A 47761-nucleotide genomic window follows, 5' to 3' on the forward strand; every position below is an offset into this window, starting at 1 on the left:
CTCTCAGGGGTGTGAGCGCGGCGACTTCCGGTTGGTTGAGTATTCCATCCAGCACAATCATCTTCACATGATCGTAGAAGCCGAGTCCCAGGATGCCCTCTCTCGGGGCATGAAGTCGATCGCTGCTCGGTTTGCACTGGCTGTGAATCGCGTCTTTGAGCGCACCGGGAAGGTGATTGCAGGCCGCTGCCACGTTCAGCTTCTCACTTCGCCCCAGCAGGTGCGCAACGCGCTTCGATATGTACTTCTCAATATTCGAAAGCACTTCAAACAGCGAAACGGCCATGCGCCACCAGTGAAGATCGACGAGGCCTCTTCGGGCAGCCAGTTTGACGGCTGGCGCGCAAGCTCCGAGAGCTTGCGCGTGAAGGCATCCACCCAGGAAGAAGTAGGAGTCGCCAAGGCAGCGAGCTGGCTCCTCAGCAAAGGCTGGCGCAGACGCGGCCTAATCGACATCTCCGCAATACCTGGCTGAAAATTCTCCCCCGCCCCGCCCTCTCGCCGACGCCCAACCCGTCCGCCCAGCCAGACCGGGCCTTTTCCCTAACCGCCCAATTGGCAACCAACCCCAGTAAAGCAAGCACCCCCGAGCCTTATCCCCGAAGCCCCGCAATCGGAACGGTGCCGCCCCCCACTTCAACCCCTTCCGAGCTTTTTGCACCCGACTGCACGCGAGTTCGCAGCTCGGCTGCTAGTTTCCCGGAGTCGCTCCGGGCTTTCGCGTCCAGCCAGTTTGACAGGCCTATGCTGGGTTGCTATCCAAGTCGGCGATTTAATTGAACTTTCCTGATGACAAGATCGTGAGAAGCGCGAGATGAAGTCCGAAACGATCCGCCTCGATGCGATGGGTTCTCTGCGTCGCAGTCATATGTGCGGTGAGATCGGCAACGAGTCCGTGGGGCAGGAGGTCGTGCTCGCCGGTTGGGTGAATCGCCGCCGGGACCACGGGGGCGTGATTTTTGTCGATCTGCGCGACCGCACGGGCATCGTGCAGGTCGTCTTCAAACCCGAAGTCGAGAAACAGGCGCACGAACGCGCGGGTTTGCTGCGCAACGAGTATGTGTTGATGGTTCGCGGTGTACTCGAGAACCGCGCCGAAGACTCGATCAACGACGAGATGAAATCCGGTCGTGTCGAGGTCACTGTCCAGGAGCTGCGGCTGCTGAACTCCGCAACGCCTCCACCTTTTGCCATCGACGAAGAGACCGACGCCGATGAGTCGACCCGTCTCCGGCATCGCATTCACGATCTGCGTCGTCCACCTTTGCAGCGCGCGATCGAGGTGCGACACAGACTCGCGCACGCGGTGCGCGAAGCGCTGGACGGACTCGGCTTCTTGGAAATCGAGACGCCCATTCTGACGCGTTCATCGCCAGAGGGCGCGCGCGACTTTCTGGTGCCCGCGCGATTGCAACCCGGAAGCTTCTATGCACTGCCCCAGTCGCCTCAGATCATGAAGCAGTTGCTGATGATCGGCGGTTGCGAGCGCTACTACCAGCTCGCACGCTGTTTCCGCGACGAGGAACTGCGGGCCGATCGCCAGCTCGAATTCACCCAGGTCGACCTCGAGATGTCTTTCGTCGGCGTCGAAGATGTCCTGGAGGTGCTCGAGGAGGTCACCGAGCGGGGTTGTGCCGCGGCCGCTGGGGTCAAGTTCGATCGGCCGTTCAGGCGCATCTCCTATAAAGAAGCGATGGACCGCTACGGTTCCGACAAGCCCGACACCCGGATCACCCTCGAACTTTGTGATTTGACCGAGGTATTTGCGGCGAGTGAGTTCAAGGCGTTTCGTTCCAACGTCGACGCGGGGGGCATTGTCAAATGTCTCCACGTCCCGGATGCCAAGGAGCTGTCTCGCGGCGAAGTCGATCGCCTGGAAAAGCTCGTGCGCAAAGAACTCGGGGCCAAGGGGCTCGCCTGGATTCGCATCGGCGAGGACGGCGAGTGGAAGTCGCCCATTACAAAGTTTCTCTCCGATGGCGAGCGAGAGGCGATCGCCAAGGCGACCGGTCTCGGACCCGGCAGCCTTGTCTTCTTCCAGGCCGACGAGGCGGGGCGGGCCAACGCCATCCTGTCGCGTCTGCGCATCGATCTCGGCAAGCGCCTCGGCCGAACCGACGGTCGCGAATGGGATGTCCTGCTGGTCGTCGACTTTCCGCTTTTCGAACGAGACGCCGAGGGCCAACTCACCTACGTACATCAGCCCTTCGTGGCGCCGCTCGAAGAGGACATTCCACTGCTCGACAGCAATCCGGAGGCCGTGCGCGGGACCCACTACGACGTCGTGCTCAACGGGGTCGAACTCGGCAGCGGCAGTCTCCGCAACCACCGCTGCGATGTCCAGCTCAAGATTCTCGAACTGATGGGGTACACCCGGGAAAGGGCGATGAGCAGTTTCGGTTTTCTACTCGAGGCCCTCGATACCGGTGCTCCCCCCCACGGCGGTTTCGCGTTCGGCTTCGACCGCTGGGCGATGGTGATGGCCAAGGCCGAGAGCCTGCGGGACGTCATCCCCTTCCCGAAGACCCAGCGGGGCCAGGATCTGCTGATGCAGGCTCCCTCAGCGGTCGAGGAAAATCAGCTCGAAGAACTTTCGATTCGGGTTCAAAAACCCAAACCCAATGCCTGATCCCTCTGCGACGGTCTGCGAGATGAATTTTGCGATTTTGTGCTTTTGCGATGGAGGCGGAGATCCCTTACAAACTCAGCACAGTGATTAGCGCTCGGCACGTACCCCCCACACCTCTGCGCAAACCGACCCGCGGATCCATCACGGTTCCGGGACTCAAGCAACCGACATTCCGGGACTCACGCGCTCCCGAGTGCCACGGTTAGAAGGATTTACCCCCAACATGAAAAATAAAATTGCTCTGATCGGTGGCGGCAACATTGGCGGCGTACTCGCGGAGCAGGCGGCCTATCGCGAGCTCGGTGACGTCGTCATCTTCGACGTCGTAGAAGGCCTGCCCCAGGGCAAGGCACTCGACATGGCCGAAGGTTCTCCGCTGGCGGGTTCGGACGCCAGCATCTCAGGTACCAACGACTATGCAGGCATCGCTGGAGCCGACCTCGTCATCATCACCGCGGGTCTCGCCCGCAAGCCGGGCATGAGCCGCGACGACCTGCTCGCGACCAACGTGAAGATCATGAAGCAAGTGGCAGAAGGCGTTCGCGACAACTGCCCCGACGCCTACGTGATCGTGGTTTCGAATCCCCTCGACGCGATGGTCTATACCTTTCAGAAGATCTCGGGCTTTCCAAAGAATCGCGTGGTCGGAATGGCCGGGGTGCTGGATTCGACCCGATTTCGCAGTTTCATCGCTTGGGAACTCGAGGTGTCGGTTCGCGACGTGACCGCCCTCGTGCTCGGTGGGCACGGCGATACCATGGTGCCCCTGGTCGACTACTGCACGGTCGCTGGCATTCCGGTGCGCAAGCTACTCGCGGAGGACAAGATCCAGGCGATCGTCGAGCGCACCAAGGGTGCGGGGGGAGAAGTCGTGGGTCTGCTCAAGACGGGTTCGGCATTTGTTTCCCCGGCGCTATCGGCCCTGGAGATGGGCGAAGCGATTCTCAAGGATCAAAAGCGTGTGCTCGCCTGTGCCTGTCTGCTCGAAGGGGAGTACGGCGTAGACGGTCTCTACATCGGCGTTCCCTGCGTCCTGGGCGCGGGCGGGGTCGAACGAATCATCGAGCTGGAACTCGAGGGTGACGACAAGAAGGCTTTCGACGCCTCGGTCGAACACGTGCGCACGCTGGTCGAACAACTCGACGTTTAATCACGAAAGAGAATAGGGCGGCGAGCCGCCGGGGGTTGAACGGCCGCAGCGCGTCGGCGCCGTTCGGCGCCGCGCAATCGAATCGGATAGGAGAAACTCAATGAACGTTCACGAGTATCAGGCCAAGGGGTTGCTGCGCGAATTTGGCGTGGCGGTGCCCGAGGGCATCCTGGCTACGACTCCGGCTGAAGCGGAGGCGGCAGCGCGCGAACTCGGCAGCAAGATCGTGGTGGTCAAAGCCCAGGTTCACGCGGGCGGTCGCGGCAAGGGCGGTGGCGTCATCCTCGCCAAGTCCCCCAGTGAAGCCAAGCAGGCGGCCAGCGAGATTCTCGGCATGACGCTCCACACGCCCCAGACGCCCCCCGAAGGCAAGCTCGTGCGCAAGGTCTATGTCGAGGCGGGATCGGATATTGCGCGCGAACTCTACCTCGCCATTTTGCTGGATCGCTCGGCAGAAAAATTTGCCATCGTCGCGTCCACCGAGGGCGGGATGGAAATCGAAGAGGTCGCAGCCAAGACCCCGGAGAAGATTCTCACCGTCCACGTCGAGCCCAACGTAGGTTTGCGCGACTATCAGGTGCGACAGCTTGGATTCGGTCTCGGTCTCGACGCCGAGACGATCGTGAAGTTCGTACCGTTCGTGCGTGGCCTGTTCGATCTCTTCATGGCGAAAGACGCGTCGCAGGTGGAGATCAACCCATTGGTCATCACCGGTGACGGGAACGTGATCGCACTCGACGGAAAGATCAACTTCGACGACGGTGCGCTCTATCGCAACCCGGACATCGCCGCGTTGCGCGACCCCGACGAAGAAGACGATCGCGAACGTCAAGCCACCGAACTCGACCTGGCCTACGTGGGTCTCGACGGCGATATCGGCTGCATGGTGAATGGCGCGGGGCTGGCGATGGCAACCCTCGACATGATCACCTTCTGCGGCGGTTCCCCCGCCAACTTCCTCGACGTAGGGGGAGGTGCGGACAAAGAAAAGGTGATGGACGCCTTCAAGCTGATTCTGCGAGACGACGCGGTGAAGGTGATCCTGGTGAACATCTTTGGTGGCATCGTGCGCTGTGATCTGATCGCGGAGGGCATCCTGGCTGCCGCGGCCGAGTTGGGAATCGAAGTGCCCCTGATCGTTCGGCTCCAGGGCACCAATGCCGCCGAAGGGCGCAAGATTCTCGCCGACTCAGATCTCAACATCATCGCGGCCGAGACGCTGCAGGAAGCGGGCGAACGCGCTGTTGCCGCCCGGGGAGAGGGCTAGGACCCATGGCAATTCTCTGTGACAAGAATACGAAGCTGCTGATTCAGGGCATGGGCCGCATGGGAACCTTCCACGCGAAACTCTCGCTGGAATACGGCACCCAGGTGGTCGGGGGCGTGCACCCGGGCCGTGGGGGTTCGACGATCGAGGGAATTCCAATCTACAACACCGTGGCCGAAGCGGTGGCGGATACGGGCGCCACGGCATCGGTGATCTTTGTGCCGCCACCGGGGGCGGCCGACGCAATTCTCGAAGCCGCGGAAGCGGAGCTCGAAGTCACGGTCTGTATCACGGAGGGGATTCCGGCCAACGACATGGCGCGGACCGCGGCGGCGATCAAGGGGGGAAAGACCCGGCTGGTGGGTCCGAACTGTCCCGGAATCGTGACGCCCGAACAGTGTCGCATCGGCATCATGCCCGCGCAGATTACGCGACCGGGTCCGGTGGGCGTCGTGTCGCGCTCGGGAACGCTCACGTACGAGGCGGTCGATCAGCTCTCGCGCCTCGGGATCGGGCAGTCGACTTGTCTGGGGATCGGGGGGGATCCGATCATCGGGACCAACTTCATTGATGCCCTGGCCCTGTTTCAGGCCGATCCCGATACCAAGGGGATCGTGATGATCGGCGAAATCGGCGGCTCCGCCGAAGAAGAAGCGGCGGAGTTCATCCAGTCGAACGTCGACAAGCCAGTGGCCTGCTTCATCGCCGGACAAAACGCGCCGCCCGGCAAGCGCATGGGACACGCCGGTGCGATTATTGCCGGCGGCAAGGGCAAGGCGAGCGACAAGATCGACGCGCTAAAGAAGGCCGATGTGGCGATTGCCGCTTCGCCCGCTGAAATTGGCAAGGCTCTCGCCGAGCGCGCTCCGGAGCTCGTTGGTTAGGCTCGATCTGTCTTTGTCTTTGTCTTGGTCTTGGTCTTGGTCGTAGGTGTCGATCGAGGCACGCCAGGATCGGCGCTACCCGGGAACCTGCCAGGTATCGCCCGAATGGAGCAGCTTTTCCAGGCTGCCGGGGCCCTTGGTGTCGATCGAGTCCTGGATCTGCGCCTCGAGCTCGTCCTCGTAGCAGGTCTTCTCGACCTGGCGCAGCACGCCGACGGGCAGCGGGAAGTCTGGACGGCACAACGTGGCCAGGGCGAACGCGTAGGCGGTCGATTCGAGAAACTCGTCGTGGACCACGATGCCCTTTGCGAGGGGATCCTCGTCGTCTGTCAGGTCAACGACCTGCGGGTTTCCGTCGTTCATCACAATCCCTTTCAGATTGCCGGGCGTGCCGAATACCAGGGGCTCCCCATGTACCAGAGAGATCGAGTTATCGGGGCGGGTCTTGCGATCCTGGACGTCTTCCCAGACTCCGTCGTTGAAGACCGGACAATTCTGCAGGATCTCGACGAAGGCCGTGCCCTTGTGGGCGTGGGCGCGACGCAAGGTCTGCTGCATATGCGTCGCGTCGACGTCGATGGTTCGGGCGACGAAAGTCGCGCCGGAGCCCAGCGCAAACGAAATTGGATCGATCGGGTGATCGATCGATCCGTGGGGTGAAGATTTGGTCCGGGTTCCCTCGTCCGATGTCGGCGAGTACTGCCCCTTGGTCAGACCGTAGATCTTGTTGTTGAAGAGCAGGATCTGCAGGTCGAGGTTCCGGCGAATCGTGTGCAGCAGGTGATTGCCGCCGATCGACAGACCGTCCCCGTCCCCGGTGACGACCCAGACCGAGAGATCGGGATTGCTGGCCTTGATGCCCGTCGCGAACGAGGGCGCACGACCGTGAATCGTATGAAAGCCGTAGGTGTTCATGTAGTAGGGAAAGCGGCTGCTACAGCCGATGCCCGAAATGAAGACCACGTTCTCGCGCTTTTCGACGAACTCCGGCATCACCCGCTGCACGTTGGCGAGGACCGAGTAGTCGCCGCAGCCGGGGCACCAGCGAACGTCCTGGGTGGATACGAAATCTTTTCGGGTCAATGGACTCGCGGAAGCAGCCATGCTCAGTTCACCTCGCGCAAAATTTCGTCGATGGCGCTTCGGATCTCGGCGATCCGGAACGGCTGCCCAGCGACCTTGTTCAGGGGTTGGATGTCCAACAGAAAGAGAGACCGCAGAATCATGCTCAACTGACCACCGTTGAGTTCTGGCAGCAGGATGTGTTTGAAATGACTCAGCACATCCTGGAGATTGCTCGGCAGCGGGTTCATGTGCCGGATGTGGATCCGCGAGACGGAGAGCCCGTCCTCTCGCGCTTCATCGACCGCTGCGGTGATGGCGCCGTTGGTGCTGCCCCAGCCCACCACCAGCAGGTCGCCGGAAGTGGGGCCGTCGACCTCGATGTTGGGAATGTCGGCCACAATTCCCGCAATCTTATCAGCGCGGAGTTTCAGCATTGCGGCGTGGTTGTCCGGGTCGTAGACCACGTTTCCCGTCACGGGTTCCTTGGTCAGTCCACCCAGACGATGCTCGAGTTCCGGTTCGCCCGGAATGGCCCAGGGGCGCGCGAGGGTTTCGGGATCACGCACGTAGGGCATGAACCCCTCTTCTCCGAAGTCCTCGCGCTTGGCGAAGCGGATCGGCGAGCGCTGAAGTGTCTCGATGTCGGGGATCTTCCAGGGCTCGGAACTGTTCGCGAGGTAGCTGTCCGAGAGCACCATCACCGGCGTCATGTACTTCACCGCCAGACGGAACGCTTCGATCATCGTGTCGAAGCAGTCGCCGGCGCTCGACGGAGCCAGGATCGGCATTGGGCTTTCGGAGCTTCGACCGAAGAGGGCGAGGAGCAGGTCGCCTTGCTCGGTCTTGGTCGGCGATCCGGTCGACGGCCCCGCGCGTTGGACATCGATCACCACAAGTGGCAACTCGACCATGATCGCGAGCCCGATCGCCTCCTGCTTGAGCATGATGCCGGGCCCACTGCTGACGGTGACGCCGAGATTTCCAGCAAACGAAGCGCCGATCGCGGAACTGACCGCGGCCATCTCGTCCTCGGCCTGGAATGTCTTGATGTCGAAGTTGCGATGTCGCGCGACCTCGTGCAATACGTCGGTGGCCGGCGTGATCGGGTACGCGCCCAGGAATACCTGGCGGTCCATCAGTACCCGAGCGGCGATGATGCCCCAGGCCAACGCGGTATTGCCCGTGATGTTTCGATAGCTGCCCCCCTCGATCTTGGCAGCCGGCACCTGGTATGAAACTGGAAACAACTCGGTGGTCTCGCCGAAGGCCCATCCCGAACGCAAGGTGCGGGTGTTGGCTTCGAGCACATCCCCCTCGAACTTGTTCCCGAGCCAGCGCTCGGTGCTTTCCATCGGGCGCCCGTACAACCAGGACAACAGGCCCAGGGCGAAGAAGTTCTTGCAGCGATCGATGGCGCGTTGCGTGAGGTCGAGACCGACCAGGGCTTCGCGATTGAGCGCAGTGAGCGGAATTTCAACCAACTCAAACCGTTCTCGCAAATCGGGGATTGGGTCTTCGGTGTACCCCGCGCGCTGCCAGGCCTTTTTGTTGAACGCGTCGGAGTTGATGATCAGCATGGCGCCCGGTCGCAGGTCGCCAACGTTGGCCCTGACCGCCGCCGGATTGAATGCCACGATTACATCCGGGTAGTCGGCAGGCGTGTGGACCCGTTCGGAGGCGAAGTGGATCTGGAACCCCGACACCCCGGCCAGGGTGCCCGCCGGGGCGCGAATTTCAGCGGGGAAGTCGGGAAAGGTGGAAAGATCGTTGCCCGCCAACGCAGTTTCGTCGGCAAACTTGGTCCCGGTAAGTTGCATGCCGTCGCCGGAGTCTCCGCAAAAGCGAATAGAAACATCTCGGCGCTTCTCGATTCTTTTGATCTTCATTTTTTCTTCATCGGATCGTTATCGGATCTTCAAAGATGGCAAATTCTCATACCTGAATTGACTGTAGGAGTCTGTTTCTTGGGTCACGGATGCTCACTGATGGGCGCAATGAAGTATCGATGTCGTCTAGCTTGAATCGGTTTCTATCTTTCGTCGCATCCTCCTGCCAAGCAGCATCATAATTCAAAGTTCCCACACGAGCGGAACAATTCCTCGCAATTGTATCCCTATCTCCTTGCTGCGAAAGCCCCAGATCGGTGCTTCAACCCGCATTCGGACGATTCGTAAAGGTCCTGAAACCGCAGGGGCTTCCGGGAATCGCCTGCACCCAAGAGATGCTCAAGAGTGCGACCGCAAGTTCCGATGAAATGCGCATGTTCATGCCCTGTACTGAAGAACCGCCGGTGCCTGAATCGGCGATTGCGGGATTCTGTGTCGCGCTGAATACGCCCGTTGTGAATATCGAGATGCTCGACGTGGAGCCCGCCAGAGCGGGAATCCTGCTCGCCGCGAACGACTACGGCGACCTGATCCTGTTGGTTCGGGTGAGCCTGGTCTCGAGCGGGGAGGGGGTCACGTTCAAGTTCCAGGGGGATCCGGCGGACTTTGGAAACACAGCGGCCGCGCTTGACGCTGCACTCAGCTTTTCAGAGGGGATGGGGTTTCTATTCGACGAAGATCTGCTGAGCCAGGGCAATTCCTCGGGCCGCAGCCGGGCTTCCAAAATCTGGCATTCCCTGTGCGCGGGACGCCCGGAGCCGAACGCCGAAGTCGACGTGGCCAAACGCAAGACGCCGCCACCCGCGGCCGTGCCCCACGCAAAAGCGTCGGAAATCGAACTGACCAGTACAGTGCAGAACGGCGAGTCCAAGAGCCCGATCAAAAGCACGGCAAGCGCTTCGATCGCCGATCTGCTCACGCAATCGTTCGTCGAATCGGGCGACGAGGTGTTGCGGGACGAAACACCGCGGGAAATTGCAATGGGATCACAGGTGCTCACGAAGTTTCGCGAGCGGCGAAAGAGCGACCGCAGGAGTTCGACAAGAAAATCAGAGGCGCAGGGGGAGGGAGCGCAAGTCGCTGTTCCGCCCAGGCCCGGATCTGAAATTTTGGCGCGAGTCGCGATCGAGTCTGAGCGACTCGGAAACGAGTTTGTGGATGACTCGGGTTTCTTGACGCGACTGCTCAGTAGCTTTTGAGTCTCACACTGATGAGACTGCTGGAGGGAAGGATGACCATCCGATTTGATCGATTGCGAGTACCGGCAACTGCAGGTCCAGGCATACGGCTAGCGCCGCTATTGCTATGGGTGCTGACGATCGTGTTTGCCCTCGTACAGACCGGGTGCATGACGGTTGTCGTCGACCCAAGTCTTCCGACAGAAGCCGAAACGCTACTCTTCCAGGCCGAGGCAAGACGCGATCTGGGAATGGACTACCTGGCCAAGGGGCACAACGCCATCGCCCTGCGCGAGTTGGTTTTTGCGGCCAAGAGCAACCCCAAGGACCCCAAGACCCAGCTCTGGCTCGGCGAGGGGTACCGCCGGCAGAGACACAACGATAAAGCCCTGGCGGCGATGCTTCGCGCGATCGAACTCAAGCCGGACTACCAGGAGGCGCACAACAACCTGTCCGCCTTTTATCTCCAGTTGGAGCGGTACGAAGATGCCATCACCCACGCGCAGATCCTGATCGAGGACCCGCTCTACCCGTGGCCCTGGACTGCGTATTCGAATCGAGGCCGGGCCGAGCTCAGTCTCGGCCGCATTGACGATGCGCGCGAGAGTCTGCAAATGGCACTCGAGTTTCGCCGCGACTTCTGGCCGGCTTCGCTCAATCTCGGGATTCTCGAACGCGAGGCCGGAAACACCCTCAAGGCGGTCAAGCATCTTCGGCGGGTAATCAAGCATCCCATCGGCCACGGACCGCGAGCCGAGGCGAGCTTTCACGTGGCACAGATTCTCGTTTCCATGGGACGTCGAGAGAAGGCGATGAAGTATTTTGCGGTCACGGTCAGGACCGACCCGGAGGGCCCGTGGGCCGAAGAGTCTCGCGACTACTTGAAGGTCCTGCGCTAACGACGAATCTCGTGCCGAGAATTTGCTGAAGTCGGTGGAAGCCGGGCAAAGTCGCGCAAAGTCGGGCTAGAATCGACTCGGAAGCGGGCGATCAAGAGCTCGATCGGGTGAGAAACGCCAGCGTGGACTTCAGTCCTGACATCGAGAACGACCGCGAGCATTGGGACCCCGATGCGGTTCGGGTCGATTCCGTTGACGGTTCCCAAGGCTCGGCAGCGACTCCCAGCATCGGACGCTACCTCGCGATGCAGAGAGAGCTGCGCGGCATCTCGCGCAAGGAACTCTGCGACCAGACCCACATCCCCCTGCGCTCGCTCGAGAGACTCGAAGCGGGGATCTTCGACAGCTTGAATGACGGCTTCGTGCGCGGCTTCGTGCGCACCGTTGCCGACGCTCTGGGCCTCGATCTGGACGACACCCTGGCGCGAATGTCTCGGGAGCCGACCTCGCCGAAATATTCTCCGCGGGTGCTCGCCGGCGCCGGCCTGATGCGCTTCGGCGCTCTCGTGGCAGGGCTCTTGCTGGTGCTGATCAGCGTCGGACTGGTCGGCGTGGCAGTGCAACTCGTGCCTGGACGAGACGATGCATCTCCATTGGTCATGCGCACAGATCCCGTTCGGGCGCTGGCCGAAGCCGGTGGTGTGTCGAGTTTCAGCGCGACCCAGGCGCTGGTCCAGCCGACCCCGCAGAAGCTTCCCCAGGCGACCTCGGCCCCCGAAGCGTCCGACTTCCCGCAGCTCCTGCAGACCGGGTTCCGTGGCGCCGCCAGCGGTGAGCCTGTGCGCGCCGATGCGCACACAGCGGAACCCTGACCCCATTGGCGACTCACAAGACCGAAGCGATCCTGCTGCGCTATGTGGATATCGGGGAAACCGATCGCATCGTACATCTGCTGACTCCGGATCTCGGTCGGGTGACGGCGATGGCGAAGAGTGCTCGCAAGAGTATCAAGCGCTTCCCCGGCACCCTGGATCTGATGAACCATCTCGATGTCGAGCTGCAAATGCGACCTCGGCGCATGACACACATTGGCCGCGCAAAGCTGATCTCTCCCTTCCTGGCACTTCGCGGCGATCCCGCGCGCTTTGCGCTCGGCTGCTATTTGGTCGAATTGTTGGGGCGGCTCGCGCCCGAGGGCAGCGCCGGGGGCGATGCCCAGAGACTCTTCGATTTCGCGCTCTCGGCCATGCAGGATCTAGAGACGGTCGTTCCCAATCCGAAACTGCGCCTATTCCTCAAGCTCGAGAGTCTGAGTGCCCTGGGACTGCGCCCCGAACTGCGCCATTGCGTGCGCTGCGCGGAAGAACTCCGCGGTGCTGGCGTCTTGTCATTTCACCTGGGAGATGGCGGCGCCCACTGCGAGGGTTGCCGGGGCCAAGAAGGCAATTTTCTGCCTGTCCACCTCGGGACATTGCGTGCGCTCGAACAGGGACTGCGTTTGGGAATCCAGAAACTGGATCGTCTCGCAATGGGAAAACGTGAGATGCAAGAAGCCGAGGAGCTGATCGGCCGTTTTCATCGCTTTCACGTCGGACTCGAACTGCACAGCGAGGCGTTCCTTCGCGATGCCTTCTCGCGACCCGGTTCCACAGTTGGGGGTGGCGCAAGACTCGGCTGAGGGGAATACTCGGCCCCCAAATTACCGCCGTAAATCTCGGCTTCAATCGATCGCAAATCAAGGCATTCAATCTTATGACGGACGGGTCCATGTCTACTACTCAGAGTGCGCGCCAACCCGCCGCGATGGAAAAGTTGGTCTCACTGTGCGCGGCGCGGGGCTTTATCTTTGCGTCGAGCGAGATCTATGGCGGCATCAATGGATTCTGGGATTACGGGCCCTTGGGGGTCGAACTCAAGAACAATCTCAAGGCGCTGTGGTGGCAGCGAATGGTGCGTGAGCGCAGCGATGTCGTCGGAGTCGACACCTCGATCATTGCCCATCCCCGCACCTGGGAAGCCTCGGGTCATGCAGACAATTTCAGTGATCCCATGGTGGACTGTCGAGCCTGCAAGAAGCGCTTCCGGGCAGATCAGCTCGACGATGCGGGGCCGTGTCCGTCGCGCGAGGGAACTTCCGAGCACGACCTCACTGAAGCAAAGAACTTCAACCTGATGCTCGAGACCCAGATCGGCGCGTCGGAGGACGGCAGCCAGTCGGCGTACCTGCGTCCCGAAACCTGCCAATCGATATTCACCGACTTCAAACGGGTGCGCGAAGCCGCGCGACAGAAGGTGCCGTTCGGGATCGCACAGATCGGCAAAGCGTTTCGCAACGAAATCACGCCGCGCAACTTCACTTTTCGCTCGCGAGAATTCGAACAGGCGGAGATGGAATTTTTCTGCCATCCCAGCGAACGCGAAAAATGGTTCGAGTACTGGCGAGCAGAGCGCCTGCAGTTCCACCGCGATATCGGTCTCGCCGACGACAAGATTCGCAACCGGACGCACGAATCCGATGAGCTGGCTCACTACGCCAAGGTCGCCGTCGACGTCGATTTTGAGTTCCCGTTCGGCTGGCAGGAAATCGAAGGGGTACACGATCGCGGAGACTGGGATCTCTCTCAGCACACGGAGTTCTCGGGCAAAGATTTGGCACTGACCGACGAAACCACAAAAGAGAAGTACACCCCGATGGTGATCGAAACCTCAATGGGGATCGATCGCACTTGTTTGGCGCTGCTCTGCAACGCACTGGAAGAAGAGGCTCTAGAAGACGGGGAAACCCGGACCGTGATGCGGCTGCACCCGGCCATTGCACCAATCAAAGCGGCGGTGTTGCCGCTGTCGAAGAAACTCTCAGAAGACGCGCGCAAGGTCGCTGAGAGCCTGCGCAAACACTGGAACATCTACTATGACGAATCGGGCAATATAGGCCGACGTTACCGACGACAAGATGAAGTCGGAACTCCGTTCTGCATTACCTACGACTTCGACTCCCAGGACGACCAGAAAGTAACCGTCCGCGAGCGCGACTCCATGCGGCAAGATCGGGTGCCGATCGACGGGCTGGTCGGCTACCTGAGCGACTTACTGGGGTTTGCTACGTGAGCGCCAGGAAGAAGAGCAAGAAGAGTGCGACTAAAAAGAAGAGCGCGAAGAAAAAGAAATCCGCAACCAAAAAGAAGAGCGCGAAGAAAAAGAAATCAGCCGCCAATACGCGCCGAGCAAAATCATCGGTCCAGCGCGTCTATTCCTTCGGCGATGGCAAGGCGGATGGTTGCGCGGACATGGGCGACCTGCTCGGGGGGAAGGGGGCCAACCTCGCCGAGATGTCCGCGCTGGGCATTCCGGTGCCGCCCGGCTTCACAATCACGACCGAAGTCTGTGGCGAGTTCAATCGAAGGGACGGCGTCATCTCGCGCGGGATCCGTGGGGAGATCGTCGCGGCCATTGCCATGGTCGAGCGGAACATCGGCGCCCGCTTTGGCGACGCCGAAAACCCGCTGCTGATTTCGGTGCGCTCCGGGGCTCGCGCATCGATGCCCGGCATGATGGACACGATTCTCAATCTCGGACTGACGAACGAAACCGTTCTCGGGCTCGCCGCGCGTGCGAATGAACGCTTTGTCTACGACAGCTATCGACGCTTCATACAGATGTATGGCGATGTGGTGCTGAACGTCCCGCGAGACCGCTTCGAGATGCGGATCGACGATACGAAGCACGCCAAGGGAATCGACCTCGACACCGACCTCGATACCGAGGATCTCAAGCGGTTGGTTCGCGACTTTCTGGAGATCGCCGAAGAGCACACCGGCGAGCCGTTTCCCCAAAATCCGATGGAGCAACTCTGGGGGGCAATCGGTGCGGTCTTCAGCTCCTGGCAGAACCAACGGGCCAAGATTTACCGTCGCCTGCACGGCATCTCGGAGGCCTGGGGCACCGCAGTCAACATTCAGGCGATGGTGTTTGGCAATATGGGCGACGACTGCGCGACCGGCGTGGCGTTTACCCGGGATCCAGCTACCGGCGAGAAGCAATTCTATGGCGAGTATCTCACGAACGCCCAGGGTGAGGACGTCGTAGCCGGTGTCCGGACCCCTCAGCCGATTAACGAGGCGAGCCGCACCGCGGACACCAGGGACCTCCCGACCCTCGAATTGGAGATGCCCGGCGCCTATCGGGAACTGGTCGGCATCTACAAGCGTCTCGAAAAGCACTACCGAGACATGCAGGACATCGAATTCACCATTCAGCAGGGCAAGCTCTGGATGCTTCAAACCCGCACCGGCAAGCGCACGACCACCGCGTCGGTGAGAATTGCCGTCGAAATGGCAGAGGAGCGCTTGATCACCCGCAAGCAGGCCATTTCGCGGGTTGATGCCACCTCGCTGGACCAGCTCTTGCACCCGACCCTGGATCCCGATGCCGTCTGCGATGTCATCGCGCGGGGCTTGCCGGCCTCGCCCGGGGCGGGGGTAGGCGTCGTGATCTTTGACAGCGAGCGCGCGGACATGCGCACCAAGGCCGGCGAAAAGGTGATCCTGGTCCGGATAGAAACGTCTGCGGAAGACATCGGGGGTATGCACGCATCCGAGGGGGTCTTGACGGCTCGCGGCGGGATGACCTCCCACGCCGCGGTCGTCGCGCGGGGTATGGGGAAGAGTTGTGTCACCGGTTGTTCGGCACTCGAGATCGACTACGACCAACGCCGGATGCGCGTAGGCGAACTCGTCATCAAAGAGGGAGACGTCGTCACGATCGACGGGGGTACCGGTGAACTGATGTTGGGTGAGGTTGCGACGGTGACCCCCGAGGTCGGCGAGTCCTTTGCCAAGCTGATGAGTTGGGCAGACAAAGTGCGAAAAATCCGGGTGCGGACCAATGCCGATACCCCTGCAGATGCAAGGCTTGCGCGGGAATTCGGTGCCGAGGGAATCGGCCTCTGCCGCACGGAACACATGTTCTTCGAGCCCGATCGAATCCTGCTCGTGCGGGAGATGATTCTCGCCCGCAACGTCGAGGAGCGCGCCAAACCCCTCGCAGAGCTGTTGCCCGTGCAGCGCGACGACTTCGCCGAGATCTTCCGAGCCATGGATGGACTGCCGGTGACGATCCGTCTGCTCGATCCGCCACTGCACGAATTCCTGCCCCAGAGCGATGCCGCCATCGTGGAGCTCGCCGAAGCGTTGGGAGTCCAGGTTGCAAAGGTGCGGGCAAATCTCGCGGCACTTCACGAATTCAATCCCATGCTCGGCCACCGGGGATGCCGCCTGGGGGTGACGTATCCGGACATTTACCGTATGCAGGTGCGTGCCATCACCGAAGCGGCGTGTGTGGTGGAGGCCGAGGGGATCAAGGTGCTCCCCGAGATCATGATCCCATTGGTGAGCCATCACGGAGAACTCGCCCTGTTGCGCCGCCAGGCCGAGGTCGTAATCGAAGAGGTGCGAAGCCAATTTGCGGGGTCTCGGGTGCGGCCGAGTATTGGCACCATGATCGAAGTGCCGCGGGCTTGCCTGACGGCCGACGTGATCGCCCGCGAAGCCGACTTCTTCTCCTTTGGCACCAACGATCTCACGCAGATGGGCTATGCGCTTTCCCGGGACGATTCTGGGAAGTTTTTGCCCGACTACATCGAGGCCGGGATTCTCGAAGACGATCCCTTCGTCTCCGTGGACGAGGAGGGGATCGGGGAGTTGGTCAAGATGGGGGCCCAAAAGGGCAGGGCGACCAAGCCAAACCTCAAACTGGGGATCTGTGGTGAGCACGGAGGAGACCCCAAGAGCGTGAAGTTCTTCGCGCGGATCGGTCTGGACTATGTTTCCTGTTCGCCGTTTCGCGTGCCCGCTGCACGGTTGGCGGCCGCCCAGGCGGCGATCGAAGCCATTGACGGCAGCGATGGATCGAGGAGCTAGCGAACTGATGAAGTCGATTCCAAGCGAGGAGATCTCTTCCAGGGTACAGACAACCGCGAGAGCCCGTCGTCGATCTCGGGGCGGGACCCTCAGCCTGCTGCCGATCATGCTGCTGCTCGGATTCACGATCGGATGTGCGAATTCCAGCCTGTTCGAAGTGTGGCAGAGTCGATTCGAAAGCGAGCGCCCGCAAACGCCCCTACCGGCGATCGAGATCGTCGTCGCCGAGTTCGAGGCAGATCTTGCCAAGACCGATTTCGAGGACTTCGAACGCCGCTCGCTGACCCGCCTGTCGCGGCTGGCCGATATCTTCTACCAGCGGCTCGCGCATCGGCGGGTCAACAGTATCTCGACCTTCCACGATCCAGCGCTGCGGGAGTTCTTTCACAGCAAGGAAGCGTTTGCCGACTACTACGCCGATCTCGTGCAGGCCCTGGACCTTCAGCATTTCCGAGCCAACCGTCCCCAGCACATCGAATTGTTGTCCCTTCACGTCGAAGAGGGGGCAGACCGCGTCGTGACCATCGTGGCGTTTCGCGGCGACAATGCCCTGCCACTGCGCTTCTGGTCGGTTGACTACTCCCGTCGCGACGTTTGGGAATTTGCTGACGATCGCTGGTGGATCATTCCCGGCAAACTCTGAGCCTCCGGCTGCTCGCTCCGCAGATCGTGCAAGATGAGCAAATCATTGCCTAGAGGCGAGAAATTAATTCCCTCGATGGGAAAACAATTTCTCTTCGGAGCGATCTGATCGAATCGAGGATTCTCCGGGTTACAACAAGAAAACCGTAACGATTTCAACTACATAAATTATGAATTGCTCACCTCCAGTGAATGGCACGTCGATTGCTTTCTGTGTAAGCCAGGGGCGTAAGCCCCAACTTTTGAAGAGTTCATTGGATTTGAGGAACCGACAGGGAGAGAGTCAACTTCGCCAGACCCCCCGGAGAATCAACCGAAATGGTTGATCTATGTCGACATCGATTTCGATATCGATATCGATAGAGCAAGTCCGGGACAAGGAGTCTGGAGCCTTCGAGTGCTGTTGTGTTGATCGATTGATCAGGGGAACACCCTCAGCAAACCTCGAAGAGCCATTTTCGCGAAGTTCGTCAAGATCGACATGCGAACCAAGTGCTGTTGCACACGGAAACCGCGGGTCATGCACGAGCGGCAAGCGAAGACGCGATACCGACTGCACTCGGACTGTTGATCGTAGGTTGGGCAAGCACGTTGTTCGATCGCAATATGGGTGGCCACACCAGGCCGGTCGACGCGAATCGAAACGTCTAAAAAAACCCGCTTCATCGATCGCAGGCCGCGACGCAAAATCTCCAGTCATTTTTCAGATCCCGAGAGTAAGCGGGAGTGACATTGTGGCGAGAGTGGCGAGAGTGGCGAGAAGCACGGCTGAAGCGGCGAAGTCCAAGAAGCGCAAAGAATCGAGACCACAGGAACTGCACGGGAGCTCTGAGAAGGAGAAGAGCTGGGCGTCGGATCGCGAACTCGTCGACGAAATTCTCGGCGGAAACCTCGAACCGTTCAATCTTCTATACGAAGCGTATTTTCCCCGGGTGTTCCGCTTTGCGATGAAGCGCCTCGGCGATGCGGGCGAAGCGGAAGATGTGACCCAGGAAGTCTTCATCATTCTGTTGAAGGCGCTGCCCTCGTTTCAGGGGCAATCCTCTCTGTTGGTGTGGATATTCGGCATCACGCGCAACACCGTGAATCGACGCTTCCGCAAGGTGCGCCCGATTCTCCAGCCTCTCGAATCCGGAAGCGCCCTGGACGTCGCCGGCCCCGAGGCCCCGGCAGACGAGCGGGCCGATGCGCGCCGCATGCTGGTGCGTTGTGACGACATCATCGAGAACGAGCTCACCCCGCTGCAGCGCCGAATCTTCCACCTCAAGCACTTGAGGCGCCTGTCGATTCGCGCGATTGCCGAGGCGCTCGATAAATCGGAAGACGCGATCAAGGCAAATCTCTACCGCATGCGCCGGGTGCTCTCGGACGGGACTCCCGGACTCGAGCCGCTGATTCGCGGCTGAGCCGCGGCTGCACGCTACTGGTCTTTTGGGGCCTCCCCGTGGGTGTTTTTTTGTTTTCTGGAAAAACCCGCACTTTTTTCGCCACCTAGCGTTGTTTATTGCCACTTACATTTCGACGGTGCTGGTTGACCGTCACCTTGGGAAGGGTAACGCGAGGTTAAAGCGTTGCCCCAAAAAGCTCCTATTGGATCCGCACATTCTTGTGGAAAGCAGAACGGCTCCGGGGTCAGAGTTCGTCAACCGCGGAAGCCCAACGCAAAGCATCCAGTCGAACGATCAGTAGATTCCGCACCCGTCATTTCTTCGGACAGTGTTGCGCCTTCCGCGCTGACGGATCTGGATCTCATTGAAGGCATTCGCGAGCGAAGCGAAGCCCACTTCAACGAGCTCTACAGTCGCTATTTCCAGCGGATCTACAACTTCGTCTACGCGCGAATTCGCAATCACGCCGATGCGGAAGAGGTCGTGCAGGAGACGTTTACCATCGTCTTCTCATCCATCGACAAGTACAGCGGGCGCTCGACGCTGCTGTCGTGGATCTACGGGATCGCCAAGAATACGACCAACAACGGTCTGCGTCAGGCGAAGAACATCACCCAGCGCATGCGAGAAATTGGCCATGAGCAGCTGCGACCGGCCAAGTGCTTCGCAAACTGTACTCCAGAAGAGCAGCTGTCGATCCAGCGATACTTGAAGAACGTTGTCGATCAGCTCGAAGAGTTTGGTGAATGGCAGGTGGAAATCTTCGACATGCGCCACCTGCAAAATATGTCGATTCGAGAAATTTCCAAGCGCACACAGCGTTCGAGCGATTCAGTGCGATCGTGCTTGTATCGGGTCAAGCGATTGCTTCTGGAAACCGCTCAACTAGACAACCTCCCATCACCAATATGAGCCATGAGATCGCAAGAGCAGGTTTGTCGCAAAGAATCGTTGTCACGGGTCACAGGCAACATTGGGTATTGAAGGGGTAGCGGGAGTGAAGTCAGAAGTGTCTAATCGAAGAGCGATTGAGGGCAAAATGGCATCGGCCGAAGCAAAAGGTCCCAAGCAGCGCGTGGATCGACGCAGCAGCGTCGGGGGCGTAACCGCGATCGATGGCGGGCCCGAAGTCCCGGCGACTCGAGCAGAGCTCGATGATTTTCTCGCGGCTGACTACCTCGCGATCCACGCCGATCCCGAGTTCAAAGAGCGCCTGCGGAAGGATCTCTGGAATCTCGTAAAGAATCGCTACGGCGCCGGGCCTTTTTCGTCTAGTTAGCGTGAGCCCGGTAACCGGTCCCCATCTAGCCGGCATTATTATGCGGGCTAGGTACAAGTCGCGTTGCCGAAATCGACAAGCCTGTCTAGCTTTCGGCTTTCATGCGCAACCCGATTCGCCTCAAGAATCTAAAGCTCCGCTTTGCCCTGCTCTACGGCCTGGGCATACTGGCTGTCGTCTTTCTTCGACCTCATCCGTTGAGTATTGGGGTGGGGGGCGGACTAGTGATTCTCGGTGCGGCCCTGCGCGGTTGGGGGGCGGGCCATCTGGTCAAGAACAATTTCCTCACCGTCACCGGACCGTACGCTCACCTGCGCCATCCACTGTATGCCGGGACCTTGCTCGTCGGCACGGGGTTTGCGCTGATTGCCGGAGGCCCCGCATCGTTGGTCCTGATGGCTGTGTTCTTGCCGTGGTTCTTCATGCTGTACTTCCCGCGCAAAGAGCGAATCGAGAGTGAACGGCTCGTACTCCTCTATGGAGATCGCTACGCGTGCTACCGCGACGCGGTGCCGGCACTTCTCCCCGCGTTTCGAGCATGGCGTCCCCGGGTCGACGAGGTTGTTGGCGAGGAGTTCAGTCGATCCTGGAATTCCCAGCGCTACGTCGACAACAACGAACTTGGGACCTTGATCGCGCTGCTCGCCGGTCTGCTGGTCTTTGCCCTGCGGGCACAGTTTGGTCCCTGAAATGTCGGAGCCCGTGTCCAATACCGCTGCAGAGCCGGCGTACGATGTCGCGAGGAGGTCGGGAATCTCGGCCCCAGCTGGACTCGAGCGTCGAGATCTGGCCGGTCGCACACGCGAAATCTTGCACCGGGGCAATTGGGCGAATCCCGATGTTCTGTTGGTCGAGCTTCGCGACGGTCAACATGTAGTCGTCAAGGACTACGAACCCCGCAGCCGGATCGTCCGAGCAGTTTACGGCCGCTGGCTGACGCGACGAGAGGCCAGGGCATACCGCCTCCTCGCGGGCTCTCCGCGGGTGCCCAGCCTGCTGGGGCTGCTCGATCCCCTCGCGTTGGTGATCGAATACCGACCGGGTGTCCGCATGACCCGGGATCTGGCCGGCAAGTTGCCCGAGACCTTCATCGACGAACTCCGCTCGGCAGTTCGCGCCATGCATCTCCGGGGCATCGTCCATCTCGATCTCAGACATCGCAGCAACGTGCTCGCGGACCCACAAGGTCATCCCGTCCTGATCGATTTCGGCTCGTCGGTCTACTTCAGGCCAGGGGGACTGCTCTCAAAGACGCTCGCACCGATCCTTGCTCGCATCGATTGGGGAGCGATCCGCAAGTGGCAGGTCCGCATCGAGCCGAATCCATCGGAAACCGGCCGGGCTGATCGCGTCTGAAACGTCGCGCAGATTTCGGGAGACTGGGCTATGCCGGAGGCTTGGGCGCCAGCGCACCGATGAAGTGGCGAAACGTTTCCAGGGTCAGGCGGGTATCGGCCATGGCCCGGTGCTCAACGGCACCATTGAGCAGTCCGGCGGTCTGTGCGGCCTGACGCAGGGAAAGGGCGCTCGGTTCTTCGCCCGAGACCAGGGACCAACTGTAGAATAGCGTCGCCAGATCGATCACGTGATAGTCGAACGGGTAATCCATCTCGCAGTTGCGGAATGCGCGTTCCAGGAAGATCACATCCATGCGCACGTTCTGGCCGGCGGGCATGACTTTCGCTCGTTTCGGCAGCATCTCGACCAACTCGGTCAAAACCTGCCGGATGCCAGGGGCCTTGTCCCAGATTTCCTTGTCGTAGCCAAAGATTGCGGCAGCTTCGGCGGAAACACGCTCGGGTCTCGCCCGGACCTTCCACTCGGCGGCCTCGATTTCGACCAGACGAGAATCGGTCAGGATGATGGCCACTTCGGTCAGGTCGTGTTTTTCGACATCGAGTCCACCGAACTCACAGTCGATCCAAGCCAATACGAGATTCGCCACGAGAGCTTCTCCATGCGCGTATGGGGCGATAGCGGGTTCGCTGTGGCCGGCGGGCGCTGGTACTAGACGTTTCTGTGTTCTACGAGGATCCGGTGGCGCTCCCAACGGGAATCGAACCCGTGTTTGAGCCTTGAGAGGGCCCCGTCCTAGGCCGCTAGACGATGGGAGCGAGCGCCGATTTGGCGGGCGCAACATTGCCACCTGCTCCTGTGAATGTCAACTCTGGACGGTTGTTGCGGATTTGCGGTCGGCCCCCGAGCGGCACGCTTCGAGTCAGGTGCATTTTTGTGATCAGATGGGAATCGCCTTCAGATCGTCTCCGTTGAAGCAAGCAAATCAGGGCGCCGCACTTCGCTCTGTTTGAGCCCGGTGCTGTTCCCGAGGCGCTCCATGAAAGCTCGCAACCGGCGCCGGTCTTTGACCGGAGTGCCGAACTTCGGTGATCGGGGGGACGAAAATTGTCACTGTAGCGGTGCCCGCCCACTGGATTCGCGGTACTCGCAACATTTCTCCGTCATCTGATTCTCCTGTGGGGCTCAAGCATGGTGGGGTGATTTGCCGATAAGAGTTCAAAGTCGAGTTGTCTTGGCACGTGTGCTGCAACGAGGTTTGGACAACACGGCATACCGGGCCGTCTCCGGTAGCCGAACAAAGTGAATGTCCCGACGGCACATCGAGCCCGAAGGCAAACAGAAAAGAGAGAAAGGACTGCACATGAATAAGTTCCTTGGGAAGAGCCAGAAGGGCTTTACGCTCATCGAGTTGATGATCGTTGTGGCAATCATCGGTATTTTGGCTGCCATCGCAATTCCGAACTTCGTTCGCTTCCAGCTGAAGGCTAAGACTTCAGAAGGCAAGGTGAACGTTGCCGCCATTCGCACCGCAGAAGAGGCTTACTTCTCGGAGTTTGGTAACTACGTAAACGGTTTGGTTTCACCGGCCGCCAACGGTGGTACTTCGAAGACGAGCTTCACCGATGTTGGTGGCTTTGGCGTCATTGGTTGGGCGCCCGAGGGCCAGGTGTACTTCAACTACGAAGTAGTCGTTTCGACCAGCAACACGGCCTACACGGCGAACGCTGGTGCGGACATCGACGGCAACGGCACCGACCAGGCTTGGGGCTATATCCATCCGGCACCGGGTGGCACGAGCTCCAACGCGAGCGGAACCCTGGCTGGTGGCGCATGCCCGGCCACGGGAATTGTCGTTGGATCCGCATCGGTGTTCAACCAGGTCTTGCCCTGCCTTCCGGCCTACGGTCAGAGCGAGTTCTAAAGACCGAGCGGGAAAATTCGGGGAGAGTCGGCTCTTTGGCCGGCTCTCCCCAAACCCGTTTCAAGAATCGAAACACCTTTTCGAGCTGCCCCCCAACTCGACTGCATCTTTAGGGAGATCACCCCGTGGTCATCAAATCCATCGCAGAGCGTCGCAGAGAGGGGTTTACGCTCATCGAACTCATGATCGTCGTGGCGATCATCGGCATACTTGCATCGGTTGCGATTCCCTCTTTCTCTCGGTATCAGAATCGAGCACGCAGAAGCGAGGCGTTTGCAAACCTCAGTTCATTGGGTAGAGCTCAAAAATCCTACTTCGCCGAATTCGGATTATTTATTGGCGCCGAGATGGTTCCCTCGACCGTGACCAATGAAGATCCGAGCTCTGTCCAACGCGACTCGTCGGCGATCGCCGTCGAGTTCGCAGGGGTCGGATGGCACCCCGAGGGAAGAGTCTACTACGATTACGACACCAACACCGGCGGATTCGGTAGCAGCTGCAGCTGCCCGACCTGTTTCACGTCCACCGCATACGGCGATGTCGACGGTGACGGCTCGGTGGCCTTGATCATGTTCACACACCCCAACGTAGACCACACGGACGCCTGCTCGAGTCTCTACTTTGCAGGACAGGGGATTCCCCAGATTCGCAATGGCAACACGGTGTACGACGAACCGGTGCAAGTCGTTGGGGGTGACGACTTCTAAGTTTTCGAATCGAAGTGACCGATTCAAGAATGAGAGAATAAACGTCGGGTCGAATCACTTGTTCGAAGAGTCTCCGGGGGGGATTGTGAGCGTCAGGATCATTCGTTGGGCCCTGTGGCTGCTAGCGCTGGCTGGTACCTACGGCGTCCACCAGCAAATTCCCAACACCCCGGCCGCTTCACGTGAGGAAGTCTTCCTCCCCGTGCCAGCACTGGCGAAGCTGGCCTCCCTGGGCTTCGACACAGTCATCTCGGACTATTATTGGATCCAGGCCATTTACAAGGTCGGCGCAACCCGAGAGCTACCCGGCCAGTTCGCTTCGTATATTTATAAAATTATCGACGTGGTGACGACGCTTAATCCCCATGTCAGTCATCCATACCGGTTCGGCGCGATCTGGCTCGACGACAGCAAGGAGAGTGTGCGCAAGGGGAATGAGTTGTTGCGTCGCGGCATCCAGTACCACCCGGATGATTGGCGCAATTATTTCCATCTCGGGTACAACCTGTTCTACTACTTGCACGAGAATGAGGCCGCCGCTGCGGCACTCGAGAAGTGCAGCCAGATCGAAGGTTCTCCCAAGTACCTGCCGAGGCTGGTGGCGCGTTTGCGCTCAGAACACGCCGATCTCGAGACCTCGGCCATATTTCTCAGCGAGTTGATCCGGTCGACCGAAGCCGAGGACGCTGTCGCGATCTATCGGGGTGCGCTCGACGAGATCGACGTCGAAATCAAGGCCCGCTATCTGGACCGCGCTCGCGATGCGTACCAGAAGCTCTTCGGCCGGGACATCACGTCGATCGAGGATCTGCAATCTGGTGAGCATCCGGTGCTTGCGAAACTCCCGCCGCCGGAGCCCCAGGACCTTCCCCCCGGACTCAAGAAGGGCGACCGCTGGTTCTTGGATCCAAAGACCGGCCGTATCACATCGACCTACTACAACCGTCGTTATCGAATCAACGTTCGCGCCATTGGCGAGCAATGGGACGAGGATCCGGCGATTGCTAGCGCGAAAGGAGCGAGTCTTTAAAATGGGCGCCGAGAGCGGAATCATTCACGTGCGCGACATCGTCAAGGACTTTCGTCCGGGCTTTGGCATCCGCAAGAAGCGGGTTCTGCACGGGATCTCCTTTGACGTAGCGGCCGGAGAAATCTTCGGCTTCGTCGGCCCCAATGGGGCTGGCAAGACCACGACCCTCAAGGTTTTGATGGGGTTGATTCGCGCGACCTCGGGCAGCGCTTCCATCCTTGGACACGACGTCACCGAGACGGCTTTTCGACGCGAGATCGGTTTTCTTCCGGAGAACGCGTACTTCTACGACTACCTGACGGGTCGTGAATTGCTCGAATTCTATGCGCGACTGTCGGGCGTCCCAGCCGCTCGACGAGCCGATCGCGTAAGCACGTTGCTCGACTGGGTGGGGTTGACGGACGCAGCGGAGGTGCGAGTCCGGGCGTATTCCAAGGGCATGGCCCAGCGGGTCGGTATCGCCCAGGCATTGGTTCACGATCCGAGCGTGGTGTTTCTCGACGAGCCCATGAGCGGGCTCGACCCCATTGGACGCAAGGAGATTCGCGATCTCATCATTCGCCTGCGCAGCGAGGGCAAGACGGTCTTCATGAACACCCACATCCTCTCCGACGTCGAGATGGTATGCGATCGCGTCGCGATCATCGTCCACGGGAGGATCAGGTATCAAGGGCGCACCGAAGAGTTCCTGAGCGATGGCGAGCAAATGTGCGAGATCGTTGTTGCGGGTGTCAGTTCCGAGTTGGCATCGAAACTCGAGGAAGACTTTGAGGCGCCGCTGCGTGGCGTGGGTGAGCGAATCGAAATGCTCGTCAAGGAAAAACAAGTCGAAGCCGTGCTGGCGGCCGTACTCGAAGATCAGGGAAAGGTGATGGCGGTGACCCCCCAGCGCGTTTCGCTCGAGAGTATCTTCATGGACGCGGTAAGGGGGGAAGCAGGATGATTTCTCCGAGTCGGATCTGGACCATCGGCCTGAACACCATGCGCGAGGCGATCCGCAACAAACTGCTCTATACGCTGCTCTTCTTTGCAATCGTGATGATCGGCACCGGGGTCATCGTCGGATCGATCTCCTACGTCGAAGGGTCGCGCATCTTGCAGGATGTGGGCTTGGCCTCGATTCGTCTGTTTAGTACGGGCATTGCGATCTTCGTCGGCGTCGGTTTGATTTACAGCGAGGTCTACCGCCGCACGATCTATACGATTCTCTCCAAGCCGGTGTCTCGTGCCGAGTTCTTGGTCGGAAAGTTCGTTGGGTTGGTGATGACGATCTGGCTCCAGCTAGTGATCATGTCAGTGGCGTTCATCGTCGTTTCGCTCTCCTCGGGGGCCCCGATCGATTCGGGGCACATTGCAGCACTGGCACTGTTGGGTGTCGAACTCGCAGTGGTCGTGGCGGTCGCAACACTGTTCTCGGCTTTTACCACTCCGATGCTTGCCTCGTTCTTTACCCTTGGGATCTACATGATGGGTCATCTGTCTCGCAACCTGTTGCAAATTGGTGAGCGGGGCGAATCTGAGAGCATGCGCCAGTTGACGCGAGTCATATACGAACTTTTGCCCGACCTCGAGAGTTTCAACCTCAGCGTCCAGGCGGTTCACCAGCTCCCCATCGCGACCGAGGAGGTGGTGCTGCCGGTGCTCTATGCAGTGGGCTATATCGCGGCACTGTTGTTTGCAGCGACATTCATCTTTGAGCGCCGCGACTTCAAATGATCGGATTCCGCAGGGTGCGAATGGGCACGCGTCGCCGCGGGGGCGACCCGACGCCGCAACGCGCTACCGTGCACCCCGAGTAGGGGACCCACATGGTCAGTGAAACCGAAGCGTTCTGGGCTCTCGTCAACCAACCGATCTGGCTCGGGACTGTTGGACTTTTGTTCGGTCTCGCGATCGGCTCGTTCCTCAATGTGGTGATCTACCGGTTGCCCCACGGAGAATCGATTGTCTATCCGCCCTCGCACTGTCCTTCTTGTCAGACCAATATCAAACCGTGGGACAACATTCCGATCGTCTCGTATCTCTGGCTGCGCGCGGCCTGTCGCCACTGCGGACAGCGAATCTCGCTTCGCTATCCCGTGGTCGAGTTGCTCACGGGAATCGTCTTCGCGCTGATCGCGCTTCGTTTCGGTTTTACCTTCGGGACCCTGATCTTCTCGGTGTTTTCCGCCGGGCTGATCGTGGCCGGACTGGTGGATATCGATCATCAAATCATTCCAGATGAGATCTCGTTGGGTGGCCTCGCCCTGGGCCTGGTCGCGATGCCGTCGTGGATGGTCTATTCCGGGGCATCCGTCGCTTCGGCTCTACAATACAGCCTCGTGGGTGCATTGATCGGCGGAGGAATGCTGTGGATTGTCGGCTTTGCCCACGCCCGTGTCTGCGTAGCGGTCGGAAGAAAGTTCGAACACTGGCCCGGCGAGGGAGAAGAAAACCCTCGCCCAAGTGATCCCGACTATTGGATGTGGTTTCCGGGCATGGGTTTTGGAGATATCAAGTTGCTCGCGATGATCGGGGCCTTTCTCGGCCCGGTCGGAGTGGTGACGACCGTCTTGCTCGCCTCGGTTCTGGGTCTCGTTCTCGGCGTGGGGTGGGCGGTTGTTTCGCGCAGTTGGAACAGCCCGTTTGGATTTGGTCCCGCGATCGCGGGTGCGGCCCTGCTGTCTTTGTTTCTCCCTTCTCCTCTCTTCCTGATGGGCTGAGCCGGGGGGACGCCGAGACATGTCTACCACCACGCACAAAACGAAAGACAATGGGAGTGCCGGTAGCGGCCCATGGATGGATTCACGGCGCGTCGTCCTGCTGTGCGGGGTGATCGCCATCGTTGTGGTTCGCTTGCTTTCCATCTACACCGAGAGTGTGAACTGGGACGAATTCAACATCGTTCACAACGCCGCCTGGACGGTTCAATCCGGCGAATTGCACGCGGGAGGGCGACCGGGTCTGGCCGTGTTGGTGCTGCTTCCGTTCGTTGCCGATTGTCAAAACGAAATTGTGGTTGTGCAGAGGGCGCGGATCCTCTGGATGGTCTTCACCCTGGTGAGTCTTGTCGGCTTCGGATGTCTGATCCGACAGCTGGGGCAGAGCCTCTCGCGACGCAATACCGATGCGCTGCTGGGTGTCGCGCTGCTCGCGTTGGTGCCGGATTTTCTGGTCTGGTCGATCCAAATACGCGCCGATCAGCTCGCGATCGCTGCGGCGATGTGGGGTGGTGTTGCCTTGATGGCGTCCCGTCGTGTACCGGGCTGGGCATCGGCTGCGGGACTCTTGTTCGGCTTGGGGACCCTGTCGAGTCAGAAAGCAGTCTACTTGATTGCACTGTTCGGGCTGTTGGCAGCCGCTGACGTGTGGCGAGCGCGCGAGCGTCAATTTACCCGGGAAGGGCTTCGCTGCGTTCTGTGTTTTTCGGCGATGGGAATGGTGATCGTCGGGTTCTACACACTGATGCCACAGATTTTTGGTGCCGGCGCCGAAGCTCATGCGAATGCGCTTTCTGTACCGCTGCCGGCACTCACCGCCGAGAGCGCGGGAAACCAGTTGAAGTTTCAGTTGAACGTCTTCGACTATTACCGGTCGACCATCGGATATTCACAGTATGTCGAAATGTTGCCGACCCTGGTTCCCCAGCTGTGCCTAGCCGGATTGATGGCGATCGCGACGCTGCGGCTTGCAGTGCGAAGACGCCTTCCGCCTTTTTCGTTGGTCGTGGCCTGGGCCGTCATGGCGCTTGGACTGGCGGTCGGATTGTTTCACGCCGGAGCCTTCAAGTACTTCTGGATGACCTTGGGGGTGTTTCCAGCGGTAGCACTGGTGCTTGCTCGTGAATCCGTCGAAGCGCTTCTCGATTCGTGGGGGCAGCCCCTGCGCCGGGGCGCAGTCGTTTTGTTTTGGTGTGTGCTGATCGTTCCCGCGCTGGTCCAGAGCGTGCAGTTGCTTTCGGATACCCAGGAGGTTCAGCGACAGACCTTCGATTTTGCCCGGAGCAACTTCGCGCCATACGAAGCGGGGTTTCACGCAGAGGCGGGGCTCTTCTGCAGTGATGATGCGAATCAATTTCCGGCCTATTTCTCGCAGTTGATCGAGCGAAAATTTGGCGCCGCGGCCGGCTGCGCGGAGTGCGCGCCCAATCTGATCCGCGAGTTCGAACAGAAGCAAGTCAAGTACGTGGTGGCTTCGTTTCGGCTGACTCAATTTCCGCCGATCGTTCAAACGTTCTGGCAGGAGAACTACTTGCCGTACCACGGTTCGCTGATGGTGGCAGGAAAGTTCTTGAAGGCAGATCGCGACCAGGGACACCTCGAACTCGTGATCGACGGAGACTACCTATGGCTTCCCAACAAGCCGCCTGCGGAAGTAACGATCGACGGCAAACTCGTCCGCACGGGAGAGCGAGTGACGCTTGTGAGGGGAGGGCACGAGGTGCGCTTTAGCGATCGCGATACTGCTGGCATGCTTGTGTTGGCGATGGACGGTCCGCCGCAGTTGCCACTTCGTCAGTTCTATCGGGATTTCTGAACTGGGTTGTTCGGAGACGCCAGAATCGGCGAGGGTTAGTAGGCGCCCTTTCGGGTGAGTACGACTCCGATGGTTCGCAGCATGATCGAGAAATCGAACAGGAGAGATCGGTTGCGGATGTAGTAGAAGTCATACTGAAGGTTCTCTGTCATCGGGAGTTCCTTGCGGCCTAGGATCTGCCACAGGCCGGTGATCCCCGGCAGCACCGCGAGTCTTCGGCGCTCCCATTCATCGTATTTTTCGACCAGGAACGGCATTTCGGGGCGAGGGCCGACCAGGCTCATCTCGCCTCGCAGCACATTCACCAGTTGTGGGAGTTCGTCGATACTGGTGTTGCGCAACCATTGGCCGAAGCGAGTGAGGCGCGGGTCATTGCCGCGCTCGGGAGAAGCCGCGTAGGAATCAACGTCGGTGCGCATGGTTCGGAGCTTGTAGGTGATGAAGGGCTTGCCGGACTTGCCGATGCGGGTCTGGGTAAAGATGGCCGGCCCTGGACTTTCTTGTCGAATACGCATGGCGCACAGCGCCAGGATCGGGAGGCTGAGCGCGAGCATGATGCTTCCCAAGACCAGGTCGGTCCCGCGCTTGGCCACGTCATAGAACACGTGTACTCCCGGACGTCCCAGGCGTACCAAGGGCAGATCGTCGATCAAGTCGACGGGGGTACCCGCGGTCAGAACTTCGAACAGGTTGGTCACCACCCGGAACGTCATTCCGAGATCTTCCAGGTCGAGCACCATGGCGAGCATTCGCGTATGTCCCATCGAGGGCAGCGCCACGAAGACTTCTTCGACCTGCTGTTCGACGGCGACCCTGCGGATATCGTCCACCAGGCCCAGGACCGGACGGTTGGAGATGTCCTTGGGAAGCTCTGCCGGGTCTTCGGTCAGAAAACCGACCACGCGGTAACCCGTCTCGGGATGATCTTGCAGCTTCTGCAGGAGTCGAATCGCGTTGATTCCGGTTCCGATAATCAGCGCTGGAACTTCGGACTTGCCATTGCGTTGAAGGTGTCGGGAAATCTTGTAAAAGGCGACGCGGCTGGTTCCCTGAAGGACCAGGTTCAGCCCGCCCAGGAGCAGGATGACGGTTCGGCTGAATTCGAACTGCTTGAAGAAAAAGAAGCTCACCGCACTGATCACGACCACGCCGAGGAACACCCCTTTGAACAGGTTCTGGATGTGATCGACCAGGGTGCTCATGCGTGCGCTTCGATAGATGTCGAACCACCAGCAGGTCGCGATCCATGGGACGACGATCGCGGGCAGCGCAACTCGATAGGCATCGAAAGCGTTCGGAGGGTTGCCGATCACGCCGCTGAGGGCGACGCGAAGCCAATAGGCGCCGACCCAGGCCGCAGAGACCAGCAGAATGTCGGTTCCGATATGAATGCGGCGCAGGGTTTTCGCATTGATCTTCGTCATCATGGTGGGGGCGTTCAGGCCTCCTCGGGCCCGGCCGTATTCGTGAGCGAGAACGGTTCTGAGTGTCGATCCTTTGTCGGATGGTCCGCGACTGCGCTTGAGACGCGACGGGCGTGCCCACAGGGCGATCCTGGGGGCCGCTCCCGGGGAAAGAGGAGTGAGAATCAACTTCTCGGCCTTGAGTTGCATCGCGGTGCGGCCGATGGACCAAAGACGCGGGCCGCGGCGGGGGCGGCGTTCTCTGTCCCAATCCACCCGTGCGCGAAGTACCACAGCAAATACAAGACCACGATTGCACTTGCACTCTAGGGGATGGATGTGGGAATCGAGCTTAGCTGGCTGGGACAGTCTGGAGTCAGGCTGAACGCCAATGGCATTGTTCTTTATGTCGATCCCTACCTCTCTGACTCGGTCGAGAATGTCCACGGTCCCGAGTATCGGCGTCAGCGGCCAATCCCGATGGCGCCTGCCGAAGTCGATGACGCCGACTATGTACTGATTACCCACGAGCATCTCGATCACTGCGATCCCGAGACCCTTCCCGCAATCGCCGTCGCTTCGCCCGGGTGTTCGTTTCTGGCGCCCCGGGAACTTCGGAAAACGCTGCTCGGATTTGGCATTGGCGAGGAGAGAATCCTGCCCGCAGACGAGTCTTGGTTATCGCTTGGGCCCGGAGTTCAGGTGCATCCAGTTCCCGCAGCGCACCCGGCCGTGGAACGCGATGGAGACGGTTGCCTCCGCTACTTGGGGTTCGTGATCGATTGTGGGGGAAAGAGGATCTATCACGCGGGGGACACGTCACCCCACGAACACGTGATCGAAGCGCTGAACGCGCTCGCGCCCATTGCTGTGGCCATCTTGCCGGTCAACGAATTCAATTTCTTCCGCAGTCGAAAGGGAATCGTCGGGAACATGAGCGTGCGTGAAGCTTTTGGCCTGGCCGAAGAAATTGGAGCCGAGATGGTGGTGCCTGTTCACTGGGACATGTTTGCGCCGAACTGCACCTACCCTGAAGAAATCGAGTTGATATACGACAAGTTGGAGCCCCCTTTTGAACTCTGTTTCGAACCGTCGGAGTTCTAGGTCAAATTCATGCTGGTGAGCATCATCATTCGCACGCTGGACGAGGAACGGCACCTTCAGTCGTTGCTCGAAGGAATCGAGTCCCAGGAGACTCCGGGTCTCGAGGTTGAAACCGTGCTGGTCGATTCCGGGTCGGAGGATCGAACCCTCGAGATCGCCGAGGAGTACGGCTGCAAGATCGAACACATTTCGCGCGAAGACTTCAGCTTCGGACGTTCGCTAAACCAGGGCTGTGCTCGGAGCCAGGGCGAAATTCTGGTCTTCGTAAGCGGCCACTGCGTCCCCTGCGATGCGCACTGGCTCGCGCGCCTCTGCGAGCCCATCCGGGACGGTCGAGTGCAGTACGTCTACGGAGCACAGTACGCCGGGCCGACGACCCGCTTTAGCGAGGCTCGGTTGTTTGAACGGCAATACCCGGAGACCAGTGCCGTCCCCCAACAGGGAATATTCTGCAACAACGCAAACGCCGCGCTGCGACGCGATGTCTGGGACAAGTTTCAATTTGCGACCCATTGCTCGGGTCTCGAAGACATGGAGTTGGCGAAGCGGATTACTCGAGCGGGTCACGCGATTGGCTATGAGGCCGGGGCCAAGGTCTTCCATCACCACGACGAGCGCTGGAAGGAAATTCGCTGGCGGTTCGAACGCGAAGCCCTGGCACTTCAAGAAATCTTGCCGGACGTGCACATCAGTCGGATGGATTTTGCGCGCTACTTCGTGAGCGCGGTGGCGCACGACCTGGCTCGGGCCCGGGAGCAGGGAATCGCGATTCGCAAACTCCACGAAATCGTTTGCTTTCGCTGGCAGCAGTATCTCGGGTCTTATCGCGGCAATCACAAGCTGCGGATGCTCTCGCGCCGAATCAAGGATCAATACTTCTATCCGAAGCGGATCGATCTCTCCGATCATGTTGACGATGCTCGCCCGGATACCGGAGCCCATCGTGAGTGAAACCGGAACGTCAAATCGAGTTGTCGCGCTACTTCCGATGAAGGCGCACAGTGAACGGCTCTCGGGCAAGAATTTCCGAGAGTTTTGCGGCAAGCCACTGTTTCGCTGGGTGCTCGACGCGTTGCTCGGTGTCGAAGAAATCGATCTGGTCGTAATCAATACCGACGCCCGAGAGATCCTGGCGAGCCACGGTCTGGAGGCGGGCGACCGAGTGCAGATTCGCGACCGCAAGGACGAACTGTGCGGCGACTTCGTCAGCATGAATCTCATTCTCGAAGACGACCTCCGGGCCGTGCCCGCCGACAGCTACCTGATGACCCACACGACCAACCCGCTGCTGAGTCGCGGCACCATCCAAAGCGCACTCGCGAGCTACTTCGAGGGAAAGAAGGAAGGGCTCTGCGATTCGCTCTTCACCGTCAACAGGTTCCAGACTCGCTTCTATCGCGGTGATGGCAGCGCGGTCAATCACAACCCCGAGCAGTTGCTTCGTACCCAGGATCTCGAAGTCTGGTACGAGGAAAATTCGAACCTCTACATCTTCGATCGCGAGAGCTTTGCGCAGACGCACGCCCGCATCGGTAGCGAACCGAAGTTCTTCGAATCGCCGCTCTGCGAGGCGGTCGACATCGACGACGCCGCGAGCTGGCACCTGGCCGAGTTGATCGCACGGGGCATGACGGGAGAAGCCTCGTGAAGATTTTGATCACCTGCCCGCCGATGCTGGGATTCATCGAGCAGTTTGCCCCGCTGATGCGCGAACGGGGCCTGGACTTCGATGCCCCCAGCCTCACCCAGACCATGCCCGAACGAGAACTCGAGAAGTGCATTGGTGATTACGACGGTTGGATCATCGGGGACGATCCCGCGACTCGGGCGGTCTTCCAGGCCGGCGTGCGCGGAAACCTCAAGGCCGCGGTCAAGTGGGGGGTCGGAATCGACAACGTCGATATGGCGGCTGCCCGGGAACTCGGAATCCCCATTGCCAACACGCCGCAGATGTTCGGCGATGAAGTCGCCGATGTTGCGCTCGGATACTTGATCGGACTCGCCCGAGATCTATTCGTCATCGATCGATCGGTTCGCGATGGGGGATGGGATAAGCGCCGGGGAATTTCGCTGTCGGGAAAGTGTGCCGCGCTGGTCGGTTTCGGCGACATCGGTCGTGCACTGGCGCGGCGGTTGGTCGCGATTGGCATGAAAGTCATTGCTTACGATCCAAACTTTGTGCCTCAGCCGGGGCTCGAAGCGATCGAATCCGCAGTCTGGCCGGATCGACTCGAAGAAGCCGACGCGTTGTTGTTCACCTGTGCGCTGAACGAGAAGAACCATCACATGCTCGGTCCGGCAGAACTCGCACGGGTAAATCCCGGCCTGCGTGTCGTCAATGTGTCCCGGGGTGGGCTGATCAATGAATCGGCCCTGATCAGCGCGCTCGAGCAGGAGCGTGTTCACTCCGTTGCGCTGGATGTCTTTGAGACGGAGCCGTTGCCCGAGCGATCGCATTTGCGTGCCTTTGGCGATCGGGTCGTATTTGGTGCGCACAATGCTTCCAATACCGAGGACGCCGTGATCCGCGCAAGCTATCGCGCTCTCGACCTGCTCTGCGGGTTCCTCGGTATTCCGGTCTCGGACACCTCCCCATGAAGACCGCGCTGATCACCGGGGCCGCCGGCGGAATTGGACAAGCGCTCTGCCTGGCGTTTCGCCGGGCGGGATATCGCGTGGTCGGAACGGACCTGAAGCCCGATGCGCACGACGGCAATGACGGTCCGGACTGCGATGCCTTCGTCTGTGCCGATCTCTTGTCGATCGTGCAAGACGAGCAAATCCAATGCGACGTCGTCCAGAGTCTACGAGCAGCACTCGGGACGACGGAATTGACGGTCTTGGTGAACAATGCGGCGCTTCAGGTCGTCGGGCGTGCAGCAGACCTGACCGTTCGCGACTGGCAGCGCAGTCTCGACACCAACGTCGTCGCCCCCTTTGCGTTGATCCAAGGGCTGTTGCCCGAACTCAAGAGGGCGCGGGGCTCGGTGGTGAACATTGCGAGTGTTCACGCGCAGCTCACCAAGCCCGGCTTTGCGGCCTATGCGACGAGCAAGGCCGCGCTGGTCGGACTCACGAAGAGCCTGGCGGTCGATCTCGAGGGTTCGGTACGCGTGAACTGCATCAGTCCTGCGGCCACCGAAACGCCAATGCTCGTCGCAGGTTTCAACGGTCGCGAAGAAGCCCTCGCGCAACTCGCGCAGTGTCATCCGCAGGGCCGGATCGCTGCGCCCGACGAAGTCGCCCGGGTCGCGGTGTTTCTGGCGAGTGACGATGCATCGTTCGTGAATGGCGCGGTCCTCGATGTCAACGGAGGGATCGGGGCCCGGCTCCACGATCCGGAGTAGTTGCGATGCAAAGCCCTTCGTTTCGTCTCCGCAGCTGTCTGCCCATCCTCCTGCTCGCATTGATATTGCGCCTCGCTGGCATTGCGACCGAGTCGTTTTGGGTCGACGAAGCCTTTAGCGCGACCGCGAGCCAGGGCTCTTTGAGCGAGATCCTGGAAACGAACGCGCGGGATACCCATCCCCCGGCGTACTACCTGGGCCTGTCCCTGTGGCGGCAGATGTTGCCGAGCGACGAATCCCAGACGGACCCGACAACCCTGGCCGTCGCCCTGCGCGGATACAGCGTAGTTTGGAGCCTGCTCGGAATTTTTCTGTTGATGGAACTCGCCAGAACCATGGCGGGCAACGGCACCGCGCAATTCGCCGGGATCTTTGCCGCTGTAAACCCGCTCGAGATCTACTTCGCCGACGAAGCCCGTATGTACACCCAGGCGGCTGCCCTTTCACTCGGCTCCGCTCTGGCCTTGTGGCACTGGACGCGCGCTGTGAGAAACGGTGCGGCGGTAGCCGTCTGGTGGAAGGCCGCGGCGGCGTTCGCCCTGTGCGGAGTAGCGTTGCTCTTCACTCACTACGTTGGTGCGACGCTACTCGTGGGACAAGGGATGTTGGCGTTGCTGATCTTTGCGCGGCAAAGAGCGTGGTCCGCCGTTGCCGGTCTGGCGCTCGCGGCCATCGCGGTCGGCTTGATGTTCTCGCCCTGGCTCTTCTACGTCCTGGGATTCCGGGAGTCCCTCGTCAACGAGGTGGGCCTGGACTGGATGCCGTTTCCCGGTGTCGTCGACTACTTCTCCTTCGTCGGTCGCGAGTTCTTCTGGGGCAGGGCGCTCACGATTCATCAGCACGCGCAATGGTGGATTCCAACAGCCTTGCTACCCGTGGGCATCTTTGCCGCGGCGATCTACCTGCGCGCACACGACGCGTCGCGCTCCGGTCGCGACGCTGCCCTGCATTTGCTCGGACATATCGCCTTTCCCCTGCTGGTCTGTGCAGTGATTTGTGCCAGCTATCAGGTGGTCTATTACCGACCTCGCTACAGCATCTTTCTGCTTCCGTATTTCCTGATCGGGCTGGCGATGGCGTGTCGAGGGCTCGGTTCGCGACCTGCGATCAAACTGTCCGCACTGGCCGTGGTCTGCATGATGCTCGTCGGGGCGGGAGTACAGGAACAGACTGCTCAAAAACACGCCTGGCGCGAAACTGCAGAGGGTTGGCCGGCGATGGACGCCCCCGCCTTCTATGTCGTGCTTCCCGCTCGCCATCAACGGCCGCTCGGCCACTATCTGGGCGGCCGAATTCGCCACACCCCTCGCCACGTTCTCGAGCGACTCGGACCGCTGCCCAGAGGTGCTGTCATCTGGGTTGCGAACTGGCCCGAGTCTCTTGAGCCAGCGGATGCAAAGTACCGAGATTGGTTGAAAAGTGTGGGGTCAGCACGCCACCAAACATTGTCCAGCTACTACAGTCTCACCCAGGTCGAACCCGAGGGTGGCGAGGCAATACCCTCGTATGCCGCAGAGCGATTTCGCGCGTGGTATCGCCCCTTCGATGTTCGCGGCGAGGTCGCGGGCTTTAGCGACGCTGCTCGCTTCGGGCCGCTTTCTTTCGACGCGCTGGGGCAGGCGGTGCGAAAGAGTGAGCACAGCGCCTGGCTTCGCTTTGATCGAATCGTGGCGGGTGATGTGCTGGTTCTTCGGGCCAGCCCGCAAGGCAGCCCGCAAGGTGTAGAAGAGGGGGCTGCTCTCAGCCTGCGTGCGCTTCGCGCCGAGGATCCGAGTCGACTCTTCACCGCGGGCACTGATGTGAGCTTCGACGCGGCGAGTTCGGAGTATCAGGTGACCGCACCGCCCGGCGATGCGCCATTCTGGATCGGCTGGCAGATCCCCGAAGCCTCGGGAAACGCTCTGTTGCTGCACTGGGTCGGGATTGCGCCGGGCCGAGCAGTGGGGATGGCAATCCTCGACTGATTTTGCATTGTCTGTCGAGTCGATACGCCCAGCCAATCCCAGCCAAGCAAAGAAATTGGAGAAGGTTTTGCCCGGACCCGGTAATTGGAACTTGATTGGACAGACCCTGTCCAATCGCTACGTGGTCGAATCGGAGTTGGGCGCTGGAGGCATGGCGACGGTCTATTCCTGTATGGACCAGACCCTCGGCCGCAAAGTTGTCATCAAGGTTCCCCACGCCGAGTTGCTGCAACAACCCGGCTTTCGCGAGCGCTTCATCGAAGAAGTGCGCAGTCTGATCGCCCTCGTGCATCCCCATATTCTGCCCATCCAGGACTACGGTGAGTTCGAAGGCGTCCCCTTTTGCGTAGTGGCCTATTTCTCGGGCGGCGATCTCCGGATGAAGATGGACGCGTCCGATGGTCGTATCGCCCTCAGCGAACTCGATCAGTGGGTTCCCCAGATTGCGAGCGCCCTCGACTTCATGCACTCGAAGGGCATCGTCCACCGGGACATCAAGCCAGACAACATCTTGTTCGACGAACAGGGCAATGTGTTGCTTTCCGATTTTGGTATCGCCACGGTGATGCACGATCTGAGTCCGGATCAAACCCAGATTGCCCCCCAGCTCACCCAGGTCGGAACCTTCGTCGGCACCACTGCATACGCTCCTCCCGAGGCGATTCGGCGCGAACTGTCTGGGGCCTACGATCAGTACAGTCTCGGGGTCACGATCTATCTCGGGCTTTCTGGCGAGATGCCGATTCGGGCGTCGACTCCCGAAGAGACGCTCGTCCTCAAGTCCAGCCAGGATGCGATTCCGATCAGCGACGTGGTGAAGGATATTCCGGACGCAGTTGCAAAGGTGATCATGAAGTCGATCGCCCGGGATCCCAAGGAGCGATTCGCCTCCTGTACCGAGTTTGCCAGGGCATTGTCCCGCGCGACGGCCCCCGCATCGCCGCAGTCACGCAACACCATCGCGGCGATCGCCGGATTATTTGCGCTCGGGGCTCTAGCCTTTGGACTGTACTTCTTCACCCGCAGCGAAGAGATCGCAGTTCCGGCGTCACTCCCCGGAACCGTCTTCGAGGCGGGCAGCACCCCAGAAGAGATTTCCGCCGCGATGACCCTGTGCGCGCAATACCAGCAGAGCTGCGATCCTCGCGACTACGAATCGGAGATTCTGCGGGAGGTCCGGATCGCGGACATCGAGGCCGATCGCACCGAGGTCACAAACGCCGAGTTTGCCGAGTTCGCAACTGCGACGGGTCATATCACCGATGCCGAGACGAAGGGTTTGAGCCACCACGATGGTTGGATTGAACAGGCGGGATGGAATTGGCGCAACGTCGATGGCTCCGGGGCGACCCCCAGTGTCGAGCACCCGGTGGTCCACGTGAGTCAAAAGGATGCGGCTATGTACTGCGAATGGGCGGGCAAGCGTCTGCCGACCGAAGTCGAATGGGAGTTCATCGCCCGAGGCGTCGAACGGCGAGTCTTTCCGTGGGGCAATGAGTGGGATGGGTCGCGGGTTCGTTGGAAGGACGGGTCCAAGATCTCGCTCGAACCCGTGGGTTCATATCCACTCGGCGCGACCCCCGATGGCTTGCAAGACCTCGCGGGCAATGTCTGGGAATGGACTTCGAGCCGTACGAATGCCGGGAAGTCGGTCTTGAAAGGTGGTGCCTGGAATACCGACAATCCTGCGTACTTGCGCTCGGCGATGCGCGCTGACGAGCTGGCGGACTTCAGCAGCGACGACGCCGGTTTCCGCTGCGTTCTCGACCTGTAGGGAACCTTTTGACGCTTTCGGGAACCCTACTGTCGCCGTGCAAAGAGCGCGGCCGGAGCTAGAATATCCAACGATCTCAAGCTTCATTCGGTGGAGTGTTTCGATGAAATCAGCCGCGATGTACACGATTGCCCTGGCGACTTCGCTCGCGTTCGGTGCATTCGCCACGGTGAGTGGCGCAGCACCTCGAGATGAGGTGCTGGAAATTCTCAAACAGGTCGTGTCGCCCAGCGACAGCCTGAAGGTCTGGGCCAACGATGGAGACGGCCTTCCCCTGGAAGAAGGCACGCCGATTGCCTTTCACTTCGCATCGAGCGACGACGTCCATCTGACGGCCATATACCTCGACGCCGATGGCAACCTGGTACTGCTTTATCCTGCGCCGGAAGGGACGATCCTGAGCGGTCAGCAACAACTGGATCTCGACGTCGGGGAAGCCACGACCCCGTACGGGCAGGAATCACTCTTTGTCGTGGCGAGCAAGCAACCGATCACCCGCGAGTCCCTCGGGATTCAGTCGTCAGACGAGTATGCGATGGTCGGAAGCGACGATGCCATGGCGGTAGCAAAAAAGTTGCGGGATATTGTTGCCCAGGGCGGCGCCGGAGTTTCGGGTGCGCAGGTCGATCTCCATATCGTGCCGGGCAGGAAAACGGGGCAAGGCTATACCCGAGGTGGCATCGTTCAGTATTTCTCCGAGGCCACTCGCTCCCTTCACCGTCCGAAGCTCGCCCTCGACATCAACTTCGAATCCGGATCTTCGGATCTGCGCGACGACGTGCGCGGTGACCTGGACGTCGTGGGTGCGGCCCTGAGCGACGAACGACTCAGGGACAAGCGCTTCATGCTGGTCGGCCACACGGACCATCTGGGCGACGCGGCCTACAACCAGGCGCTTTCCGAGATGCGCGCCGAATCCGCCCGGCAGTATCTGATCGATACGTATCAGATCGCTCCCGAGCGCATCCAGTTCAAGGGCTTAGGCGAGTCGCAGCCCATGATGAAAGGGCAAGATGCAGCCGCGATGAAGCGCAATCGCCGCGTCGAACTCGAGCTGGTTCCCTAGCTATTCGCCCGATCGGGTTTCGAGCTGCGCTTTGATCCAGCTGTAGGTCAGTTCGAGACCCCGCTCCAGGCTTACCTGGGGTACCCAAGCTAGAACCTCGCGCAAGCGCGCATTGTCGCTGTTGCGCCCGCGCACGCCCTGAGGTTTGTCGAGGTTGTAGCGGCGCTTGACGTCCTTCTCCGCGATTTCGGAGACGATCGTGACGAGTTCATCGATCGACAGCATGCGATCCTGGCCGAGATTGAGTGGTTCGCAGTAGTCCGACCGCATGATCCGCTGCAGTCCCTCGACGCAATCGTCGATGTAGCAATAGGATCGCGTTTGCTTGCCGTCGCCCCAAATTTCGATCTCGTCACCGGGGTTGGCCAGCGCGAGCTTGCGACAAATTGCAGCCGGAGATTTTTCGCGGCCACCGTCGTAGGTTCCCAACGGGCCAAAAATGTTGTGAAAGCGCACGATGCGCGTTTCGAGTCCATAGTCTTCGCGGTAGTGCGTGCACTGTCGCTCGGAGAACAGTTTCTCCCAGCCATAGCCGTCTTCCGCATCCGCGGGGTAGGCGTCCTCTTCCTTGAGAGCTTCGCAATCGGTTTCGGTCTGGCGGTACATCGGATACACGCAGGCCGAGGAAGTGTAGAGGTAGCGCTCAACGCTGTGCTGTCTCGCCGCTTCGAGCATGTGGATATTGATCAACACATTGTCGTGCATGATCTCGGCCTTGTTTCCCGAGATGAACCCGATGCCGCCCATGTTTGCCGCGAGGTTGTAGACCTCATCGATCTGTTCGCTGGCCTCGAGACAATTTTCCCAGCGCCGCAGGTCGAGCAGCGCGAATTCCTGGGCAATCGACGGCTCGAACTCGGGTTCCTTGATGTCCACGCCGCGGACCCAATGTCCCTGATCGACCAGGGCATTGACCAAATGGTGTCCAATGAAACCCCCGGCTCCGGTTACGAGTATCCGCTTCTTCTGCTTCACGGTCCTGCTCCAATGTTTGTACGTAGCTGCGCCGCGGTTTCCGCTCAGCCTGCCGCCCGCCGTGCCAGTCGCTCCCGGCACACTTGAACGGCGAAGGCCCAGATAAACCTCGGGTTGTTGTAGAGGTAACGGCGCCATAGGCGCCCAGGTTCAGTCAAAAGTCGAAAAAGCCACTCGAGCCCGGCTCGTTGGAGCCAGCCCGGTGCCTGGAGCTTGCTGCCGGCGATGAAATCGAATGCCGCTCCGACGCCGACCGAGGTGCAGTGCAGTCGGTCGCGATGTTCGGCCATCCAACGTTCCTGCTTGGGACAACCGAGTCCCACGAAGAGAATCTGGACCCCCGCAGCTTCGATGGCGGCGACCAGCGATGCGTCTTCGTCCGGGGTCAGAGGGCGAAAGGGCGGAGCATGGCTGAAGACGATGTCGAGCTTCGGAAAGTCCCGGCGGAGCTGCCGAGAAAGCGCAGCCAGGGTTTCTGCGGTGCCGCCCAGGAAGCCTACCCGGCATCCGGTGGCTTCGGCTTTGGCGCACAATTTTGGGGTCAAGGTCGGACCGTAGACTCGTTCGGCGCGGGGTAGGCCGAGGAGTCTGAGTCCCCACACCAACGGCACACCATCCGAGGTGACGAGGTCCGCACCGTTTACGACCCGGCGATAATCCGGATCGTCATAGGCTTCCATCACCATGTGCACGGTCGCTACACACACGCTCGCTCCGCGTTGGCTGCGACTGAGCTGGCAGATCAGCTCGACGGCTTCTGCGTAGTGTGTGCAGTCCACCCGCATACCCAGGATGTGACGGGATTCGAGGCCGATACGACTCTTCGACTCGTCTCGGATCGAGTCGCCAGGTTCGGCTTGCAATGAGGCATTCATCGGGGCTTGTATCGGCGAATTGTGGATCGGAGTTGAGCAACCCGAATACGCCAAAAGACTCGCAAGACGGCGGACTTCTCCCTGAATCTGCTCAAGCGGGTGTCTAGCGTTCCCGATGCAGATCGGAGATGAGGACGATTGTGCGAGTCATCGAGGTCCAGTCCGAAGTGGCCCATTCTACGAATACGCGAATAGTCGAGCGGCCCCGGTACGCGCTGCAGGGTGGCCTGCTGTGCCTGCTGGGTCTAGGGCTCTGGCTCCTGAGCGGCTGCGCTGTGGATGAACCCGCACCCACGCTGCCCCCCGGACATTGGATCTACGGCGACGCCCAGGTGGTTTCGGAGATTCTCGAGTCGCTCGAATCGCTGCGCGGAACGCCGGTGGCTCGCGCGGCCGTTCAGCTGCGAGAACGTCTGGCAGACTGCGATGATTTTCTGGCCCACCCTGCGGACCTCGAAACGCAAAATTGGATCGACGACGTGCGCTGCGCGACCGCGGCCCAGGTGCCCGATTCACTCGTTGCACTGAGGGCCGACGCCGACCTCGCCATCGTGGTGGAGACCCAGCCGGGGCGTCAACTCAGTGGACAGCTCGTGCGCACGCCCACGGGAGCGATCTCGATCGTCGCCAGGGTCGACACCCCGACCGAATTGAGGCTCGCCGGGCTGTTGGTCCCAGGCGAAGATCCGGCGGGTGCAAACGCATTGAGCGCCGCCGAAACCCTGGTGCACGCGCGGTTGCGCCCCGCCTCGGGTTTAAACGTCGCCGCCCTGGTATCCCAAGACAGCCAGGCCGATCAGATGTTTCGCCTGCGCAGCGAGTTGTTCCTGGGACAAGTTCTCGACGGCACCTGGGAAGTTGCGATCTACATGCCCCGAGAGGGGCTGCTCACGCCGCCGGTAGCGCTTGCCCTCGACTACTCCCTGCGCCCCGCGGCGAAAGCCGCAATGGAACAGTTCGTGTCCGAACTCGAAGCCACCTGGCCCATTCATCACACGGACTACGTTCACGACATGCCCAATGGCCAGGGCAAGTTCGCAGGCGCCTGCTTCCACGACCTGCGTCTGCTGCCGGACTTGGTTCCGTGTTACGTCTTGACCGAGCGCAGCATCGTGATCGGTTGGAATCCGATGAGCATCAACCTCGCGCTGAAATCCTCCGCCCAGCCGACACTCTTCGGAGAAAGCGGTGGACTCGTCGTCCATCTCGATCGGCTGCCCGAAGCCGATCGCCGGCTTCAGCAACAGCTGGGTACCGGTGAGGGCAGGGCGAACTTCGATTACGTGTGGGACCAACTTCGGATCGACGGATCGAACGACGGCGAACGTCTAGAGCTTCGCGTTCAGCTCGCATTGGATGGGGCGTCATGATGCTGCGGGCCCTCGGCGTCGTCGCAATGTCCGTAGCCGTGGCGGTCGCACTGTGGCTAGTCAACGCCGCCGGGCGTCCGTCAGAGCGCCAGCAGCTGATTGTGGCGATGTGCGATGCGGTGGGGGACGGCCAGTACGACGAAGCGATTGCGTCATCGGCTTCGCTGGTTTCTCCGGACCCCGACGGCCGCACCGCGGCCGAATGTCGTTGCTGGGCCCTGCTCAACCGCGATCGCCGGGACGACTGCGCAAGCCTGATCGACGAACTGCTGCTCGCGGAGCCCGAGGCACCCTGGGTTCCCCATCCGGTGCTTGCGACCCTGGTGTCGCGAGTTCGCTCGCAACAGGGGCGCGTCGTCGAGGCGGCGAACCTCGCTCGCAAGGCGGCGGCCGCGCACCCCGGAGACCTCAAGCTGCTCGAACTCGAAATCTTGACCCGCACTGCAGTCGAGGGCCAGCAGGCCAGCCATGCAGCGATGGAGGCGCGCATCGGCGATGGGCTCGAATCGTTTCCACTCCGCATCGCGATCGCATCCTCTCATCTGGGCCACTTTGATGCCGAAGCTGCAATGCGAGTGCTGGGCGAGAAGCCTCCGCCCAAGGGTCATCCGTTGCTGCTGATCTGGTTCGAAACCCGCGCCAGCGCAATCGCGACCCAGGGTGAAATCGGCGCGCTCAAGCGTCACTTTGAAGTGTGGGAAAACACGGGGGCCGATCCGGCAGACCTTCGCGCGCGCTACGCGTTGCGGGTCAGCGTCTCGCACCTGCGCGATCCCGACAAGACCGCCATCGCGCTGCTCGAAGAGGCTTTGGTCGACCAGGCCTCGCTGGGGGACGCTCACTTGCGCTGGGCGCTCTTCCGGCGGTTGATCGGAAGCTTGATCGCCGACAGGCGTATTGACGACGCGTTGGCGCTCTATGACGACGCTCTTCAATTTGTTGCGTTTCCCAATCTCACGCGGGCAGAAATCGCCCGGGCGACCTCACCGCTTCCAGTTGCAGATGTCGCCGCAGCGTCGACCCAAACCGGGCGTTTCCTGTTTCGACTCGGCGCAAACGCACAGGCCGGTGGAACGCTGCTGGTATCCCCCGATTCGAGCGAACCCCCGGACCGTGACTACGAAGCCTTTGCCCTCGAACCGGGACAAACGATAGAAATTGCGCGCAGCCTGTCCTTTACGCCCCAGCGCTGGGTCTTTCGCGACCATCAAGGGCGGACCCGGGGGTCCGGCATGGCCTGGCCATTGGCGGGCAGCCAGGTCGGGGTCACGATCGAACCTCGCCCTCCAGTCGAATCCGTGGAGAGCGAGATCGTGGGTCCCACCCGAGCGCCCGACGGTCAACGGCGCTTGTTCACGATCATTCTCGATTGTGCGGATTGGCGCCTCACCCAGTACCTGCGGGCCCGGGGCGAATTGCCGCTGCTCGACCATCTGCTGGTTCATGGCTATCGGGCCGTGCTCGAAAGCAATCCGGCTTTTACCGCCGCGGCCATGGAAGCGCTGGTCTGGCCCATGCGCGGTCGCTCGGTGAGTTTCCTCGGTCTGGTGCAGCGGATGGGTCTCGAACTCGGAGGCCTGGCGTCGGTGGGGGATAATCCGCTGGGTTTTCTGTCCGCCGTGCTGCCCGAGAGTGAGAGTCTCTTCGAGCGGGTCGGCTCCGGGGAACTCGTCGCCGCCAACATGCTCTTTTCGCACGGGGGCATCGACGCTGGCCATCACGCGCAAATGATCGGACCGTTGGGCGCGCGGCGAAAGCTCTTGCTCGCGAACTCCGTTCGAACCTTGACGGGCGAAGAGCTCAGTCGCTTTCCGGGGATCGACATGGGTCCGCGTCAGCGTCGTCGCATGGAGACCATTGCCGCCGAGTTCGATACCGCAGTAGAGATCATTCGCCGGGGAGAGATCGATTTTCTGGTGTTGCGAATCGAGCCCCTGGACCTGTTGACCCACGCGTTCTTCCGAGACTTGCTTTCGGGGGGACAGGACGACGGCAAGAGTCCGCTCCTGGCCGCGTATCGCTATATCGATGCCCGACTCGCCGAGGTTTACGCAGCGATGGATCGCGACGACATCCTGCTCGTCATGTCGGACCACGGAATTCGCACCCCGATGGAGCACGAAACCGATGCGCTCTTCGTGCTTGCAGGGGCCGGGGTTCCGACCGGACGTGCGCCGGGCCAACCGCATCTGCGCGGGGTTCCGCGCATTCTCGCGGGCTTGCTCGGCATCGAAACCGAGTGGCCCGATTCGGGGGTGGCCTCCTGGGTCGAGGTGCCCGCGTCCTCCCAGGCCGCGTCGCTTTAGCGAGTCAGAGTCAGCCTAGAACGGGGTCCTCTAGAATCTCGCAATGATGTTGGTCTGAATGCGGATTCGTTTTATTGGCGTCACACTCTGATGTCCCCTCAAGTCGCGATTGAGCACCTTGCCAAAGTAGGTGTGGAGATCGAAATCGATGTTCTTCCAAATTTGGCGGATGACGAAGGCTTGAAATCCCTTGCCGTTGGTAATTCCGTCAAATAGGGAACTGTCGCCCAGCATCGAGGGAACGGCGTCCGCTTCGATTTCGAAGTAACCCAGGCCCAACCTGACCGTGGCGGTCTTGCTGCCCACTTCGAAGCCAGCTCCGAAGCCTAGATTCTGTTTCCCCTGCCCGATGCCAACCGCACTGGCGTTATAAATCAGATTGCCCCAAACGGTGAGAGGCCAGTTTTCGCAGCCCGTCCACGTCATCGCGCCGTGAAATTCGATCAAGTCGATCTCGTTGTTCTTGGAAAGCCCGCTCGTATTGCCGCCAAATCCGAAATTTTCCCCAGCCTCGCCCAAGCTGCGTTCAAAAAAGTCATCATTCAATTTGCGCAAGGCGTAATAGCTGAGTTGAGTCTTGAGGTGCAGTTGTTTGTGTGCCTTCAAGTCGTTTTCGAGCTGTACGCCCAAGATTATCGGGTCACGCTTAAAGGCATTTTCGTCGATCACGAAGTAGCCCACGTCGAGGTTCGTGGTCCAGCGGTCAGCTGGGGTGGCGGACCAGCCCAGTGCTACGCCCTCTGGCATCTGGTCGACGTCCCACATGAGCAAGGCCGGGCCGAGTCCTTTCGGTTTGAAGGGGTTCGACATCTTCCCGAACGTCAATGCCAGTGAGTCACCGAAGATCGGCTTTTCACTGCCGTGGGGTTGGAAGGTCAGGTAGGCCCGATCGATGAAAACCCCATCGGGGTCGAAGTCGTCTCCAGAACCAAGGGTTTGGTTGGAGGTGTTTGCACCCGATCCCGTAGCAAGCCTGAAACCCGCGTCGAAGTAGTCATTGAGTTCGGTTGTCGCGCCCAGACGCAGTCGATACCGCAGTCGATGACGATCTCTGCGTCCAGAGACGATGAATTCTTCGCTGCGCGCGCGAAAGTCTCCGCCAAAGTCGATGCGCTCGTACCAGCTCGCCTGGTCCTCGCTGGCTCGCGTGGGATTTGCGATTCCAAGCGCCAGGCCCGTCGCGATTGCCGCAGCCACGATCGATGTCATCGATGTCAACGTGGACTTACACAAACCAGATTTTGCCACGGGCATGAACAGAATGTCCTTTCCGATCCTTTATGACGATACGATGCAATATCAACGGCACGGGTGTTCATCGGTCAGCCGTGCGGCTTGGATCCCCGGGGAGGATTTGAACCTCTATGGACTCGCTGAGGAAGCCGAGTTCGGCCTCTAATCGGTGGTTTTGAGCACTTGTTTTTTTCAGCAGCAGCGTAGCAGCAATCGTTCTTGCTGAACCGCACACTGAACTGTGTTGTGTTTCGGTCAACTTTCGCCACCTTGTCTGGCTTTTCTGCGCGGTTCCTCGGCCAGTTCACCGAGCGTCACGACTACTCCGTCACGCTCAGGTCGCCCGTCATCATAAGATTCAAGCATCTCTGCACTGGCCCATCGGCACTGCTCAACGATGTCATCACGGCTGACCCCAAAGGCTCTGAGGGCGCTCACCTGCGTATGTTTCAGCGCTTGGTACACCGGCATCCAGGGCAGGCCAGATCGGTCTGTGGCGCGCTTCCACATCTGTCTGAGCGCATCCTCACCCCAGAGTGGACCGACTGCTTGCGGATGACAGTTCTTGAACAGCGGCGTTTTCTCATCGAACCTGGCACCGGTGCAGTGCTGCTGAATCAATTCCTGAACAAAGGGTGGCATCAGGTAGTCGCCGTCATGGTCATTCTTGGTCTTGTCCAGGATCGCAGCCGTAGATGCCGGGCCTGCAGCACTCCGCTCGATGTAAATCCGGCCATCCACATAGTC

At 60.3% G+C, this 47761-nt stretch carries 41 protein-coding genes, 1 tRNA gene and 1 pseudogene; 34 read left to right on the forward strand and 9 right to left on the reverse strand.

What is annotated here, in order from left to right; genetic code table 11:
- The 5 genes from IH881_11650 to sucD all read left to right on the forward strand — a co-directional run.
- The coding region (locus tag IH881_11650; protein ID MCH7868343.1) for a transposase at positions 1-475 on the forward strand (475 nt) is incomplete at its 5' end.
- Between the two features lie 339 nt (positions 476-814).
- A complete protein-coding gene (gene aspS, locus IH881_11655; protein MCH7868344.1) occupies positions 815-2629 on the forward strand; it encodes an aspartate--tRNA ligase in 1815 nt (604 codons plus the stop codon).
- A 223-nt stretch (positions 2630-2852) separates the two neighbouring features.
- A complete protein-coding gene (mdh, locus tag IH881_11660) occupies positions 2853-3779 on the forward strand; it encodes a malate dehydrogenase (GenBank protein MCH7868345.1) in 927 nt (308 codons plus the stop codon).
- A 100-nt stretch (positions 3780-3879) separates the two neighbouring features.
- Positions 3880-5046, forward strand: coding sequence for an ADP-forming succinate--CoA ligase subunit beta (sucC, locus tag IH881_11665; protein ID MCH7868346.1), 1167 nt, complete (start codon positions 3880-3882; stop codon positions 5044-5046).
- 5 nt (positions 5047-5051) lie between these two features.
- On the forward strand, positions 5052-5930 hold the full coding sequence (sucD, locus tag IH881_11670) for a succinate--CoA ligase subunit alpha (protein MCH7868347.1): 879 nt from the start codon (positions 5052-5054) through the stop codon (positions 5928-5930).
- 75 nt (positions 5931-6005) lie between these two features.
- On the opposite strand, the gene IH881_11675 is transcribed toward sucD, so the two are convergent.
- Both IH881_11675 and IH881_11680 read right to left on the reverse strand, forming a co-directional pair.
- A complete protein-coding gene (locus tag IH881_11675; protein ID MCH7868348.1) occupies positions 6006-7034 on the reverse strand; it encodes a 2-oxoacid:ferredoxin oxidoreductase subunit beta in 1029 nt (342 codons plus the stop codon).
- Positions 7035-7036: 2 nt separating this feature from the next.
- A complete protein-coding gene (locus IH881_11680) occupies positions 7037-8881 on the reverse strand; it encodes a 2-oxoacid:acceptor oxidoreductase subunit alpha (GenBank protein ID MCH7868349.1) in 1845 nt (614 codons plus the stop codon).
- 257 nt (positions 8882-9138) lie between these two features.
- On the opposite strand from IH881_11680, the gene IH881_11685 reads away from it, so the two are divergent.
- The 12 genes from IH881_11685 to IH881_11740 all read left to right on the forward strand — a co-directional run bounded on the left by IH881_11685 (position 9139) and on the right by IH881_11740 (position 21481).
- Positions 9139-10080, forward strand: a complete 942-nt coding sequence (locus tag IH881_11685; GenBank protein MCH7868350.1) for a hypothetical protein — start codon at positions 9139-9141, stop codon at positions 10078-10080.
- Between the two features lie 32 nt (positions 10081-10112).
- Positions 10113-10958, forward strand: coding sequence for a tetratricopeptide repeat protein (locus IH881_11690; GenBank protein MCH7868351.1), 846 nt, complete (start codon positions 10113-10115; stop codon positions 10956-10958).
- A 122-nt stretch (positions 10959-11080) separates the two neighbouring features.
- Positions 11081-11770 carry a helix-turn-helix domain-containing protein gene (locus tag IH881_11695; protein ID MCH7868352.1) on the forward strand — a complete coding sequence of 230 codons (690 nt, stop codon included), beginning with the start codon at positions 11081-11083 and terminating at the stop codon, positions 11768-11770.
- 5 nt (positions 11771-11775) lie between these two features.
- The gene (gene recO, locus IH881_11700; GenBank protein MCH7868353.1) at positions 11776-12576 is read left to right on the forward strand and encodes a DNA repair protein RecO; all 801 of its coding nucleotides are present in this window, start codon (positions 11776-11778) and stop codon (positions 12574-12576) included.
- A 125-nt stretch (positions 12577-12701) separates the two neighbouring features.
- The gene (locus tag IH881_11705) at positions 12702-14006 is read left to right on the forward strand and encodes a glycine--tRNA ligase (protein ID MCH7868354.1); all 1305 of its coding nucleotides are present in this window, start codon (positions 12702-12704) and stop codon (positions 14004-14006) included.
- Positions 14003-16816, forward strand: a complete 2814-nt coding sequence (locus IH881_11710) for a pyruvate, phosphate dikinase (protein ID MCH7868355.1) — start codon at positions 14003-14005, stop codon at positions 16814-16816. The genes IH881_11705 and IH881_11710 overlap by 4 nt, the downstream gene beginning before the upstream one ends.
- A gap of 7 nt (positions 16817-16823) precedes the next feature.
- On the forward strand, positions 16824-17459 hold the full coding sequence (locus tag IH881_11715; GenBank protein MCH7868356.1) for a hypothetical protein: 636 nt from the start codon (positions 16824-16826) through the stop codon (positions 17457-17459).
- Between the two features lie 751 nt (positions 17460-18210).
- Entirely contained in the window at positions 18211-18864 is a 654-nt protein-coding gene (locus IH881_11720) for a sigma-70 family RNA polymerase sigma factor (protein ID MCH7868357.1), read from the forward strand.
- Between the two features lie 165 nt (positions 18865-19029).
- A complete protein-coding gene (locus tag IH881_11725) occupies positions 19030-19758 on the forward strand; it encodes a sigma-70 family RNA polymerase sigma factor (protein MCH7868358.1) in 729 nt (242 codons plus the stop codon).
- Between the two features lie 97 nt (positions 19759-19855).
- Positions 19856-20125 (forward strand): hypothetical protein, encoded by a 270-nt coding sequence (locus IH881_11730; GenBank protein MCH7868359.1) that lies wholly within the window; start codon positions 19856-19858, stop codon positions 20123-20125.
- A gap of 101 nt (positions 20126-20226) precedes the next feature.
- Entirely contained in the window at positions 20227-20814 is a 588-nt protein-coding gene (locus IH881_11735; GenBank protein ID MCH7868360.1) for a hypothetical protein, read from the forward strand.
- Between the two features lie 13 nt (positions 20815-20827).
- Complete coding sequence (locus IH881_11740) at positions 20828-21481, forward strand: hypothetical protein (GenBank protein MCH7868361.1); 654 nt, start codon at positions 20828-20830, stop codon at positions 21479-21481.
- A gap of 28 nt (positions 21482-21509) precedes the next feature.
- On the opposite strand, the gene IH881_11745 is transcribed toward IH881_11740, so the two are convergent.
- A complete protein-coding gene (locus IH881_11745) occupies positions 21510-22070 on the reverse strand; it encodes a 3'-5' exonuclease (protein MCH7868362.1) in 561 nt (186 codons plus the stop codon).
- A gap of 93 nt (positions 22071-22163) precedes the next feature.
- Positions 22164-22239: transfer RNA gene (locus IH881_11750), tRNA-Glu, on the reverse strand.
- Positions 22240-22784: 545 nt separating this feature from the next.
- On the opposite strand from IH881_11750, the gene IH881_11755 reads away from it, so the two are divergent.
- From IH881_11755 to IH881_11785, 7 genes and pseudogenes are all read left to right on the forward strand, one after another.
- Complete coding sequence (locus IH881_11755) at positions 22785-23345, forward strand: prepilin-type N-terminal cleavage/methylation domain-containing protein (protein ID MCH7868363.1); 561 nt, start codon at positions 22785-22787, stop codon at positions 23343-23345.
- A 140-nt stretch (positions 23346-23485) separates the two neighbouring features.
- Positions 23486-23581, forward strand: a pseudogene (locus tag IH881_11760) (prepilin-type N-terminal cleavage/methylation domain-containing protein).
- Between the two features lie 556 nt (positions 23582-24137).
- Positions 24138-25082: a hypothetical protein gene (locus tag IH881_11765; protein ID MCH7868364.1), complete on the forward strand. Its 945-nt coding sequence runs from the start codon at positions 24138-24140 to the stop codon at positions 25080-25082.
- A 19-nt stretch (positions 25083-25101) separates the two neighbouring features.
- Positions 25102-26025, forward strand: a complete 924-nt coding sequence (locus IH881_11770) for an ABC transporter ATP-binding protein (protein MCH7868365.1) — start codon at positions 25102-25104, stop codon at positions 26023-26025.
- A complete protein-coding gene (locus IH881_11775) occupies positions 26022-26798 on the forward strand; it encodes an ABC transporter permease (GenBank protein ID MCH7868366.1) in 777 nt (258 codons plus the stop codon). Before IH881_11770 ends, IH881_11775 begins: the two co-directional genes overlap by 4 nt.
- 92 nt (positions 26799-26890) lie before the next feature.
- Positions 26891-27784, forward strand: a complete 894-nt coding sequence (locus IH881_11780) for a prepilin peptidase (protein ID MCH7868367.1) — start codon at positions 26891-26893, stop codon at positions 27782-27784.
- Positions 27785-27803: 19 nt separating this feature from the next.
- Positions 27804-29597, forward strand: coding sequence for a hypothetical protein (locus IH881_11785; GenBank protein MCH7868368.1), 1794 nt, complete (start codon positions 27804-27806; stop codon positions 29595-29597).
- A 35-nt stretch (positions 29598-29632) separates the two neighbouring features.
- On the opposite strand, the gene IH881_11790 is transcribed toward IH881_11785, so the two are convergent.
- Complete coding sequence (locus tag IH881_11790) at positions 29633-31024, reverse strand: sugar transferase (protein ID MCH7868369.1); 1392 nt, start codon at positions 31022-31024, stop codon at positions 29633-29635.
- Between the two features lie 315 nt (positions 31025-31339).
- On the opposite strand from IH881_11790, the gene IH881_11795 reads away from it, so the two are divergent.
- The 8 genes from IH881_11795 to IH881_11830 all read left to right on the forward strand — a co-directional run bounded on the left by IH881_11795 (position 31340) and on the right by IH881_11830 (position 40255).
- On the forward strand, positions 31340-32104 hold the full coding sequence (locus IH881_11795; GenBank protein MCH7868370.1) for an MBL fold metallo-hydrolase: 765 nt from the start codon (positions 31340-31342) through the stop codon (positions 32102-32104).
- Between the two features lie 9 nt (positions 32105-32113).
- The gene (locus IH881_11800; GenBank protein ID MCH7868371.1) at positions 32114-33055 is read left to right on the forward strand and encodes a glycosyltransferase; all 942 of its coding nucleotides are present in this window, start codon (positions 32114-32116) and stop codon (positions 33053-33055) included.
- A gap of 37 nt (positions 33056-33092) precedes the next feature.
- A complete protein-coding gene (locus IH881_11805; GenBank protein MCH7868372.1) occupies positions 33093-33752 on the forward strand; it encodes an acylneuraminate cytidylyltransferase family protein in 660 nt (219 codons plus the stop codon).
- Positions 33749-34702, forward strand: a complete 954-nt coding sequence (locus tag IH881_11810) for a phosphoglycerate dehydrogenase (protein MCH7868373.1) — start codon at positions 33749-33751, stop codon at positions 34700-34702. Before IH881_11805 ends, IH881_11810 begins: the two co-directional genes overlap by 4 nt.
- A complete protein-coding gene (locus tag IH881_11815) occupies positions 34699-35451 on the forward strand; it encodes an SDR family oxidoreductase (protein MCH7868374.1) in 753 nt (250 codons plus the stop codon). The genes IH881_11810 and IH881_11815 overlap by 4 nt, the downstream gene beginning before the upstream one ends.
- A gap of 5 nt (positions 35452-35456) precedes the next feature.
- Entirely contained in the window at positions 35457-37415 is a 1959-nt protein-coding gene (locus IH881_11820; protein ID MCH7868375.1) for a hypothetical protein, read from the forward strand.
- A gap of 67 nt (positions 37416-37482) precedes the next feature.
- Positions 37483-39189: an SUMF1/EgtB/PvdO family nonheme iron enzyme gene (locus tag IH881_11825; protein ID MCH7868376.1), complete on the forward strand. Its 1707-nt coding sequence runs from the start codon at positions 37483-37485 to the stop codon at positions 39187-39189.
- A 103-nt stretch (positions 39190-39292) separates the two neighbouring features.
- The gene (locus IH881_11830; protein ID MCH7868377.1) at positions 39293-40255 is read left to right on the forward strand and encodes an OmpA family protein; all 963 of its coding nucleotides are present in this window, start codon (positions 39293-39295) and stop codon (positions 40253-40255) included.
- On the opposite strand, the gene IH881_11835 is transcribed toward IH881_11830, so the two are convergent.
- Both IH881_11835 and IH881_11840 read right to left on the reverse strand, forming a co-directional pair.
- A complete protein-coding gene (locus IH881_11835; GenBank protein ID MCH7868378.1) occupies positions 40256-41368 on the reverse strand; it encodes an NAD-dependent epimerase/dehydratase family protein in 1113 nt (370 codons plus the stop codon).
- Entirely contained in the window at positions 41275-42105 is an 831-nt protein-coding gene (locus IH881_11840; protein MCH7868379.1) for a WecB/TagA/CpsF family glycosyltransferase, read from the reverse strand. The genes IH881_11835 and IH881_11840 overlap by 94 nt, the downstream gene beginning before the upstream one ends.
- A gap of 167 nt (positions 42106-42272) precedes the next feature.
- Here IH881_11840 and IH881_11845 point away from each other — a divergent pair, with 167 nt between their 5' ends.
- Together IH881_11845 and IH881_11850 are read left to right on the forward strand one after the other, a co-directional pair.
- Entirely contained in the window at positions 42273-43475 is a 1203-nt protein-coding gene (locus IH881_11845; GenBank protein ID MCH7868380.1) for a hypothetical protein, read from the forward strand.
- Positions 43472-45781 carry a hypothetical protein gene (locus IH881_11850; GenBank protein ID MCH7868381.1) on the forward strand — a complete coding sequence of 770 codons (2310 nt, stop codon included), beginning with the start codon at positions 43472-43474 and terminating at the stop codon, positions 45779-45781. Before IH881_11845 ends, IH881_11850 begins: the two co-directional genes overlap by 4 nt.
- 30 nt (positions 45782-45811) lie before the next feature.
- On the opposite strand, the gene IH881_11855 is transcribed toward IH881_11850, so the two are convergent.
- Both IH881_11855 and IH881_11860 read right to left on the reverse strand, forming a co-directional pair.
- Complete coding sequence (locus IH881_11855) at positions 45812-47035, reverse strand: putative porin (protein ID MCH7868382.1); 1224 nt, start codon at positions 47033-47035, stop codon at positions 45812-45814.
- Positions 47036-47269: 234 nt separating this feature from the next.
- Positions 47270-47761, reverse strand: a 492-nt coding sequence (locus IH881_11860) for a hypothetical protein (GenBank protein MCH7868383.1), incomplete at its 5' end; no start/stop codon positions are given.

The organism is Myxococcales bacterium, from assembly GCA_022563535.1.
In the GTDB taxonomy this organism is placed as follows: Bacteria; Myxococcota_A; UBA9160; order UBA9160; family UBA4427; genus DUBZ01.

Coding starts and splice junctions, on each gene's coding strand:
- aspS (MCH7868344.1), top strand. CDS start 815: ATGAAGTCCGAAACGATCCGCCTCGATGCGATGGGTTCTCTGCGTCGC.
- mdh (MCH7868345.1), top strand. CDS start 2,853: ATGAAAAATAAAATTGCTCTGATCGGTGGCGGCAACATTGGCGGCGTA.
- sucC (MCH7868346.1), top strand. CDS start 3,880: ATGAACGTTCACGAGTATCAGGCCAAGGGGTTGCTGCGCGAATTTGGC.
- sucD (MCH7868347.1), top strand. CDS start 5,052: ATGGCAATTCTCTGTGACAAGAATACGAAGCTGCTGATTCAGGGCATG.
- IH881_11675 (MCH7868348.1), bottom strand. CDS start 7,034: ATGGCTGCTTCCGCGAGTCCATTGACCCGAAAAGATTTCGTATCCACC.
- IH881_11680 (MCH7868349.1), bottom strand. CDS start 8,881: ATGAAGATCAAAAGAATCGAGAAGCGCCGAGATGTTTCTATTCGCTTT.
- IH881_11690 (MCH7868351.1), top strand. CDS start 10,113: ATGACCATCCGATTTGATCGATTGCGAGTACCGGCAACTGCAGGTCCA.
- IH881_11705 (MCH7868354.1), top strand. CDS start 12,702: ATGGAAAAGTTGGTCTCACTGTGCGCGGCGCGGGGCTTTATCTTTGCG.
- IH881_11715 (MCH7868356.1), top strand. CDS start 16,824: ATGAAGTCGATTCCAAGCGAGGAGATCTCTTCCAGGGTACAGACAACC.
- IH881_11735 (MCH7868360.1), top strand. CDS start 20,227: ATGCGCAACCCGATTCGCCTCAAGAATCTAAAGCTCCGCTTTGCCCTG.
- IH881_11755 (MCH7868363.1), top strand. CDS start 22,785: ATGAATAAGTTCCTTGGGAAGAGCCAGAAGGGCTTTACGCTCATCGAG.
- IH881_11775 (MCH7868366.1), top strand. CDS start 26,022: ATGATTTCTCCGAGTCGGATCTGGACCATCGGCCTGAACACCATGCGC.
- IH881_11780 (MCH7868367.1), top strand. CDS start 26,891: ATGGTCAGTGAAACCGAAGCGTTCTGGGCTCTCGTCAACCAACCGATC.
- IH881_11785 (MCH7868368.1), top strand. CDS start 27,804: ATGTCTACCACCACGCACAAAACGAAAGACAATGGGAGTGCCGGTAGC.
- IH881_11790 (MCH7868369.1), bottom strand. CDS start 31,024: ATGATGACGAAGATCAATGCGAAAACCCTGCGCCGCATTCATATCGGA.
- IH881_11800 (MCH7868371.1), top strand. CDS start 32,114: ATGCTGGTGAGCATCATCATTCGCACGCTGGACGAGGAACGGCACCTT.
- IH881_11805 (MCH7868372.1), top strand. CDS start 33,093: ATGAAGGCGCACAGTGAACGGCTCTCGGGCAAGAATTTCCGAGAGTTT.
- IH881_11815 (MCH7868374.1), top strand. CDS start 34,699: ATGAAGACCGCGCTGATCACCGGGGCCGCCGGCGGAATTGGACAAGCG.
- IH881_11820 (MCH7868375.1), top strand. CDS start 35,457: ATGCAAAGCCCTTCGTTTCGTCTCCGCAGCTGTCTGCCCATCCTCCTG.
- IH881_11830 (MCH7868377.1), top strand. CDS start 39,293: ATGAAATCAGCCGCGATGTACACGATTGCCCTGGCGACTTCGCTCGCG.
- IH881_11835 (MCH7868378.1), bottom strand. CDS start 41,368: ATGGCGCCGTTACCTCTACAACAACCCGAGGTTTATCTGGGCCTTCGC.
- IH881_11840 (MCH7868379.1), bottom strand. CDS start 42,105: ATGAATGCCTCATTGCAAGCCGAACCTGGCGACTCGATCCGAGACGAG.
- IH881_11850 (MCH7868381.1), top strand. CDS start 43,472: ATGATGCTGCGGGCCCTCGGCGTCGTCGCAATGTCCGTAGCCGTGGCG.
- IH881_11855 (MCH7868382.1), bottom strand. CDS start 47,035: ATGCCCGTGGCAAAATCTGGTTTGTGTAAGTCCACGTTGACATCGATG.